50 protein-coding genes, 2 tRNA genes, 1 other RNA gene, 1 pseudogene, 1 CRISPR repeat array and 1 other annotated feature (1 of these 56 running past the window's edge) are annotated in these 57671 nt (G+C 33.9%); of the genes and pseudogenes, 41 read left to right on the top strand and 13 right to left on the bottom strand.

Annotated elements, in window-relative coordinates; genetic code table 11:
- The 9 genes from eno to FD688_RS03595 all read left to right on the top strand — a co-directional run.
- Window positions 1-1246, top strand: partial view of a phosphopyruvate hydratase gene (gene eno, locus FD688_RS03635; protein WP_034531957.1) — the 3' portion only. Its footprint begins 74 nt before the window's first position; 1246 of the gene's 1320 nt are visible here — the last part of the coding sequence; the start codon falls outside the window, past its left edge; it ends in the stop codon at window positions 1244-1246.
- Window positions 1247-1347: 101 nt separating this feature from the next.
- Window positions 1348-2874: a ClC family H(+)/Cl(-) exchange transporter gene (locus FD688_RS03630; protein WP_225426099.1), complete on the top strand. Its 1527-nt coding sequence runs from the start codon at window positions 1348-1350 to the stop codon at window positions 2872-2874.
- Window positions 2875-2980: 106 nt separating this feature from the next.
- Window positions 2981-3220, top strand: coding sequence for a preprotein translocase subunit SecG (gene secG, locus FD688_RS03625; RefSeq protein ID WP_034531960.1), 240 nt, complete (start codon window positions 2981-2983; stop codon window positions 3218-3220).
- Between the two features lie 150 nt (window positions 3221-3370).
- Window positions 3371-5722, top strand: coding sequence for a ribonuclease R (rnr, locus tag FD688_RS03620; protein ID WP_138741831.1), 2352 nt, complete (start codon window positions 3371-3373; stop codon window positions 5720-5722).
- Between the two features lie 21 nt (window positions 5723-5743).
- Window positions 5744-6217, top strand: coding sequence for an SsrA-binding protein SmpB (smpB, locus tag FD688_RS03615; protein WP_041152547.1), 474 nt, complete (start codon window positions 5744-5746; stop codon window positions 6215-6217).
- Window positions 6218-6299: 82 nt separating this feature from the next.
- Entirely contained in the window at window positions 6300-6989 is a 690-nt protein-coding gene (locus tag FD688_RS03610) for a uracil-DNA glycosylase (RefSeq protein WP_138741830.1), read from the top strand.
- 11 nt (window positions 6990-7000) lie between these two features.
- A complete protein-coding gene (pta, locus tag FD688_RS03605) occupies window positions 7001-7966 on the top strand; it encodes a phosphate acetyltransferase (protein ID WP_138741829.1) in 966 nt (321 codons plus the stop codon).
- 20 nt (window positions 7967-7986) lie between these two features.
- Window positions 7987-8463 (top strand): tRNA (adenosine(37)-N6)-threonylcarbamoyltransferase complex ATPase subunit type 1 TsaE, encoded by a 477-nt coding sequence (gene tsaE, locus FD688_RS03600; protein WP_138741828.1) that lies wholly within the window; start codon window positions 7987-7989, stop codon window positions 8461-8463.
- Between the two features lie 2 nt (window positions 8464-8465).
- Window positions 8466-8966 (top strand): GNAT family N-acetyltransferase, encoded by a 501-nt coding sequence (locus FD688_RS03595; RefSeq protein WP_138741827.1) that lies wholly within the window; start codon window positions 8466-8468, stop codon window positions 8964-8966.
- A gap of 16 nt (window positions 8967-8982) precedes the next feature.
- Here FD688_RS03595 and FD688_RS03590 read toward each other — a convergent pair whose 3' ends face one another.
- Window positions 8983-9519, bottom strand: a complete 537-nt coding sequence (locus tag FD688_RS03590; protein ID WP_138741826.1) for a 3'-5' exonuclease — start codon at window positions 9517-9519, stop codon at window positions 8983-8985.
- A gap of 164 nt (window positions 9520-9683) precedes the next feature.
- Here FD688_RS03590 and murB point away from each other — a divergent pair, with 164 nt between their 5' ends.
- Together murB and FD688_RS03580 are read left to right on the top strand one after the other, a co-directional pair.
- Window positions 9684-10568, top strand: coding sequence for a UDP-N-acetylmuramate dehydrogenase (gene murB, locus FD688_RS03585; protein ID WP_138741825.1), 885 nt, complete (start codon window positions 9684-9686; stop codon window positions 10566-10568).
- Window positions 10569-10579: 11 nt separating this feature from the next.
- Window positions 10580-12541, top strand: coding sequence for a cation:proton antiporter (locus FD688_RS03580; RefSeq protein WP_138741824.1), 1962 nt, complete (start codon window positions 10580-10582; stop codon window positions 12539-12541).
- A gap of 31 nt (window positions 12542-12572) precedes the next feature.
- Here FD688_RS03580 and FD688_RS03575 read toward each other — a convergent pair whose 3' ends face one another.
- Window positions 12573-13232, bottom strand: coding sequence for a DUF1361 domain-containing protein (locus tag FD688_RS03575; RefSeq protein ID WP_138741823.1), 660 nt, complete (start codon window positions 13230-13232; stop codon window positions 12573-12575).
- 159 nt (window positions 13233-13391) lie between these two features.
- Here FD688_RS03575 and cdaA point away from each other — a divergent pair, with 159 nt between their 5' ends.
- The 9 genes and pseudogenes from cdaA to FD688_RS03535 all read left to right on the top strand — a co-directional run bounded on the left by cdaA (window position 13392) and on the right by FD688_RS03535 (window position 24004).
- Entirely contained in the window at window positions 13392-14237 is an 846-nt protein-coding gene (cdaA, locus tag FD688_RS03570) for a diadenylate cyclase CdaA (protein ID WP_138741822.1), read from the top strand.
- Complete coding sequence (locus FD688_RS03565) at window positions 14237-15196, top strand: YbbR-like domain-containing protein (protein ID WP_138741821.1); 960 nt, start codon at window positions 14237-14239, stop codon at window positions 15194-15196. Before cdaA ends, FD688_RS03565 begins: the two co-directional genes overlap by 1 nt.
- Window positions 15197-15232: 36 nt before the next feature.
- Window positions 15233-16585 carry a phosphoglucosamine mutase gene (gene glmM / locus FD688_RS03560; protein ID WP_138741820.1) on the top strand — a complete coding sequence of 451 codons (1353 nt, stop codon included), beginning with the start codon at window positions 15233-15235 and terminating at the stop codon, window positions 16583-16585.
- A gap of 306 nt (window positions 16586-16891) precedes the next feature.
- Window positions 16892-18715 carry a glutamine--fructose-6-phosphate transaminase (isomerizing) gene (glmS, locus tag FD688_RS03555; protein WP_138741819.1) on the top strand — a complete coding sequence of 608 codons (1824 nt, stop codon included), beginning with the start codon at window positions 16892-16894 and terminating at the stop codon, window positions 18713-18715.
- A 131-nt stretch (window positions 18716-18846) separates the two neighbouring features.
- Complete coding sequence (locus FD688_RS07435; protein ID WP_094751125.1) at window positions 18847-18969, top strand: hypothetical protein; 123 nt, start codon at window positions 18847-18849, stop codon at window positions 18967-18969.
- A 38-nt stretch (window positions 18970-19007) separates the two neighbouring features.
- The gene (locus tag FD688_RS03550) at window positions 19008-20558 is read left to right on the top strand and encodes a glycoside hydrolase family 73 protein (protein WP_138741818.1); all 1551 of its coding nucleotides are present in this window, start codon (window positions 19008-19010) and stop codon (window positions 20556-20558) included.
- Between the two features lie 66 nt (window positions 20559-20624).
- Window positions 20625-21662, top strand: a pseudogene (locus FD688_RS03545) (ABC transporter ATP-binding protein); the annotation flags it as partial.
- A 187-nt stretch (window positions 21663-21849) separates the two neighbouring features.
- Window positions 21850-22158: a hypothetical protein gene (locus tag FD688_RS03540; RefSeq protein ID WP_034532024.1), complete on the top strand. Its 309-nt coding sequence runs from the start codon at window positions 21850-21852 to the stop codon at window positions 22156-22158.
- Between the two features lie 658 nt (window positions 22159-22816).
- Complete coding sequence (locus FD688_RS03535) at window positions 22817-24004, top strand: PLP-dependent aminotransferase family protein (RefSeq protein ID WP_138741816.1); 1188 nt, start codon at window positions 22817-22819, stop codon at window positions 24002-24004.
- 43 nt (window positions 24005-24047) lie between these two features.
- On the opposite strand, the gene FD688_RS03530 is transcribed toward FD688_RS03535, so the two are convergent.
- Window positions 24048-26084, bottom strand: coding sequence for a KUP/HAK/KT family potassium transporter (locus tag FD688_RS03530; protein ID WP_138741815.1), 2037 nt, complete (start codon window positions 26082-26084; stop codon window positions 24048-24050).
- A 159-nt stretch (window positions 26085-26243) separates the two neighbouring features.
- Between FD688_RS03530 and FD688_RS03525 the strand changes: the two genes are divergently transcribed.
- The gene (locus FD688_RS03525) at window positions 26244-27344 is read left to right on the top strand and encodes an SLC13 family permease (RefSeq protein WP_138741814.1); all 1101 of its coding nucleotides are present in this window, start codon (window positions 26244-26246) and stop codon (window positions 27342-27344) included.
- 74 nt (window positions 27345-27418) lie between these two features.
- Window positions 27419-28204, top strand: coding sequence for a glucose-1-dehydrogenase (locus FD688_RS03520; protein WP_138741813.1), 786 nt, complete (start codon window positions 27419-27421; stop codon window positions 28202-28204).
- A gap of 46 nt (window positions 28205-28250) precedes the next feature.
- Here FD688_RS03520 and FD688_RS03515 read toward each other — a convergent pair whose 3' ends face one another.
- Complete coding sequence (locus FD688_RS03515) at window positions 28251-29582, bottom strand: MFS transporter (protein WP_225426097.1); 1332 nt, start codon at window positions 29580-29582, stop codon at window positions 28251-28253.
- Window positions 29583-29756: 174 nt separating this feature from the next.
- Between FD688_RS03515 and FD688_RS03510 the strand changes: the two genes are divergently transcribed.
- Together FD688_RS03510 and FD688_RS03505 are read left to right on the top strand one after the other, a co-directional pair.
- Entirely contained in the window at window positions 29757-30647 is an 891-nt protein-coding gene (locus tag FD688_RS03510; RefSeq protein WP_138741811.1) for a magnesium transporter CorA family protein, read from the top strand.
- A gap of 240 nt (window positions 30648-30887) precedes the next feature.
- Complete coding sequence (locus FD688_RS03505) at window positions 30888-31757, top strand: GRP family sugar transporter (RefSeq protein ID WP_053795249.1); 870 nt, start codon at window positions 30888-30890, stop codon at window positions 31755-31757.
- 48 nt (window positions 31758-31805) lie between these two features.
- On the opposite strand, the gene FD688_RS03500 is transcribed toward FD688_RS03505, so the two are convergent.
- A complete protein-coding gene (locus FD688_RS03500; RefSeq protein ID WP_054449786.1) occupies window positions 31806-32312 on the bottom strand; it encodes an HdeD family acid-resistance protein in 507 nt (168 codons plus the stop codon).
- Window positions 32313-32488: 176 nt separating this feature from the next.
- Here FD688_RS03500 and FD688_RS03495 point away from each other — a divergent pair, with 176 nt between their 5' ends.
- Window positions 32489-32815 carry a hypothetical protein gene (locus tag FD688_RS03495; protein WP_138741810.1) on the top strand — a complete coding sequence of 109 codons (327 nt, stop codon included), beginning with the start codon at window positions 32489-32491 and terminating at the stop codon, window positions 32813-32815.
- A gap of 23 nt (window positions 32816-32838) precedes the next feature.
- On the opposite strand, the gene asnS is transcribed toward FD688_RS03495, so the two are convergent.
- The gene (gene asnS / locus FD688_RS03490) at window positions 32839-34227 is read right to left on the bottom strand and encodes an asparagine--tRNA ligase (protein ID WP_138741809.1); all 1389 of its coding nucleotides are present in this window, start codon (window positions 34225-34227) and stop codon (window positions 32839-32841) included.
- 58 nt (window positions 34228-34285) lie between these two features.
- Window positions 34286-34494 (bottom strand) — a binding site (T-box leader).
- 157 nt (window positions 34495-34651) lie between these two features.
- On the opposite strand from asnS, the gene FD688_RS03485 reads away from it, so the two are divergent.
- The 4 genes from FD688_RS03485 to FD688_RS03470 all read left to right on the top strand — a co-directional run bounded on the left by FD688_RS03485 (window position 34652) and on the right by FD688_RS03470 (window position 38870).
- On the top strand, window positions 34652-35044 hold the full coding sequence (locus FD688_RS03485; protein WP_138741808.1) for a tautomerase family protein: 393 nt from the start codon (window positions 34652-34654) through the stop codon (window positions 35042-35044).
- Window positions 35045-35348: 304 nt separating this feature from the next.
- Entirely contained in the window at window positions 35349-36311 is a 963-nt protein-coding gene (locus FD688_RS03480) for an NAD(P)H-quinone oxidoreductase (RefSeq protein ID WP_138741807.1), read from the top strand.
- A 208-nt stretch (window positions 36312-36519) separates the two neighbouring features.
- Complete coding sequence (locus FD688_RS03475) at window positions 36520-37698, top strand: GH25 family lysozyme (RefSeq protein ID WP_225426096.1); 1179 nt, start codon at window positions 36520-36522, stop codon at window positions 37696-37698.
- 335 nt (window positions 37699-38033) lie between these two features.
- Window positions 38034-38870, top strand: coding sequence for a hypothetical protein (locus tag FD688_RS03470; protein ID WP_138741805.1), 837 nt, complete (start codon window positions 38034-38036; stop codon window positions 38868-38870).
- A 25-nt stretch (window positions 38871-38895) separates the two neighbouring features.
- Here the strand turns inward: FD688_RS03470 and FD688_RS03465 are convergent, their stop codons facing one another.
- Both FD688_RS03465 and serC read right to left on the bottom strand, forming a co-directional pair.
- Complete coding sequence (locus FD688_RS03465) at window positions 38896-40053, bottom strand: 3-phosphoglycerate dehydrogenase family protein (protein ID WP_138741804.1); 1158 nt, start codon at window positions 40051-40053, stop codon at window positions 38896-38898.
- Between the two features lie 5 nt (window positions 40054-40058).
- Complete coding sequence (gene serC, locus FD688_RS03460; RefSeq protein WP_138741803.1) at window positions 40059-41129, bottom strand: 3-phosphoserine/phosphohydroxythreonine transaminase; 1071 nt, start codon at window positions 41127-41129, stop codon at window positions 40059-40061.
- A gap of 326 nt (window positions 41130-41455) precedes the next feature.
- Between serC and FD688_RS03455 the strand changes: the two genes are divergently transcribed.
- Entirely contained in the window at window positions 41456-42067 is a 612-nt protein-coding gene (locus tag FD688_RS03455; protein ID WP_138741802.1) for a histidine phosphatase family protein, read from the top strand.
- Window positions 42068-42095: 28 nt separating this feature from the next.
- Here the strand turns inward: FD688_RS03455 and FD688_RS03450 are convergent, their stop codons facing one another.
- Complete coding sequence (locus FD688_RS03450) at window positions 42096-42437, bottom strand: hypothetical protein (protein WP_138741801.1); 342 nt, start codon at window positions 42435-42437, stop codon at window positions 42096-42098.
- An 80-nt stretch (window positions 42438-42517) separates the two neighbouring features.
- Here FD688_RS03450 and FD688_RS03445 point away from each other — a divergent pair, with 80 nt between their 5' ends.
- A complete protein-coding gene (locus tag FD688_RS03445; protein ID WP_138741800.1) occupies window positions 42518-43174 on the top strand; it encodes a YiiX/YebB-like N1pC/P60 family cysteine hydrolase in 657 nt (218 codons plus the stop codon).
- On the opposite strand, the gene FD688_RS03440 is transcribed toward FD688_RS03445, so the two are convergent.
- Window positions 43077-43538 carry a hypothetical protein gene (locus FD688_RS03440; protein WP_138741799.1) on the bottom strand — a complete coding sequence of 154 codons (462 nt, stop codon included), beginning with the start codon at window positions 43536-43538 and terminating at the stop codon, window positions 43077-43079. The two genes, FD688_RS03445 and FD688_RS03440, sit on opposite strands and share 98 nt — an antisense overlap.
- Before the next feature lie 41 nt (window positions 43539-43579).
- On the bottom strand, window positions 43580-44695 hold the full coding sequence (locus tag FD688_RS03435; RefSeq protein ID WP_138741798.1) for a family 20 glycosylhydrolase: 1116 nt from the start codon (window positions 44693-44695) through the stop codon (window positions 43580-43582).
- Between the two features lie 285 nt (window positions 44696-44980).
- On the opposite strand from FD688_RS03435, the gene cas9 reads away from it, so the two are divergent.
- The 8 genes from cas9 (at window position 44981) to FD688_RS03400 (ending at window position 55945) form a co-directional block, all read left to right on the top strand.
- On the top strand, window positions 44981-49159 hold the full coding sequence (gene cas9, locus FD688_RS03430) for a type II CRISPR RNA-guided endonuclease Cas9 (RefSeq protein WP_138741797.1): 4179 nt from the start codon (window positions 44981-44983) through the stop codon (window positions 49157-49159).
- 50 nt (window positions 49160-49209) lie between these two features.
- Window positions 49210-50115, top strand: a complete 906-nt coding sequence (gene cas1, locus FD688_RS03425; RefSeq protein ID WP_138741796.1) for a type II CRISPR-associated endonuclease Cas1 — start codon at window positions 49210-49212, stop codon at window positions 50113-50115.
- The gene (cas2, locus tag FD688_RS03420; RefSeq protein ID WP_138741795.1) at window positions 50093-50398 is read left to right on the top strand and encodes a CRISPR-associated endonuclease Cas2; all 306 of its coding nucleotides are present in this window, start codon (window positions 50093-50095) and stop codon (window positions 50396-50398) included. The genes cas1 and cas2 overlap by 23 nt, the downstream gene beginning before the upstream one ends.
- Entirely contained in the window at window positions 50395-51072 is a 678-nt protein-coding gene (csn2, locus tag FD688_RS03415; protein ID WP_138741794.1) for a type II-A CRISPR-associated protein Csn2, read from the top strand. The genes cas2 and csn2 overlap by 4 nt, the downstream gene beginning before the upstream one ends.
- A 27-nt stretch (window positions 51073-51099) precedes the next feature.
- Window positions 51100-53643: direct repeats of the CRISPR family, unit length 36 nt; unit sequence GTTTTAGAAGTATGTCATATCAATGAGGTTTAGAGC.
- A 10-nt stretch (window positions 53644-53653) separates the two neighbouring features.
- The gene (locus FD688_RS03410) at window positions 53654-54376 is read left to right on the top strand and encodes a hypothetical protein (protein ID WP_190242899.1); all 723 of its coding nucleotides are present in this window, start codon (window positions 53654-53656) and stop codon (window positions 54374-54376) included.
- Between the two features lie 300 nt (window positions 54377-54676).
- A complete protein-coding gene (locus tag FD688_RS07405; RefSeq protein ID WP_263853920.1) occupies window positions 54677-54961 on the top strand; it encodes a DMT family transporter in 285 nt (94 codons plus the stop codon).
- 68 nt (window positions 54962-55029) lie between these two features.
- Window positions 55030-55509, top strand: a complete 480-nt coding sequence (locus tag FD688_RS07400) for an EamA family transporter (RefSeq protein ID WP_225426094.1) — start codon at window positions 55030-55032, stop codon at window positions 55507-55509.
- A gap of 109 nt (window positions 55510-55618) precedes the next feature.
- Window positions 55619-55945, top strand: a complete 327-nt coding sequence (locus FD688_RS03400; RefSeq protein ID WP_138741792.1) for a hypothetical protein — start codon at window positions 55619-55621, stop codon at window positions 55943-55945.
- Window positions 55946-56095: 150 nt separating this feature from the next.
- Here the strand turns inward: FD688_RS03400 and ssrA are convergent.
- Window positions 56096-56466: a transfer-messenger RNA gene (ssrA, locus tag FD688_RS03395) on the bottom strand.
- Between the two features lie 136 nt (window positions 56467-56602).
- On the opposite strand from ssrA, the gene FD688_RS03390 reads away from it, so the two are divergent.
- On the top strand, window positions 56603-57262 hold the full coding sequence (locus FD688_RS03390) for a hypothetical protein (RefSeq protein WP_138741791.1): 660 nt from the start codon (window positions 56603-56605) through the stop codon (window positions 57260-57262).
- Window positions 57263-57304: 42 nt separating this feature from the next.
- On the opposite strand, the gene FD688_RS03385 is transcribed toward FD688_RS03390, so the two are convergent.
- Window positions 57305-57378 (bottom strand) — tRNA-Glu (locus tag FD688_RS03385).
- 117 nt (window positions 57379-57495) lie between these two features.
- On the opposite strand from FD688_RS03385, the gene FD688_RS03380 reads away from it, so the two are divergent.
- Window positions 57496-57568: transfer RNA gene (locus FD688_RS03380), tRNA-Gln, on the top strand.
- Window positions 57569-57671 lie beyond the last annotated feature (103 nt).

Genomic DNA, 57671 nt, shown 5'->3' with positions numbered 1-57671 from the left:
ATATACTGAAGCAGGTGCAATGGGACGCGGTATCGTTCCTTCAGGTGCATCTACTGGTGAACACGAAGCCGTTGAATTACGTGACGGTGATAAAAACCGTTTCATGGGTAAAGGTGTTACTAAGGCTGTTAACAACGTTAATAACATTATCGCTAAGGAAATCGTAGGTTACGATGTAACTGATCAAGTTGCTATTGATGAAGCTATGATTAAATTAGATGGTACTCCTAACAAGGGTAAGTTAGGTGCCAACGCTATTTTAGGTGTTTCATTAGCTGCTGCACGTGCTGCTGCCGATGAACTAGGTGTTCCTTTATACAACTACTTAGGTGGTTTCAACGGACACGTATTACCAACACCAATGATGAACGTTATCAATGGTGGTAAGCATGCCAACAACAAAGTTGACTTCCAAGAATTCATGATTATGCCTGTTGGTGCTGAAACAGTTAAAGAAGCCGTACGTATGGGTTCAGAAACTTTCCACAACCTAAAAGCTATCTTGAACGAAAAAGGTTACTCAACTGCCGTAGGTGACGAAGGTGGTTTTGCTCCTGACTTGAAGAACAACGAAGAACCATTCGAAATCTTAGTAGAAGCTATCCAACGTGCTGGTTACAAGCCAGGTAAAGACGTTTCAATCGCCTTTGACTGTGCTGCTTCAGAATTCTACGATGCAGAAACTAAGAAGTACAACTTAGTAGGTGATGGTAAGTCATACTCTGCTGATGAATTTGTTACATTACTAGAACAATTAGTTGACAAGTACCCAATTATTTCAATCGAAGATCCATTGGATGAAAACGAATGGGCAGATTGGCAAATGGCTACTGAACGTCTAGGTAAGAAAGTTCAAATCGTTGGTGACGATTTATTCGTAACTAACACTGATTACCTACAAAAGGGTATTAAGATGGGTGTTGCTAACGCAATCCTTATCAAGCTAAACCAAATTGGTACTTTAACAGAAACTGTAAATGCTGTTGAAATGGCTAAGGAAGCTAACTACACAGCTATTATCTCACACCGTTCAGGTGAAACTGAAGATACTACAATTTCTGATTTAGTTGTTGCTCTAAATGCTGGTCAAATTAAGACTGGTTCAATGAGTCGTGGCGAACGTATCGCTAAGTACAACCAACTAATGAGAATTGAAGATCAATTAGCTTCAGTTGCAGAATACAAGGGTATTAACTCATTCTACAACCTAACTGAAGAAGCTCGTAACAACGTTATTAACAAATAATAACTAGTTGTTATCAAAAAAGCATTGAATTTTTCAATGCTTTTTTTGTACATAAAATTATGTGGTATGATTGTTATACCAATAAAAAGAAGGCGAACATATTGCAAAGTGATAATTTAAGACGATTTAAATCAGTGCTGTACGGTTTATTGATTGGATTGGCAGTCGGAATGGTTGTTAGTTTATTCAGAGTATCGATTGAATGGCTATCGAATGAATTTTTAAAACTAGCCAAGTTAGCAAGAACAAATTTATCCGTACTGATTATTTTGATCATCTTGAATGTATTAATTGCTTTTTTTGTATACTACTTAGTAAAACGAGATAAAAACATCAAAGGATCTGGGATTCCACAGGTTGAGGGTCAATTAAACGGTGAACTAGATTATTCATGGTTTTCTGTTTTAAGTAACAAGTTCATCGGTGGGGTTCTTGCCATCTCTAGCGGTCTATTTTTAGGTCGGGAAGGTCCTTCAATTCAATTAGGTGCTGCTACCGCTCAAGGATTAGCGGATACCTTAAAACAAACGAAACAAGCTCGTAAAACAATTATATCTGGTGGAGCAGCTGCAGGTTTATCAGCTGCCTTTAATGCACCGATTGCCAGTACATTGTTTGTACTAGAAGAAATCTATCATAACTTTTCAACATCAGTCTGGTTAACTTCGCTTTCTGCTGCGATTAGTGCGAACTTCGTTTCAACTGCGGTTTTCGGTAAAATACCAGTACTGCATATGAGTTATTCACATGTGATTCCATTACATATCTATCCATACTTAATTGGGTTAGGAATTGTGATTGGGATTGGCGGATTGGTTTATGAATATGCCACACTCCACGTAAATGACTGGTACGCTAAGCTATTATGGGTACCAAACATTGTCTGGGTTTTGATTCCATTTATCCTAGTAATTCCTTTTGAAATGTATTTACCCACAATAGTTGGTGGGGGGAGTACAATGGTGCTAACAATTGCCAAGACAGCACCAACCATTACTGTATTGATATGGTTCTTGTTGATTCGTTTTGTGATGTCGATACTATCTTATTCAACTGGATTACCTGGTGGAATTTTCTTACCAATGCTTTCATTAGGTGCATTGATAGGAGCAATTTATTCTGAGATTTTGATTTACTTCGATGTATTACCCCAAAGTTATTTTGTTAATTTTATTATCATCTCAATGAGTGGATTTTTTGCCTGCGTTGGAAAGGCACCGTTTACTGCCATTCTACTTATTACTGAAATGGTTGGATCATTGCAAAATTTAATGTCATTGGCATTTGTCACATTGGTGGCTTATGAGGTTACCGACTTATTGGGTGGTAGTCCAATCTACAATGAGATGTTGCAAAAAATGCTAAGTCCGCAAAAGTTATCAACAAGTGGACAACTTACCAATCTATATTTCTCAGTTCAATTGAAATCATACATGGATGGTAAAGCTGTTAAATCAATCAATTGGCCTGATGGTTGTTTGATTAGTTCCATCAAAAGAAATGAACAATATATTATCCCTGATGGTGATACAATCATTAAAGCGGGGGATAACATTGAAATATCCACGAACTACGACAACCGTGGGTACGTATATACACATGTGGAAAAACTAACATTAGACAATTAAAGACAATTAAAATTTTGATTAATTGGCATGTTAGAAGGTATTATGATAAACTAAACAATAAAGATAAAGTTAAAGATGAAACCTATTTTAGGTAGGAGGCAACGAATTGTATAATTTCTTAATGAATATAATTTGGATTGACAGTGTATTAATTATCATCGCTGTCTTGATGCAACCAGCAAAGACTAACAACGATGCAATGTCTTCTTTAACCGGTGGTGCTGATGATTTGTTTGCCAATTCTAAGCCACGTGGTTTTGAAGCCTTTATGCAAAAAGTAACAGTTGTATTATTGATTATTTTCTTTGCATCAGCATTAGGATTAGTTTGGTTATCATCACACTAGTTGATAAGACTCCTGTAATTTTTACAGGAGCTTTTTTTATGTGAAAACGAAAAAACCGTTTAGGATAGACGGTATAAAAATGTTAGAATACTAGATATGAGTTATCGAATTTGATTTAAGATCGAAAATTTAAAACTTAAGGAGTAAATCGTGGAAGATAATAGTTTAAAACAAGAAATTCATGCTGTTCTGCAAAAATTCCCAAATCGCGAATTTTCAGTAGAAGAACTAGCCGATGAATTAGGATACCATGGTGCAAATGCATTTAAACTAATTGTCCAATCATTAGCTGTGCTAGAACGCGAAAAGACAGTTATGGTTACTGAAACAGGCAATTTTAAGTTAAACGTGCAAGGTGAAACAATCGAGGGAACTTTTCATGCAAATCCAAAGGGGTTCGGATTTGTTAACTATGACGAAAACCTAGAAGATGCATTCATCGCACCTGACAACACACTACAAGCAATGAACGGTGATACTGTTCAAATCGAAATCGTAAGACGTGCCGACCAAAATTCTGGTAAAGGTCCAGAAGGTAAGGTTGTAAACATAGTTGAAAGAAACTACGAACAAGTAGTTGGGGAATTCACCCGTACTGACGACGATCATGGATACGTTGGACAAGTTAAGCTAAAAGAAAAGAAGCTTATTAACTACAAATTTTACGTTACAGGTGTTGGTCTAAAACCCACACCAGGGGAAGTAATTACTGCTGAAATTACTGAATACCCAAATGCTGACCACCCAGATTACATGGTTGGTATTGCTAAGGAAGTAATCGGAAGCGTTGATGACCCAGGAATCGACATCCTACAAATCGTATACGCTCACGATATTCCAGCTCAATTCCCAGAAGACGTATTGCAAGAAGCAGACGCGATTCCAGAAGAAATTAGTGAAGAAGAAAAGCAAGGTCGAGAAGACATTACTGATCAAACACTAGTTACTATTGATGGAGAATCATCAAAGGACTTGGATGACGCCGTTACTGTATGGAAATTACCAAATGGTAACTACCACTTAGGTGTCCACATTGCCGATGTTTCTCACTACGTAAAACCAGGTAGTCTTTTAGACGAAGAAGCATACAAGCGTGGCACTTCTGTTTACCTAACAGATAGAGTTATCCCAATGCTTCCAAGAAGATTATCAAACGGAATTTGTTCATTGAACGAAGGCGAACTTCGTCTATGTATGAGTTGTGATATGGAAATCAACCCAGCCGGAAACGTGGTTAACCATCGTATTCACCCAAGTGTGATGAGATCTAAAGCCAGAATGACATACAAGGCTGTAAATGATATTTTAGAAGCGCATGACGAAAATACTATGGAACGATACAAAGACTTAGTTCCTATGTTTGAAGAAATGGGCGAACTACACAAGATTCTATACAAACAACGCCGCCGTCGCGGTGCCATTGACTTCGATGATAACGAATCAGAAATCATTGTTGATGAAACTGGTCACCCAATTGACATTAAGTTAAGAGTTCGTGGTACTGCTGAAAGAATGATCGAATCATTTATGTTAGCTGCTAATGAAACTGTTGCTGAACATTACTGTAAAGCCCATGCACCATTCATCTACCGTGTTCACGAAACACCAGATGGAGAACGTGTTAAGAGCTTCTTCGAATTCCTAACTGCATTCGGTGTTGAAGTTAAAGGTGATCCTGATCACTTGAAACCAAAGGTATTACAAAATGTATTGAAGAAGGTTGCCGGTAAGCCAGAAGAACCTGCCGTATCAGTTATGATGCTTAGAAGTTTGAAGCAAGCTAGATATACTGACCAACCACTTGGTCACTTTGGTCTAGGAGCTGAATTCTATACTCATTTCACTTCTCCAATTAGAAGATATCCAGATACAACTGTTCACCGTTTAATTCATCACTATGAAGATAACGGTATTAACAAAGAATCAAAGGCTAAATATGCTGGATTACTTGAAGAAATTTCAGACCATTCATCAAAGGCAGAACGTCGCTCAATCGATGCAGAACGTGATACTGATGCAATGAAGAAGGCTGAATACATGGCAGATCATATCGGAGAAGAATTCGATGCAACTGTTAGTTCTGTTCTTAAGTTTGGTATGTTTATTGAACTTGAAAACACTGTTGAAGGATTAGTTCATATTAGTCGTATGAAGGATGATTACTATGAATACATTGAAAAATACCTAGCACTTGTTGGTAGAAATACTCACCGTACTTACAGAATTGGGCAACCAGTTCGTGTTAAGGTGGTTAACGTAGACGTTGATCAAAGCGCTGTTGATTTTGATATTGTTAATCCTGAGGACACACCAATGTCTAAACTAAAGGCCGAAAGTCACAGTAATGGTGCTCACGGTCGTGGTGGACGTAACAATGGTAATCGTCGTAACAACAATAGAAGAAACGATAACAAGAATGGTAAGTTTGGTAGAAATAATAACAACCGCCATTCAAGAAACAACAACCGTAATGGTCGTAATCATTCCAATTCAAAACATTAATTGGTTGAGAGGTGATTGATAATGGTTAAGAAGAAGCCAACTAATAAAGACGATAACTTGGTTGCGCAAAATCGCAAAGCTCGTCATGATTACCGTGTCTTACAAACTTATGAAGCTGGAATTGCATTAACTGGAACTGAGATTAAGTCTGTTCGTGCAAGTCGGGTTAATCTAAAAGATGGGTTCGCCCAAATTAGAGATGGTCAAGCGACATTGATGAATGTTCACATTAGTGAATATGAACAAGGTAATCAGTTTAATCATGATCCACTTAGAAATCGTAAATTGCTATTACACAAGCAGGAAATCAAACGATTAGCAAAAGAAACAGACAAAAAGGGAGTGACAATTGTTCCCTTAAAAATGTACCTAAAAAAAGGTTTTGCTAAGGTTTTAATTGGTGTTGCTGAAGGTAAGCATGAATATGATAAACGTGAAACGATGAAGAAACGTGATCAAGAACGTGAAATCTCACGTGTATTAAAACACTACTAAATAAGCGTCCCGCGTAATGGGGCGCTTTTTTTGCGATGTGAATTTATTGTATATATGATAAAATTGTATTGAGGTGTTATAAATGAAACCTTTTATTCACAATGACTGGTGGGATGTATTGAAGCCAGAGTTTGAAAAAGAGTATTATCAAGATTTACGTAAATTTTTAGTTGAAGAATATGAAAATCATGAGATTCATCCAAATGCTAATCAAATCTATGAAGCATTTGAATGGACACCTTTCTCAAAAGTAAAAGTGGTTATTTTAGGACAAGATCCTTACCACGAACCAAATCAAGCACATGGATTGAGTTTTTCGGTATTACCAGGTGTGAAGGTTCCACCTTCGCTTCGAAATATCTACAAAGAATTAGAAAGTGATTTAGGAGTCAAACCGGTTAACCATGGCTACCTCGAAAAGTGGGCTAAACAGGGAGTTCTATTGTTGAATTCTGTGTTGACTGTAAGAGATGGAATTGCATTTTCTCACAAATCAAAGGGATGGGAAAAACTAACCGATTCTGCAATCGAAAAGTTATCACAACGTCCTGAACCAGTCGTATTTATCCTTTGGGGGAGAGCGGCTAGAGATAAGGTGAATTTGATTAATACCAAGACCAATATTGTAATTGAATCAGCTCATCCAAGTCCATTATCAGCGCATCGTGGCTTCTTTGGTTCAAAACCATTTTCAAAGACTAATATCGCATTAGAATCATTAGGAGAAAAGCCAATCGATTGGCAACTACCAGAACACGTTACAATCCAATAGGAGGAATAAATATGAGTTTATTAGATGAATTAAAAGAAAAGATTAGTGGGCTAAACAAGAAAATCGTTTTCCCAGAAGGAGACGACATTAGAATCATTGAAGCAGCTAGTCGATTAGCTGATGAAAAACTAATCCACCCCGTATTATTAGGTGATCCAGTGGAAATTAAGAAAAACGCCGGTGACTTCAATCTTTCAAATGTTGAAATTATCGATATTAACAATTACCCAGAAAAAGACTTCGAAGAAATGCTAGATGCATTAGAGGAACGTCGTAATGGTAAGAACACACGTGAACAATTATCTGAATGGTTAAAGGATGCCAACTACTTCGGGACTATGTTAGTTTACATGGATAAAGCAGATGGAATGGTTTCAGGTGCGGCTCATGCTACTGGAGATACGGTTAGACCAGCTCTTCAAATCATTAAGACTCAAGAAGGTATGCGTCGTATTTCAGGTTCATTCTTAATGCAAAAGGGTGACACTCGATACATCTTTGCTGACTGTGCCATCAACATTGAACTAGATGCTAAGGGGATGGTTGAAGTTGCTAAGCAAAGTGTAATCACTGCTAAGCAATTCAACATCGATCCAAAGGTTGCATTCTTAAGTTTCTCAACTAAGGGTTCAGCTAAAGGTGACATGGTAACAAAGGTACAAGAAGCTGCTGAAATGGCTAAAGATGAACTAGATGTTCCTTCAGATGGAGAGCTACAATTTGATGCCGCATTAGTACCAGAAGTTGCTAGCAAGAAAGCACCTGGATCAGAAGTTGCTGGTCAAGCAAACGTCTTCGTATTCCCTGAACTACAATCCGGAAACATTGGTTATAAAATTGCTCAACGTTTAGGTGGCTTTGAAGCATTTGGTCCACTACTACAAGGATTGGCAAAACCGGTCTCTGATCTTTCTCGTGGCTGTATCGCTGAAGATGTTTATAACGTTGCAATTATTAACGCAATTCAATCTCTATAAGCAAAAAGGAGGGATGGTTCTTGGTTAAAGTTAACGTAGAATCACCTGATGAAACAAAACAATATGGTGAACGACTTGCGCCGTTATTAAAGGCTAAAGATGTCATCTTATTGGATGGTGACTTAGGTGCTGGTAAGACTACATTTACCAAGGGATTAGCCAAGGGCTTGGGTATTAAACGTAATATCAAAAGTCCAACATTTACCATTATCCGTGAGTATCAAGGAGGTAAACTGCCACTTTACCACATGGATATTTATCGTTTAGACGATGGTAGTGGTGATGAATTAGGACTAGAAGAATACTTTAACGGTGACGGTGTTAACGTTATTGAATGGTCTGAATTCATTGCCGATGAACTACCTGAAGATTACTTAAAAATTGTTTTCCGTCGTGATGATGATAAGGGTGAAGATTTTAGAACCATTTCATTTGAACCAAGTGGGCAACGTTTTGAAGATATTATTAAGCAAATTTTTCCACAGGTGGAAAAGTAGCAATGAGTAATTTTAAGGTGCGTTGTGCACAACCAGATGATGCTGCTAAGTTAATCGAATTGATTGCGCAATTAAAACAAGAATCTGATGAATATACAATTGACCCCAACATTGGAAAATTATCTGTTGAAGACCAAGCCCAACAAATAATGCTGGTTAACCAAACGCGTAGTTTTATTATTGGTTTAGCATTTTTGGATGATGAACCAGTCGGAATGATTCAAGTTCAAGAATTACAAGATTCTGGAATCGGTGAGTTAGGAATAGCCGTATTGAATCAATATAGTCACCAAGGAATTGGCGGACAGTTAATGGACTTCGTTATTGATTGGGCAACTTATGATAGTAACTTGTCCACATTGGCATTGGTTGTTAAAAAGACAAACGAACACGCAATTAATTTATACTCAAAAAGTGGTTTTACTTTGGTGAAGAAGAGAGTAATTAATGCACTTGGCAGCATGTTATCCACACAAGAAATGCAATATAGCCTAAAAAAATAAGCACCCAACTGGATGCTTATTTTTTTACCTTGATGAATGATTTAATTACTTCATCGTCAAAGTTTTGTTGTTGATAAATTAAAATGTTAGCGCAAGCTAAGCTATCATCTAGCGCGTTGTGATGATGATTAAGTTTGATTCCAAGGTTGGCACAAACTGTATTTAGTTTGTGATTCTTAAACTCTGGAAAAAGATACTTACAAGTCTTAACTGTATCTAATGTTTTATACATTGGAACGGTTAGGCCATAACGCATTAGGCTTCGTGATAATACACTATTATCAAATGAGTTATTGTGAGCAACTACTAATTGATCCTTGGTAAAAAATTGTTTAATTACTGGCCAGATTTCAGGAAAAGTAGGTGCTTTTGAAACATCGCTTTCATGAATACCATGAATATTCACATTTCGATAATTAAAATCAGTCTCTGGATTTATTAGAGTATAGAATTCATCAACAACTTTATTATCTCGAACAACGATTAATGCTAATGAACAGGCACTAGCTCGTTGATTATTGGCAGTTTCAAAATCAATTGCAACGAAGTTCATTAATAACGTCCTTTCGTTTTATTCTTTCAACATTATAACATGGTCTTACTATATGATATCGTGGTAAAATTAAAAATGTAGTAATAAGAATTTATTAGTAATTAAATATTAAAAGTATGAGATTTATACTAATAGACGCTTATAAATTATGATAATTAAGGAAAATGATTAAAATGGAAAAAATTAAACTTTTAAAAAATGAACCATTATCAAAATATACATTCACAGAAACTGGTGGACCTGCTGACTTGGTTGCCTTTCCTAAAAATATTGAAGAAGTCAGAGAATTACTAGCAATGGCAAAACGTGATAATCTACCAATCACCGTTTTAGGAAATGCTAGTAATTTAATTATCAAAGATGGTGGCATTAGGGGATTAGTTATCATTTTGACTGAAATGAATGAAATTACATCTCATGATGATTTAGTGATTGCTCAAGCAGGGGCTAGATATATTGATACTACCATTGTTGCTCAACAACACGGTTTAACAGGTATGGAATTTGCCGCTGGAATTCCAGGTAGTATCGGCGGAGCAGTCTTCATGAATGCCGGTGCTTATGGTGGAGAAACTGCTGAAGTTATTGAATCAGTTACTGTATTAACACCAGAAAATGAAATTAAAACACTATCAAATAGTGAATTAGATTTTGGATATAGACATAGCACTGTGCAAGACCAAGACGATATCGTTTTGGAAGCCACATTTAAGTTATCCACTGGGGATAAAGATAAAATCCAAGCAGAGATGGATCATTTAAATGAGTTACGTGAATCAAAACAGCCACTTGATTTACCATCTTGTGGAAGTGTATTTAAGAGACCAGAAGGTTACTTTGCTGGTAAGTTAATTCATGATGCCGGTTTACAAGGATATCAATCAGGTGGGGCCCAAGTATCTAAGAAACATGCTGGATTCATTGTAAATATTGATAACGCGACTGCTACCGATTATTTAAACGTAATTAAGCATGTACAAGAAACTGTTTACGCTAAAAACAAAGTACATTTAGAAACGGAAGTAAGAATTATCGGACAAGATAAATAGGGGGATAATCAATGCAGCTTATTGAAATTATTTTATTTTTAACGTTACTACTGCTTCTATCAACAATTATTAATCACTACGTTAAGGCCATACCGGTTAGTTTAATCCAGGTCGTATTCGGATGTGGCTTAGCATTGATTGGTAACTTTAGCATTAACCTTAGTACAGACTGGTTTTTACTATTATTTATTGCTCCGTTGCTATTTAACGATGGACGTCGTTTTCCCAAGGATGAACTTTGGGAATTGAGATGGCCCATCTTTGCAAATGCAATCATCTTAGTATTTATCACGATGTTTTTTGGTGGTTTGTTAATTTATAAATTAATTCCATCAATGCCACTTCCAGTAGCATTTTCATTAGCTGCCATTTTATCACCAACCGATCCAATTGCCGTTGAATCAATCGCCAAAAAGGTGCGCTTACCTAAAAATATTTTGCATTTGGTAAATGGGGAAAGTTTAATTAATGATGCCAGTGGTTTGATTGGTTTCAAGTATGCTATTGCTGCAACTGTTTATGGTGCCTTCTCATTGAAGAGTGCTGTAGGTGATTTCTTCTACATCAGTATCGTTGGTGCCATCATTGGAGTAGTGACAATGTTAGTTATCTCATTGGTTCGTAAGTGGTTATACAAGAACGGCTTAACTAATTTAGTATTTAATGTTGTCCTACAAATCGTATCGCCATTCGTTGTTTATTTGCTTTCTGAAGATGTTTTCCATGCCTCAGGAGTAATTGCGGTGGTAACGGCCGGAATTGTGTATCATGTGAATAATACATCAACTCAATCATCATCAGCTGAGTTACAACTGATTAGTGAGCAAGCCTGGAACATTATCGTTTACCTATTAAACGGAATTGTGTTCTTAATACTAGGAATTGAGCTTCCATTTGCAATGGAAGCTGTTATTAACGACATGAAGTTTAATACCTTTCAATCAATCGGCTATGCAGTTGTGACATGGTTGATTATTCTAATTATTAGAATTGTTTGGATTATTCTATATGAAATTTGTCACAACCTAATTACTACTAAGAAGGTTGGTTCAATCGACATCAGAGCAGCAAATATTGTTGGTTTCTCAGGTGTGCGTGGTGCCATTACTATGGCCGGAATTCTTTCCATTCCATTAATTACCGTTCAAAATGAAGCGTTTCCTGATCGTGAATTAGTATTATTTATCGCATCAATCGTAATCGTTTTAAGTTTACTCGCTGCAGTCATTGTTTTGCCATTAATTTCTAAAAATAATCAAGTAGTTTCTTACAACAATGATAATCATTGGAGCGAAGAAAAAGCACGTATTTATGTTCTAAACTACGTTATTGACGATATGAAAAAAATGGACCGTTCGGACAAACATATTTGCAATATTTTAATTGATCAATGTGAATTGATGATTAGACAACTATCTTCAATTAAACCTGATGAACTAGAAAAGAGTATTCGTTCATTGGCTGTCGAATATGAACACCAAGCGGTTAGAAAATTAGTCTCAGACAAGGTTGTTACGAGTAAGGAAGCTAATGCTATTAACTATCAAATTAACCACCGTGAATTAAAGAACTTAGTTGCGTTTAATGATTTCAACTTAAAGCTAGAGTTCATGTCAGCCATTCAAACAACCAAACTATGGCTATTTAAACAACGTTCTGACAAGGAACAAAAGCTAAAGATTCAAAAAGCTTTAATTATGGTTAATGACTATACTGTTAAAAAGCTAAAAGAACATGGCGATTCAAAAGCAATTAATTCAATTGTTGACGAATACACTAACCTTAGTTTGGCTTTAAGAACTCGTTCATTGGATTATGAAAAGTATTATCGTATAGCAAAAGAACGAGAGTTAGAGGCTTATCGTAAGGGAATTCAAGAATTATTAGTCAATGATAAAATTAGTTTTAAATTGGCTTCTAAGTTAAGACAAGAAGTAAATTATGTTGAAAATAATGAATTAAGCACAGACTAAAAAAGACAGCCGATAAAAGGCTGTCTTTTTATTATTCTTTTGAATTTTTTACATCTTTTAGGATTAAGTATAAAATCCAGTAGATAAAGCATTGGACTACTGTCATGATGACTACGAATACTAACATTTTTAATGTCCACATCTCAGTTAATTGTTTAATCACCAATCTAGGTGAAAATAATAAGTAAACGGTGTGGAATCTAAGAAATCTACCAACATAAATTCCAATTGATGAAACGACGTTTAAAGCAAAGATTAGTAATACTTTTGCGACTTTAGAATGGATTGAGAAGAATGCGAAGCAACGGTTTACGATTTGAAATAAACCATAGAAACCAAGTAATGAGCATCCTAAAGCACTAATTATTAGAAATGAATAGTTCATCCACATGTGAGCCGATAATCTTAATAGTCCGTTCGTTCCATATGGTTGAAGAAGTGATAAATGGAATAGATCGGTCAATAGGTAGGGGGCATTGGGATAAAAAATTAACCAAAGTGCAAAGATTGGCCAAAAAATCCATGACTTTTCAATGTATTTATTTGTTAGTTCCAAACTGAGTTCAATGGGGATGTAACCCAAGAAAGTGTTTAATACTAAAAAGTCAAATGGTGGTTTTGCCACCACGAATAAAAATATTATCCACAAAATGAAAAATAGGCGTACTTGCCAACGTGCGTTTTTAAACATAATTTGGACCTCTCAAAATATTATTAGTTCCATTTTAAACCTTAAATGGTAAATATTGAATGATTATTACTTAAAAATTCTATCAAAAATGATAATGCTAAAAATAAACGAAAATGAGTGATATAATATAGATATGAATGAAATTATGGAGGAATAGGTATGGGGATAAATTGGAGTAACATCTTAACATTAAGTAATCTTTTAGATATCTTAGTTGTTTGGTTTATTATCTATGAGGTAATTATCTTACTTAAGGGCACAAAAGCTGTCCAATTATTCCGTGGTGTTTTAGTAATTGCCATTGTGAAAATTATCAGTGTAATCTTTGGATTCACAACCGTATCTTATTTAACTGACCAAGTTATTAATTGGGGAGTTATCGCGATTATTATTATTTTCCAACCTGAAATTAGACGTGGTCTAGAACATTTAGGTCGAGGCTCTATTATTAAACACGCACAAAACCAAAACGTTGAAAATGAAAAGATGATTTTGGAACTTAATAAAGCCATCCAATATATGTCAAAACGTAGAATTGGGGCTTTAATGACTATTCAAATGGATACAGGATTAGAAGATTACATCGAAACAGGAATTAAGTTAGATGCTGATATCACCGGTGAACTTTTGATTAATACATTTATTCCAAATACACCATTACACGACGGTGCGGTTATCATTAGTAATAATCGTGTTGCTGTAGCTGCTGCATACCTACCATTGTCACAAAGTAACCTAATTCCAAAAGAATTAGGAACTAGACATCGTGCAGCCGTTGGTATTTCCGAAGTTACTGATGCTTTAACAATTGTTATTTCTGAAGAAACAGGGGAAGTATCAATTACCAAGAACAACGAATTATTGCGTGGAATGAATAAGGAAGACTATATGAAGTTCTTACGTGATCAATTGATTACTAAGCAAGATTCAATGAATAAGAACTTATTTACAACCATCTTTAATTGGTTTGACAAAATTAAGCAATCAACTGGGGGGCAAAAATAATGAAGAAATTTAATAGCCCATGGTATCTAAGATTATTGGCATTGATTTTTGCTATCTTATTATTTGCTTATGTTAACCAATCAAAACTTTTTGGTTCAGGTAGTAACTATGGTAGCTCTGAAGATATCACTCAATTGACTTCTAATAAGTCAGCAAATATATCAGTGCCACTACAATTAAATGTCGATAACAGCAAATACTTTGTTACCGGTTATCCTGAAAAGGTATCGGTTAAAATTGTAGGACCAACAGCTTTAGTTACTACTACAGTTAATACACAGAATTTTAAGGTGTATGCTGATCTTTCCAGACTAGGCGTTGGAACTCATAAGGTTCGTTTGTATCAAGATGGTTTAAATAACGAGTTGAGATACTACATGAATCCAAGTTATATCTACGTTAATATTCAACCTAGAAAGACAGTGGAATTTCCAGTCAAAGCTGAATACGAATCATCTAACATTGCTGATGGATATTCAGCTGGGAAACCAGTTCTTGGAACAAACAAGGTAAAGGTGACTGGAGCAGCAAATGAAATTGCTAAAATTAAGCAAGTTATTGCTAAGCTAAGCATTCCACAAAATACTAAGAAGTCAGTCAGCTCTTCAGCTGTTTTAGAAGCATTGGACTCAAAGGGCCGAATTGTTAACGTCATCTTGACGCCATCAACAACTTCTGTTAATTTGCCAATAAGTAGTGGAAATAATAAAAACGTTTCACTAAAATTAAAAGTTGAAAATGGCTCTAGTAACCAAAAATATGAATTAACATCAGATACTGATAAGGTAAAAGTTTTTGGGACTAAAAAGCAGCTTGAATCAATTGAAAAGGTAATCGCTTACGTTGATGTTTCTGGAATTACATCAAAGAAAGTGGTCAATGTGGAATTAGATAAGAATCTAAATAATGTTACTGGTTTTGATCCTGAAAACATCAAAGTAACAGTTATTCCACAATAGATTTTTAATAATCGAATGATGAATGGAGATAGAATTATGAAGTATTTTGGAACAGACGGAGTTAGAGGGGTAGCTAATAAAGACTTGAGCCCCGAACTAGCTTTCAAGTGTGGACGTGCTGGTGGTTACATTTTAACCAAGCATAGCCAAGCAGAGGGACAACCTCAAGTATTAGTTGCAAGAGATACCAGAATTTCTGGTCAAATGTTAGAAAGTGCTTTAATTGCCGGTTTACTATCAGTCGGAATTGAAGTTCTTCAATTAGGTGTTGTTACAACTCCAGGTGTCGCTTATCTTGTTAGAACGCAAGGTGCTGCTGCCGGTGTTATGATTACTGCTTCACACAACCCAGCTGAATACAATGGTATAAAATTCTTTGGTTCAGATGGTTACAAGTTATCAGATGAATTAGAAGAAGAAATAGAAGCAATCCTAGAAGCTGACCATGATGATTTACCACGTCCATCTGCTAAGGGACTAGGTAGTGTTGATGATTACTCAGAAGGTAGTCAAAAATACATTCGTTTCTTAGAACAAACTGTTCCTGATGATTTATCAGGTATGAAGATTTGCGTTGACTCAGCGAATGGTGCCACAAGCAATTTAGTTTCACGTTTATATGCTGATTTAGGTATTGAATTTGAAACCATGGCCACTATGCCAAATGGAATCAACATTAACGACCAAGTTGGTTCAACTCATCCAGAACAACTACAAAAAATGGTTGTAGAACAAGGTGCTGAAATTGGACTAGCTTTTGATGGTGACGGTGACCGTTGTTTAGCTGTTGATGAAAACGGTGAGTTAGTTGATGGTGACAAGATTATGTATATTTGTGGTAAGTACATGTCAGATCATGGTCGTCTAAAGCAAGACACTGTGGTAACTACTGTTATGAGTAACTTAGGTATGTACAAGGCAATGGAAGCAAATGGTATGCACAATGTTCAAACTAAGGTTGGTGACAGATATGTTGTTGAAGAAATGAACAAATCTGGTTACAACCTAGGTGGAGAACAATCAGGACATATCGTTTTCCTAGACTTCAACACTACGGGTGACGGTTTATTAACTAGTTTACAATTGCTACACGTAATGAAGGATACTGGTAAGAAGTTATCAGAACTTGCTGGCGAAGTAACTAAGTACCCACAACAACTAATCAACGTTAAAGTTAGCGATAAAGACGGTGCTCAAGCAGATGATAAAGTGAAGGCAGTTATCGCTGAAGTTGAGAAAGAAATGAACGGTGATGGCCGTGTTCTAGTACGTCCTAGTGGTACTGAACCATTACTACGTGTGATGGCAGAAGCCCCAACACAAGAATTAGTAGATGGCTATACTAAACGTATTGCAGACGTTGTTCAAGAACGTTTTGGAATTGAATAAAAATTATTAAAAGCAATCTAATTAGATTGCTTTTTTTATTGCGATTTCTCACCATTAATTTGTCCATACCAATTTTATAAATGGTATAAAATGAGTAGAATTTAATTTAGATATTTGTTCAAATTACGCTTGTTGATACTAACATGACACAATTTTTTACTTTTTTTGCATAAACTATACCAATTTGACATTTATCAATTGACATTGATAATTAAAACTTGTAATCTAGAATATGTCGAAAATGATAAAAAAGATATAAATTTATTTAAAACAATTAATAAATATAGAGTGAAAGGAAAATATAATATGTGTGGAATTGTTGGTGTAACAGGGAACAAAAATGCTGTTGATATTTTAGTTAATGGTTTACAAAAGCTAGAATACCGTGGCTATGATTCTGCTGGTTTATACGTAAACGATGAAGGTAATAAGGATTACCTTGTAAAGAGAACTGGTGCGATTAGTAATCTAAGAGACGCCGTAAATGATATGAAGATTAACGGAAGTGCAGGAATCGCGCATACTAGATGGGCTACTCATGGGGGAGTAACTGTTGAAAACGCGCATCCTCATTTCTCACAAGACAAGAGATTCTACCTAGTTCATAATGGGGTTATTGAAAACTACCGTGATCTAAAGGAAAAATACTTAAGTGATGTTGAATTTACTTCACAAACTGATACAGAAGTTGTTGTTCAATTAGTTGACCACTTCGCTGTAACTGAAAATCTAAATGCTAAAGAAGCATTTAAGAAGACCTTATCACTATTGAAGGGTGCCTCATACGCATTCCAATTAATGGATAGAGAAGAACCAAATACTATTTATGTTGCTAAGAACAAGAGTCCATTATTAATTGGTCTTGGTGAAGATTGCAACGTTGTATGTTCAGATTCTCTAGCAATGTTAAACGTTACTCATGACTTCCTAGAATTAGATGACGGTGACTTTGTTACTGTTAAGCCAGATTCAGTAACCATCGAAAACAAAGATGGTGATGTCGTTACAGACAGACAACCATTCCACGTTGATATTGACGCTAGTGACACTGATAAGGGTACTTATCCATACTACATGTTAAAAGAAATTGACGAACAACCAAATGTAATGAGAAAGCTTTCAGCTGAATACCTAAATGAAAACGGTGAGCCAGTAATCGAAGATGATCTATTAGATTCAATTAAAGAATCAGATCGTCTATACATCATTGCTGCGGGTACTAGTTACCATGCTGGTTTAGTTGGTAAAGAACTATTTGAAAAGTTGGCACAGGTACCAACCGAAGTCCACGTTTCTTCAGAATTTGCCTACAACATGCCACTACTTTCAAAGAAACCATTCTTTATCTTCTTAAGTCAAAGTGGTGAAACAGCTGATAGTCGTGAAGTATTAGTTAACCTAAATCAATTGGGATACAAGAGTTTGACAATTACAAACGTCGCAAACTCAACACTTTCTCGTGAATCTAATTACACATTACTATTACATGCTGGTCCAGAAATCTCAGTTGCATCAACTAAGGCCTATACAGCTCAAATTACTGTTGAAGCAATCCTAGCTAAGGCTTTAGGTGAATCATCAGAAATTAAGGCTGCTAAAGACTTTAACTTGAAACAACAATTAGGTTTCGTTGCCACAGGTATGCAATCAATCGTTGACGAAAAGGAAATGATTAACGAACTTTCTAAGAAGTACTTTGTAAATGCTAACCGTGCATTCTACATTGGTAGAGGAATTGATTACTTTGTTTCACTAGAATCATCTTTGAAACTAAAGGAAATTTCATACATCTTAGCTGAAGGTTTTGCTTCAGGAGAATTAAAACACGGAACTATTGCTTTAATTGAGGAAAACACTCCAGTTGTTGGTATCATTACTCAACCAAACACCGCAGGATTGACTAGAAGTAACCTTGAAGAAACCATGGCTCGTGGTGCTAAGGCAATTACTATTGCTACTGAATCACTTGCTAAAGATAACGATGACATCGTTATTCCAGACGTTGATCAACTATTAACACCATTATTGAGTGTTATTCCTGCTCAACTATTGGCTTACTACACTAGTTTGAACAAGGGCTTAGATGTTGACCATCCAAGAAACCTTGCTAAGAGTGTTACTGTTCAATAATTTGATATTTAAAAGAGTGCATTTAGCACTCTTTTTTATTTAATTAAAATTAAAAAGAGACTGATTTTTCTTATAAGATTTTATAAAAAATTACGCTAACATGTTATAATCATTAACTGGGAGTGTTTTTGATGAAATTTACAAAAAAAACAAAGAACAATTCAAATAAACAAGCTAAGGCTGATAAGACATTTAATAAGTTTAAAGAACAACAAAATCGTCTTAGTGCTAGCCGAAGAGGCGTTAAGAGATAAGATTAAATAAAAAGACTTTTAATGGAGAGAGAATAATTATGAGAAGAAGACCGATCGTCAAATCATTGCTATATGTCCTGAGTGCGAGTGTAGTTATTTCAGCAGGACATTTTTATGTTTCTCATGCTGATGATTTAGACAATGGTGTAAATAATACTGCCAATGCATCGACCGTTAATACAAACACAACTAATTCTGCAATTAATAACGTGTTGGGGTCACAATTAACTGCTGACAATTTTATTTCAACAATTTCACCAATTGCTCAATCTATTGCAAATAGCAATAATTTATATGCTTCAACAATGGTTGCTCAAGCGGCGTTAGAAAGTGGTTATGGGACCAGTATCTTGACGCAATCAGCAAATAACTTGTTTGGTATTAAATCATTTGATGGAACAGGTGTTAAATTAAAGACCTTGGAATACAATTCCAAAGGACAAGCGTATAGCACCTATGCATATTTCAAGAGCTATAACAGTATTATGGACAGTCTTCAAGGCTATGCCACTTTCTTAACTGTTAACTCACGCTATGCCAATGTATTTAAGTCACAATCTAAGGATGGATTCGAAGCAGCAACCAACATCCAAAAGGATGGTTATGCAACCGATCCAAGTTATGCTAGTAAGTTAATCAATATTATTAATACTTATAACTTAACTACTTTAGATGGTAATACGGCTTCAACTAATACCAATACAAGTACACAAAGCACAAATAACACTAAACCTACAACTACTAAGTCAAAGAAAAAACTAGCGACTGCAACTTATACATATGGTAATCCGCTAGAAACTTTCCAATTATCATCCAAGTTTGCAAACTACAATCTTTACACTCACGTTAAAGATACGACTACTAAGAATGTGACTGGCAATTGGCCTGGTTACCTAAAAGCAGGAAGTAATGTATATGTTGATTGTCTAGCTGTACGTAATTATAAAGGTGCAAGTACTACTTGGTATCGAATCAAGACTAGTAAGAATGCTAAGAGTTATTGGGTAAGTGCTAAGGCCATTGATTTTCCAACAATTCATATTAAGGAATACAATGGTAAGGCTAAACTAAGTCATGCAAATCGTGGACTATACAGCAATGTTTTCAATTCTCAAACATTAGCTAAATCACTAGGTTCATCTAATAGTTATAAGAATCAAACATTTAACGTAAACCAAATTGCAACCTACACCTATCATGGTAAAGAAAACACTTGGTACCGCATCAATGTTTCTAAAATAGGAGACGTTTGGGTGAACAAGATGGGTGTTACTTATATTAAGGCTGAAAAGAAGATAGCTAAGAAGAAAGTTACAAAAAAGAAGACAACTTCAAAGTCGTCACTTTATTCAAAAGCATCAGGATATGCATATTTGAATAATTACGGTAAGTTTTCTCTATACAACCACATTCCTGGCAATTATAAGCACATTCAAAAGACTGCTTGGTCACAAGTAAAGGTACCAAAGGATTACAAAGTTGTTGTTAATTTAAAGGGAATTAGAACTAAGTATAATACTACTTGGTACCGTATAGTTTTAAATCATAAGAATTATTGGATTTCTGCCAAGTCACTACTTTTTTATTAATTTGATATAAATAGTAGTTAGTTTTATAATAATTAAATCGAAATAAAATATAGGAAGTATTAAAAAATGACTGAAGATTATAAGATTAAGGTTCAAAACGTAACCAAAGAGTACGATTTGTTCAAAACACAAGCTGATAAATTAAAATCATTTTTCTCCATTAAGACAGATGTTCCTCATTTCTGGTCACTAATGGGAGTATCTTTTGAAGTTAGACCAGGAGAAGCACTTGGATTAATTGGTGTTAACGGTTCAGGTAAATCAACTATTTCTAACATTATTTCTGGAATTATTCCTCAAACAACTGGTTATGTTGATGTAAAAGGTGACACTTCAATCGTTGCGATTAGTGCGGGTCTAAGAAAGAACCTAACCGGTAGAGAAAACATTAGATTGAAGTCATTAATGCAAGGTTTAACTAATGAAGAAATTGATGCATTAATGGACGACATTGTTTCATTTGCTGATATTGGTGATTTCGTGGATCAACCTGTTAAGAGTTATTCATCAGGTATGAAGTCACGTTTAGGATTCTCAATCGCTGTTCACATTAACCCAGATATTTTGATCATTGATGAAGCATTATCTGTTGGGGATGATACTTTCTACCAAAAGTGTGTGGACAAGATTGCTGACTTTAAAGAACAAGGTAAGACTATTATTTTCGTTTCTCATTCACTAAAACAAATTGAATTCTTATGTGACCGTGTTGCTTGGATTAACTATGGTAAGTTAAGAATGATTGGTGAAACTCAAGAAGTAACAACTAAGTACCGTGAATTTATTGAATGGTTCAAGAAGTTATCTAAGAAAGATAAGGCTAAGTTTGAAGCAGAACAAAAACAAATTCAAAAAGACTTTGATATTGATGCATACCAAAGACAAGTTACTGAAGAAGAACAAGCTCAACGTCCTAATGACAAGCATGTTGCTAATGAAGTTAAGAAGCGTTTCTACAGTTCAGTAATTAGTGAAAAGATGCCTAAGACATCAGTTCTATTTACTTGGTTAGTAACTATCGCAACTTTATTCTTCTGTTTAGTGAACGTTTCAGGTCATCCACTAAGCCATATTGTTGAACACCCATCATCAATCGTAAAACCAACTAAGAAGTTAGTATTACCTAAGGGTGTTGCTAAAGATAACAAGAAGACAACAAAGAAGCACCATAAAAAGACTACTACTGAAAAGAAGACATCATCAGTAAAAGCAACTATTAAATAATAAAAAAATCCGTTTTCTTTGAACGGATTTTTTTGCGAGGGGAGATTAAATTAAAATGGCTAAAGAAATGAAGAGTCATGAAACATTAGATTTAATTGAACAAATTACTAGATTAGATGGTACCAAGTACATGGAAATTAGTAACATGGTTCAAAACGGGAGAGCAGAACTAGCTGCAGAACGAGGCTTTATTAAGGAAGTTCGTATTTTACAACTAAACATTCCGCATTCAGAGCATGTTATTAATTACGAAAATTACATTAACGAAAATTTTGAAATGCCAGATGAAAGTATGGATCATTTTGAAGAATGGACCAAGACTCCAGAAATGGAAAAAGAGGTGGCAATGATTCTAAAAGAAAATCACGTTGGGTAATAAAAAAGGAAGTCATCGGTAGGTTGATGACTTCCTTTTATAATATGTGTCCACTTCTAATGCTGCGAAAAAATAATAGCTAAATAACGAACAACATTTAGTGGGATGACTTGAATATGTATCTACAATTATAAATGATGATATTTATTATGACAATAAATAATTTGAAAAAAATTAAAAAAATACGACATTTATCGTGCTATTATTAAAACAATTCGATATCACTTATCAACGATAAAATTAAGTATCTGAACAATGGGAGAGTATTAATCATGAAAACAATTATTAAAGAAATATTATTAAATATCGCGTTATACATTTTTCCACTCATTTTTATTATCAGTGGAATCAGTGGATCAAATGTAATGTATGTTGTTGGATTTATCCTAGCTGGAATTATTAGCGTTTTAATGGTTCTTATGTATACAACATACATATTTACCCATAAAAAAGGAGAAAGGGCCTTATATCGCATTATTTTACTTATAATCGAAATAATTATACTGCTATTTTGCATTTACGTCGTTTTTTGCTAGGTAATTTATATTAATATTAGAAAATGATTAGAAAACTATTGAAAATTTAATCTCACAGTACTATATTATTGTTAACGCGAAATTTGGCGTTAACTTTTTTATTTAGAATGGAGTGATTTTGTATGGATTTCAAGTTTTCAAGTCGTGTACCGAATGTAGATAATGATGTGGTGGGAGAAATTTTAAAGGTAGCTGGTGATCCAGAAATCATTTCATTTGCTGGTGGGCTACCTGCTCCTGAATTATTCCCGGTGAAAGAAATGCATGAAGCTGCTGATAAGGTTTTTGAAAAGCATGGTGCTGAAGCATTACAATATACCGCTGCAATTGGTAACCCGCATTTACGAGAATTAATCGTAGATCGAATGCAAACCAACAAAGAAGTAACAACTACTGTGGATAATGTTTGTATTACCACTGGTTCAGAACAATCAATTGACTTAGTTGCTAAGATGATGGTTGATAAAGGTGACGTTATCTTAGTTGAAAAACCAACATATCTTTGTGCGTTAGACGTATTCAGAAGTTATGGAGCTAAGGTTGTTGGTGTTGACATGGATGAAGACGGAATGAAGATGGACGTGTTAGAAGAAAAGTTAAACCAATATCCAGATACTAAATTTATCTACACAATTCCTAATTTCCAAAATCCAACTGGTCGTACTATGACTGCTGATCGTCGTGCTAAAATGGTTGAATTAGCCGAAGCGCATGGTGTAACTATTCTAGAAGATGACCCATATGGTGAAATCAGATACTCAGGTGTTGCTGTACCACCAGTTAAACACTTTGATAAGAATGGTACTGTGGTGTACATGAACACATTCTCAAAAATCTTAGCCCCTGGGATGAGATTGGGATGGATTGTGGCCGATAAGAAATTTATCGATATGTTTGTTGTTATGAAACAATCTGCCGACTTACATTCAGATAACTTATCACAATTTATCGTTGCTCAATACATGGAGGACAACGATTTGGATAAACATATTAAGGCAATTTCAGACGTTTATTACGAACGTGCATCTCTTATGTTAAAGGAAATTGACGAACAATTCCCTGCAGGCGTTAAGCATAGTAATCCAGAAGGAGGAATGTTTATCTGGGTAGAGGTACCTGGTAATGTTAATACTATGGACTTATTTAACAACTGCGTTAAGCATAACGTTGCCTTTGTACCAGGTGAACCATTCTATCCGGATGAAGTCATTCCCGGAACATTTAGAATGAACTTCTCCAATATGAAAGAAGATCAAATTCACGAAGGGGTTCGCCGTATGGCTGCAGCCATCGATGAAATGATGAATTAAACACAAATAAAAAGGACTTCCAAATTGGTAAGTCCTTTTTATTTTATATGTTATGTCTTGTATGAATTGAGTGGTAAATCTTTCTTTGTACTAAATATTGATCATGTTGCATGGTAATAAATAGTGGAGAAGATTCTTCAATAACATTACTGAATTCCAAACCATACCATGAGATAGGGGATGCAGTGATGTTTTGTAGGAAGATACGTCCAGAAATTAATTGTCTGTCAAAGGCATTGATTTCTGAGTTCAATGCTAAGTCAGAAGGACGTTCGTTGATGATAACGAATTTAAAGTCACCAACATTACCAGGTTTACCATTTGAAGTATACTTTTGCTTTTGTGGATCAATAACACCTTGTTTAATTAGATAGTTAACAATTTGGTGTAGGTAGATACTTACACTTTGTTGCTTTCTAAATCCAAGGTATAGTTGAACGTCAACGACGTTCTTTGTATCCAACAAGTCAACAGTGTAGTTACTTTCGTAAGGATTACTTGTTTCATTAACAGTAACGAACCAGTATACTTTCGCTCTCTTTGGTTCCTTGTCTAAGATTGAATACATTGTACTACGCTTGATTTGGTAGTCATTTTTAATCTTAGTCATGTATACCAAGTTAGAAGTGTATAGAGGAATTGATTCGTCTTCACTCAAAGCAGATAGTTGGTCTTTGTATTGAGTAAGTGAAACATATTCGCTTTCCTTTTCATAATGGTCACGACGCTTGTTACCGAAGTACCATAGAATCATGACGATTAGAATAGCACCCATGATGATTAGTGTGACGAAACCACCATGCACGAACTTAATAATACTTGCAATGAAGAAGGTAAATTCGATAACAGCAAAGAATGCAGCGATAAAGAAAGCCCATAGTCTTCTCATCTTACCTGAAAGGTATTCAAATAGAAGAACAGTAGTCATAAGCATAGTAATTGTAATTGCTAAACCATAAGCTGATTCCATTCTTTCAGAACTACCGAATGACCAAACAACGATGAAGGTAACAATACATAAGAACCAGTTTACAGTTGAGATGTAAATTTGGCTACGCACGTTACTTGGATGTCTAACAATCATTCGAGGTAAGAACTTAAGACCAATTGCTTCATCAACTAAAGTAAATGATCCAGTAATCAATGCTTGAGAAGCGATGATTGCGGCTAAAGCGGCAATTACAATCGCAAATCCACGAAGTGAATCAGGAAGCATTTCATAGAATGGGTTTAAGTTACTCAAATTAGCAAAATTTGGATTATGAGCGTTGTTAATAACCCAAGCACCTTGCCCTAAGTAATTCATGATTAGGGCAAAGTAAACAAATGGCCATGTACCATAAATGTTCTTCTTACCAACATGTCCCATATCTGAGTACAAAGCTTCAGCACCGGTAGTTGCCAAGAAGATACTACCTAGAATGAAGATACCCGCTTTGTTAACAGGACTGAATAGAATTTCAATCGCATATATTGGATTGAATGCACCTAAAATGGCTGGATATTTTAGCAGGTTCACAATACCCATTACAGCCAAGAAGGTAAACCAGATAAACATTACAGGTCCGAATGAATTACCAATGATTCCAGTTCCAAATCTTTGGATAAGGAACAAAACTAAAAGTACACATGAAGTAATGATTAAGACGTTTTGTTGTGAATTACTAAATGAAATAGGACCAAAATGTTGTCCTTTCAAACCTTCAAGAGCGGATGTTACTGAAACTGCAGGAGTTAAAGTACCATCCGCTAACAATGCAGCACCACCGATTAAAGCAGGCCAAACTAGCCATTTTGCTTTTCTTCTAACCAGAGCGAAGAGGGCGAATATTCCACCTTCACCGTTGTTATCAGCACGCATTGTAATCAATACGTATTTAATTGTTGTAATCACCATTAATGTCCATATGATTAATGAAATTGATCCAATTATGTAGAATGGTTTGATGTTGGCCATTTTACCAGCATTACCAATAATTGAATTCATTACATATAGAGGTGAAGTACCGATATCACCATAAACAATTCCTAAGGTGATTAGCATTCCCATAATGGAAATCTTATCAAATTTAGCTTTCATGACTAAATCCTCCAAAAGTAATTATGTAAAATTCACACATTGATAAGGTACAATTTACCACTTATTTAAGCTAGTTTAAAGAAAAATATGAAAAATATTCCCTTAAATGTTAAATTATAGGTTAACGATAGAAGATTATTACGGGGTGGTGTATAAAAATTGATAAAAACAATTTTTGAAAATATTATTTCAGATGTGGTATTAAAGGTTGTGGTTGCAATCTTTTTAATCATCGCTATATTTAAACCAATGAATTTCAAAGACATTGATTTAAACACCATCGTAATCTTGTTTAACCTAATGTTAATCATCTCGTTAGTGAAACGAGCAAAGATTTTAGCTTACATAAGTAACTCGATTATAAACCATGTCAAAACAACACGCCAAATAACTGCTTATATTACAATTACTTCCTTCATTCTATCTATGTTTGTGACTAATGATGTTGCGATTATTACATTAGTTCCGTTATATATATTAATTGCCAAGCGTTTAAAATTGTCGATAGTTTATCCAACTGTTTTAATAACGATTGCAGCAAACTTAGGGAGTGCTTTTACGCCGATTGGTAATCCACAAAATGTTTTTTTAGTTGAGTTTTATCATATCTCAATTATGTCGTTTTTTTCTCAATCGTTGATATTATTAGTAATGGGAATGGCCTCATTGATAGTATTAATTTTATTCAGTGAAAATAAGCCAATACAAGATACATCGACTGAATTAATAAGTATTAATAAAATACATCTGCTGATGATTGGTGGATTATTTATACTTGTCCTACTATCTCAGTTCTCAATACTATCAATTTGGATTGATACGATAATTACTTCGCTAGTCGTTGAAGGATTTTCTCCTAGAAGTATCTCTGATGTTGATTACTCATTATTGTTGTCGTTTGTATTCTTTTTCTTGATAGTAGGGATGCTCAGTCGAATTGATATAGTGGTTTCATTGATTCATCAATTCACACAAGATGGCATTCATACCTATATAACGTCAGTCATAACAAGTCAGTTTATCAGTAATGTTCCAGCATCAGTACTATTGTCCAAATTTTCGGCTGATTTTACATCAATCTATTATGGAGTGTCGATTGGTGGATTAGGAACATTGGTCGCATCATTGGCTAATTTATTAGCGTATAAACAAATATCGCTTAATGTTCCACAAGCCAGTGGTAAATTTTTGAAGAAATTTACTTTCATCAATATAATATTATTGTTAGTGTTGTCATTGTTAAAGATTATCTTAATTTAATGTCAGAAAATTTCATTTATTGGAATTTGTGTCATAATTAAAATAATGAATTCTTTTGGAAAGGAATGATTTTAATGTACACAGATTTAAATGGAAAGGTAGCAGTTGTTACTGGTGCCTCAAAAGGAATTGGAAAGGCGATTGCACTTCGTTTAGCTCAAGAACATATGAAGTTAGTATTTAACTATCATTCAGATCAAAATGGTGCACAAGAAGCTGTTGATCAAATTCGTGAAAACGGAGGAGACGCAGTTGCCGTTCAAGCTGATGTTTCAAAAGAAGAAGATATAAATAAGTTAGTTAAGACAGCTGTTGAGGAATTCGGTGATATGGATTTATTCATCAATAACGCTGGAATGGAAAAAGAAACACCAACTCACAAGTTAGCTCTTGAAGATTGGAAACGAGTAATTAATGTTAACTTAACTGGTACTTTCTTAGGTACTAAGGCCGCATTAAATTACTTCTTGGATCATAATCGTGAAGGAAACATTATTAACATGTCTTCAGTTCATCAATTAATTTCATGGCCACATTTTGCTGATTATGCTGCATCAAAAGGTGGTAGCAAACTATTCACTGAAACAGTTGCCAAGGAATATGCTGAACAAGGCATTCGTGTAAACGGAATTGCTCCTGGTGCAATTAACACACCAATCAATGCTAAGAAGTTCGCAGATCCGGAATTATATGCACAAACTGCTGAATTAGTTCCAATGAACCGTATCGGTAAACCAGAAGAAGTGGCTGCAGCCGCTGCATGGTTAGCTTCTACAGAATCATCATACGTAACTGGTGAAACCATCTATGTTGATGGTGGTATGAAGCTATACCCAGAATTTAAAGACGGTCGTGGATAAAATTCCACAAAAAAAGATGGTATCTATTAGATGCCATCTTTTTTATTTATAGTGCACTGCTACCAAAATCACGAGGTTGAATAAATACTTCGATGATTGGATATAACATTAGGATTCCTAAGAAGATGAACCCATATTCGTATGCAGTATTAACGCTGACAAAACTTGATAGCGCTGATACAACCACGGTAATTAGTGAAACACCCAAACCCTGTGCCATGGTTTGTAGTACTGAACTTAATGTATTTGCTGAGTTTCTTTCATCCATTGGTATTTCAGAGAAGGTAACGGCGTTGTAGCATGTAAGTGCCAGTGAACGACCGCATCCTGAAATAAATGCTAGACCAGCGATGATGAAACCAATTGTAGTAGGTTGGATCCATGCTAATGCAGCAGTACTGATTCCAACAGTAAATAGTGCAATTAATAATGAAGCTTTATATTTAATATGTCTGATAATCACGTTGGTAAATGGCTTGATACCAATATTTCCGATGAAAACGAAAATGACATAGTATCCAGCAACCAATGCTGACCAGTGAAATACGGTCTGTAAATATACGGTCAATAGGTAAGGAAGGGCACCAACTGATAACCATAAGAAAGTTCCACCAGTTTGGTAGATTCTAAACGAACTGACTTTTAATGCCTTAATATCAAAAAGTGGGTTTTCCACATGTGATAAGTGATATCCGACAACTAAAATCATCAATAGACCAATTAGGACTAAAATACCAGCGGTTGGCCAGTATTGACGACCGTAAGTGGCAATTTCAGCTCCAATTAGGATAAAACCAGATGAGATTGCGATTTCGATAAAACCTAGGAAATCAAATTTAGTGTTGCTTTTTTGAGTATCTTTTTCAACTAACTTAATACCAATAATAATCGCTAATAAACCAATTGGCACGTTAATTAAGAAAATCCATTGCCAAGTAAGATACTTCACGAAGAATCCACCAATGATAGGTGCAATTGCAGGTGCGATTAGCGCTGGCCATACCAAGTAGTTGGCCATTCTAAGTAATTGGTTTGAAGGAGTCTTCTCTAACATGATTAATCGAGCAGTAGGTGTCATTAAAGATCCAGCAAAACCTTGAATAAAACGACTCACTAATAGGAACGAGAATGTTGGTGCAATAGCATCACCTAAAGAACTTAATACGAATAGTAGGGTTGCTAATAGCCAAGCATTTTTCTTACCAATTCGTTTAGCAATCCATCCACTTAAAGGAATAAAGATTGCCATGGTAATAAAGTAGATACTTACCGTTAGTGATAATGAAGAAGTTGGGACGTTCAGACTTCTTCCGATATACGGTAAAGCAGTTGTTACGATTGTCGCATCAAGAAATTGCATGAAAAGACTAGAAGCCATTAATAGTGCGACTTTAATATAATTGCTGATAATAAATCAATTCCTTTCCTATAAGTATGCTTAAAAAGTATATCATAAATTTTTTTTAAGATTAATGTAATGATTTGACTGAATAAAGTGATACTGGAATAATAAAAAATATATTGACGTACGTAATAAAAGGGGGCAATTTGATTGATTAAGATTCATCAACTAACCGATTCAACATGGGTTGAAATGGTCGATGCCAACACCAAAGAGGTTGTTGAAACCATCGATGAATACAAACTACCAAATATCTTAAAAGGGTATATGCTTGATGCTCATGAACATTCACGTTTTGAATATGATCCAGTCAAGAAATACTCTGTTATGATTATGCGCGCGCTAATCAGTGGACAAGATGAAAATGTACAAACTTCACCAGTAGTTATTGCTTTTACAAATGATTTAATTATTACCAAGAGTGATTCAAGATACCGTATCAAACAGGAAACAAGATGTAATAAGTTTGATATGGTATTTAATATGTTGCAACGAATCAACAAGCCATACATGAATAAACTAGATCAGATTAATGAATCTGTGGAAAATCTACAAAATAAACGTAGTAAAAACAGTGTTAATAATCGACACTTAAATGAAATTGCAATTCTAAAAAATGACTTGGTATATTTAAAGACAGCTACGGCTGCCAATATCATGTCGATTAATCAACTACAAAAGTCTAGTGATAACTTTGAAATTCCGATTTCATTCAACCAACGTCAAGATCAACACATTGACGACGTCGCCGTTGAATATGAAGAAAGTAAGTACATGTTTGACGTTCTAGACGAAATTGTTAGTCAGATTGAGGATACATACAGTAATATTATTAATAATAATCTAAATGATGTTATGAAGGTGTTGACTGTTTGGTCGTTAATCTTAGCCATTCCACCAATCATAAGTGGATTTTATGGGATGAATGTGAATGTCCTTCCATTTGCTAACAGCAGTTGGTCATGGTTCTTCACATTGGTTATCACTGTAGCTATTATTTATTGGATGATTTACTACCTAAAGAAACATCACGATTTATAAAATCACAAAGCTGATTATGTTTTCATAGTTGGCTTTTTGTTTGAATTAGGAAAGAAAAGTGATGTGAAATATTAAGAAAATGTAAAAGTTATAATTAATTAATGTAAGCGCTTTACTATGCATTGGAATGAATGTATAATGAAAAATGTTAAATGGTGGAGTAAAGACTATCGTATTACTACACTAGAAGAAAAACAGAAATTATAATTATAATCAGAGTATAAAAAAGGAAGTGTTAAGATGGATATCTTAATCGGAATATTACCTGCTCTTCTATGGGGGGTAGGACCACTAATTGCTACCAAGTTTGGTGGTAAACCTGTTGAACAAGTGTTAGGAACTGGATATGGTCAATTAGCAATTGGTATTATTATTTACCTATTTACTAGACCGGCTATTTCATTTCAAGAATTCCTATGGCCATTCTTAGGTGGGGTTGCATGGGCAGTTGCTCAATACATGCAATTCAGCTCATTTACTAAGATGAATGTTTCTACCGCAATGCCTATCTCAACTGGTCTTCAATTAATTGAAATTCCACTTTGTGGAGTTATCTTCTTTGGTGAATGGGGATCACCTTTAGCTAAGTTAATCGGTTTCTTAAGTATCGCACTATTGATTCTAGGAACTACTTGTACTAGTTACGTTGATAAGGGAGTTGTTAGAAAGAAACTTGATTACAAAGCTGGTATGCCATTATTAATCATTGGATCATTTGGTTACACTGCATGTTCTGTTTTCCCAAGAATTACTAATGCTTCTGGACTAGTTGGATTGTTACCACAAACATTTGGTATGTTCTTAGGTGCTGTTGTTGTTACATTTGTATTAAACGGTAAAGAAGCATTTGGTTACTTAAAATCAAAGGTTACATTCAAGAGTGGAATCATTGGTCTATTAGGTGGACTAGGTACTTTAGCATACTTAACTTCATTGAAGTTAAATGGTGTTGCTAACGCATTCCCACTAACTCAAATGAACGTTGTTGTTTCAACTTTAGGTGGATTAATCATTCTAAAGGAAAACAAAAACAAGAAAGAAATTATTTTCACAGTTATCGGTTTATTAATGATTGTGGTTGCCGCAATTCTAATCGGTCACTTAGAATAATCAAATATAAAAAAGACCTACCATTATTGGTAGGCCTTTTTTTTGGATTTAAATTGAATGAACGATCATTAAGATTCCGCTCACTAGGAAGAAAATTCCAACCAAGAAAGCAACTGATAACGCAGATGCCACTGGGGAAATTAATAATAAAATACCAACGATTATACCTAAGATAGCAAAGACTACATCCATAATGTAGTAACCGTGGCTGACATCTTTAACATATTTAGCAAGTGATAATGCTGTTAGTGAGTCTAAAATGAACATAATTGCAAAGAAAATAGCAATGTATAACATTCCAAATGCACCGTTGAATAGCATTAAGACACCGATTAAGATATCCAAAATACTGTTAAAAATGATCCAACCCTTTGAGTCGAAGACATCACGCATATGGGTAAGCTTAAAAATACCTCTAATGATCGAAAATACTGCAACAATAAGTACAACAGTACTAAATGCTACATCAGGTCTAGATACTGAAATAATTCCAGCAATTACTCCCAAAATGCCGACGATAAATGAGAATGGATCAAATTCATTGATTCTATTCATAAATTTCACCTCTTTTAGTTGAGATTACCTTAATTATAATTCAATCTAATATTACAAAATCAATTTAAAACGTTTTTTAAGTAATTTTTAAGGTTTATTTTTTAAGGGGAATTGTTTTAAACTATTTAGAATTATCGGTATAATTAGCAATAATTTAAATGATTGAAGGAAAAATAATGGGTAGAGTAATTACAGTTTTAGAACGTCACAAAAACCTCATCAAGGTTAAGTTCAGAGGTGAGTTTGGTTACTTCTTTCCAGACACGAATTTAGTTAATCAATCAGCCAATGTTGAAACCTTTGTTGATGCCGAAAAGACACTGGCAAAATATTTAGTCAAAGAAGATGATCAACTAATCATGGTGCCACGTGGCTTTGATGTCGATGATTTATTATTCATTGTCCAAGCAATTTCAAAAGAAGAAATCAAAGCAGGTAACGAGGGTGATTTAGGCATCTTTGAGATTAATCCCGAGGGCAAAATAAAAAGACAGGCAGAATAATCTGCTTGTCTTTTTAAAATGTATTAGAATTTAGCGCTACCTGGTTCACGTGGGAATGGGATAACATCTCTAATGTTTTCCATACCAGTAACGTACATAACTAGACGTTCGAAACCAATACCGAAACCGGAATGCTTGATTTCACCGTACTTACGTAGGTCTTCGTACCAGTCATATTCTTCTGGATTTAAATCAAACTCTTTGATTTTGTCGTTTAAAACGTCGTAACGTTCTTCACGTTCACTACCACCAACAATTTCACCGATACCTGGTACTAAACAGTCAGCAGCGGCAACAGTTTTACCATCATCGTTATCACGCATGTAGAAAGCTTTGATATCTCTTGGGTAATCAGTTAAGAAAGTAGGGCGCTTGTAAACATCTTCACACAAGTATCTTTCGTGTTCAGATTGTAAATCAATTCCCCATTCAACCGGAACTTTAAATTCAACATCTGCATCTTGAAGTAATTTAACAGCATCAGTGTAGGTGACACGAGCAAAGTCTTCACTAGCAGTCTTTTGTAACTTTTCGATTAGACCTGGTTTAACATTTTTATCTAGGAATTCTAGTTCGTCTTTAGCATGATCTAAAACGTAGTTGATAACATATTTTAGTAAACCTTCAGCGACATCCATCATACCTGGTAGGCGAGTGTATGCCATGTCTGGTTCAATCATCCAGAATTCTGAAGCATGACGAGGAGTGTGTGAGTTTTCAGCTCTAAAAGTAGGACCGAAAGTGTATACATTCTTGAATGCCATGGTAAATGCTTCTTCTGGAAGTTGACCACTAACAGTTAGGTTAGTTTCAGTCTTGAAGAAGTCCTTTGAGTTGTCTACGTGACCTTGGTCATCCTTTGGAAGGTTATCCATGTCCATAGTTGTAACTCTGAACATTTCACCGGCACCTTCAGTATCACTACTTGTGATGATTGGGGTGTTAACGTAAACGAAGTCATTGTGTTGTAGGTATTCGTGAACTGCAAACGCAGCTAAAGAACGAATTCTAAATACTGAGTAGAATGTATTAGTACGTGGACGCAAGTGAGCGATAGTACGTAGGAATTCGTAAGAAGTCTTTTTCTTTTGTAGAGGATAGTCAGAGTCTGAACGACCAACTAGTTCTACTTTTTCTCCGTGTACTTCAAAAGGTTGGGGAGCATCTGGAGTCTTCACAAAGGCACCTTCAACAGTAATTGTTGAAGCGATTGGAAGCTTACTGATTTGTTCAAAGTTTTCGTTACTCTTTTTAACGATAATTTGAGCGCTCTTGAAGCAAGAACCATCGTTTAATTCGATAAAACTAATGTTTTTTGATCCACGAATGGTTTTAATTGAACCTTCAAGAGAAACTGTTGTGTTATCTTCTAGATCTTTTGTATATAGATCTTTAACACTAAGTTGTGTCATGTGATTCACGCCTTTCCGTAAACTATAAATAGCGGTAAATAAAAAACTTTCGCCCCAAAATTAGGACGAAAGTTCCGCGGTACCACCTAAAGTGCCTATAAATAGGCCACTCAATCAAATAACGCATTAATGCACGTTCGTTTCTACAAAAGATTCAAAACGAAAACAAATAGGTGTTATTCATTGATGAAAGTATTATTAAGCTCTCACTATCCTTAACTCGCTGCTAAGATTCATCAATTACTCATCCGTATTTATAGTTCTATCATATTAACTATTTTCACATTTAAATATTACCACTATTTTGACATCAATTACAATATAAAAGTAGGGCAAAGACAAAAAAGCATATTGATTGCATTAGATATGTAAATATTGGATAATGAATCCATCAAATACTTATTTTATGTAAGGAGAACGAAAAATGCCAAAAATGAATATTGACGTAATCAAGGGCCACGACCGAGATTACTTAAAGCAACTAATGGATATTTCCTACCATGTCATGTTAGACTGCTTCGGTGCTCCAGACGGAGATAGATATCAAATTCTAACTCAACATGAAGACTTTGAAATGAATATTTTAGATACCGGACTAGGTTTTGATCGTACCAACGACGTTGTCGTATTTAGTCTTACCACTAGACCAAGAACTAAGGAACAAAAGTTGAAATTCTACCACGACTTGGCTGAACAACTGGAAGACAAGCTAGGTATCAAGAAGACCGACTTAATGATTAACTTAACTACCAATACCGATGAAGACTGGAGTTTTGGAAATGGAGTCGCTCAATTTATTGATGATCCACTAAAATAAAAAAAGTGCGGTTATTGAGCCGCACTTTTTATGTAGAGTTAGTTTGTAAGTTAAGATAACAAGCTGAGTTGAAAAGGTGTATCAAGTTATCAGCTTCAACTCGATAATAGCACGATACCGCGGCATCGTGAACTAAAAGTTTAGTAACAAAGTATAAGATATGTAAGTAGAAATATTAAATGAAATAAATATAATTTAATCACTGGGTTAAAAGTAGCTAATATATTTTTTTAGAAACTAGTAAATACACTGATTAGACACGTTGTCTATCTTAAACGAAAATAAAAGAGAGAGGATTATATATATGAAAGTGGTTAATATTGCCAGCGCAAAAAAATCGAATTCATTGGTTGATGTCCCCATGCCAGAACTAAAAGAGGGGGATGTTTTGGTCAAAATCCATGCAGTCGGCGTTAATCATGTTGATTTGTTATGGGCGGATCAAAAGGTTAAATCAGACGATACAATTTTAGGTTTGGAAATGGCTGGTGAAGTCGTTGACGGAAATAATACTAAGTATAATGTAGGAAATCGCGTAATGGGATTGATAGATAACGGTGGATATGCTGAATACATCGCAGTTCCGGCAGAACGATTAATGCCAATTCCAGCCAACATTGATTACAAGAGAGCAGCCACGATTCCAGAGAGTTTTCTAACCGCTTATCAAACGCTATTTACCATCGGAGATCTGCATGATAATCAAACTGTTTTAATTCATGCGGGAGCTAGTGGGGTAGGAACCGCTGCTATTCAATTAGTTAAGCAACTTACCAAGGCTACCGTCATTACAACTTCAAGCACTAAAAAGGTTGATATCTGTTTGGAATATGGTGCAGATTACGCAATTGATTATCGCAATAGTGACTTTGCGGAAGAAGTGAAAAGAATAACCAATGGACATGGGGCGGATCTAATTTTAGATTTTATTGGTGCAAGTTATTATCAACAAAATATTCAATCAGTTGCATTGGATGGCCAAGTGATTTTAATTGGAAATCTAGGTGGAAGCGAGATTAAAAATATTAATATTATGGACATTATTGGGAAGAGAATCACCATTACTGGAACTTTGCTTTCAACCAGAAGTAACGAGTATAAAGCCCAATTGATTACTGATTTTAGCAATGACGTTTATAATTTGTTAGCAGATGATAAAATTAAGTTATATGTAAGCAATGAATTTGATTTATCTGAATCGGAACAAGCTTTAACATGTATGCGTGAAAAACAAAACACCGGTAAAATTATCTTAAATGTTAAGTAGAAAGACGCCTAATATGGGCGTTTTTTATTGTTTTGAAAAATGTCAAGATTAAAAATTTTACAATTTGTAATTAAACATTTAATAATTTGTAAAGAAATTGGGAAAAATTGTAACTTGTGTATATCATTCTTGCAATATTTAGATTGTACAATAGAGATAATCATAATTGTTAAAGGATGAGAGTATGTATAAACTAAAGTATTTATTGATGAGTTTTGGGGTTGCGTTGATTGGATTTCTATGTATTTCTGTCACTTCTGTGAAGGGTAATGCTGTGTCCAACAACGTTTACGATTTATCTGAATGGCAAGGTAACTTCACTGATAGTCAAGTGAAGACGTTGAAGAATGAAGTACCTTTCGTAATTCTTCGTGTTCAATTCGGTAGTGCATACAATGATAAGACCTTTGCCCACAACGTTGCTTTAATGAAGAAGTATGGTGTTCCATACGGTGTATATTCATTTAGTCAATATACCAGTCCTTCAGATGCAGCTAGTGAGGCAAAAACGCTATACAGTCGTGCTCCAGAAGCTAGATTCTATGTTAACGATTATGAACAACAAACTGTTAAGTCAGGTGGAACTAATGCTGCTACCAAAGCTTGGGTTAACGCATTAAGACCATTAGTCGGAAATAGAAAAATTCTTTTCTACTCCTACCAAAGTTTTATGGTTTCTCATGCAGCTGATGCTGTTAGTTCATATGATGGTTATTGGTTAGCCGCTTACCAAACAAATGAACCACAAAGAGAACATGTTTTATGGCAATATACAGATCATTTCTATTCTCCAGCATTGAACCAATACGTTGATGCAAGTGTATTAACACAAAAAAATAGTTCTTGGTTTATTGATGCAACAAATAACAGTAACAATAACAAACCAAGTAAGCCAAAATCTAATGTGAAATACACAAAGGAAAACAAGACATTAACTGTTAAGACTGCCGTAAAGTATAACTTCTATAACCATGTTCCTGGAAACAATTACTTTAGTGAACTTCACAGAACTCACTATGGTCGTACATTCCATGGTAAGAATGTTACGGTAGATTTAAAGGCAACCGTAAATGGTGGTACTTATTATCGTGCATACGAAAATGGTAAGTTATTAGGCTGGATTAACCAAAACGGATTAGGCCCACACATTAGTTATTCTAAAGTTAACATGTATAAAAAAGTTAAGTTAAATAGTAACTACAGATTCTATAACCATGTAACACAAAGCCATTTCGCTGATTTCAAGACAACTGGAACAGCAAAAGAGTTTGCTGGTAAGACTGTCCACATTACTGGTCGTGCAATTAAAGATGGTTGGAAAACTTATTACTACAAATGCTATTACAAAGGTAAGTTAATCGGCTGGATTTACCAACGTGGAATTTAGTAAATAAAAAGACATCGTTTAGACACGATGTCTTTTTTTATGCAAAAAATGATAAAAATTTAAATTTTCTTCATTAGAAAAATGTATAAAAAATAATGATAATCATTATTAAACTGTTATCTTTATGGATGTTTATATAATAAATGTATAAAAATGATAAACTTACTTAAGAGAAAATTAACCATCTTACACCTTTCTTAATATTATGAAACATTATATAATCTTTTGAGTAATCTTAAGAAAAAATTAAGGAATTAAGAGAGGACAGAAAAATTTTACCGCTGAAAAAATTTTTAAAGACAGTCATTATTGTAGGAATCGTTTCATCAGGATTAATGATGGCAAATACACAACGGGTTAGTGCCAAAGTATCGAGCGACACCCAGGTTGGTTTAAAGAAAGATGCTAAATTATACGACACATATAAAATTAAAAAGATTAAAACAAAATCTGCTAAAAAATATTTTGGTAAAGAATCATTATACGAAAAGAAATCCGCTAAAGTTAAGAAGACTACATATAAGTTTGTCCAAAGCAAGAATGGAACCAAATCAGGCTGGATGAAATCCACTGATTTATATGTTGTGAAGAGAAAGATTACTACCAAATCTAAATATACACTTACACCACGTATAAATGATTCATCTGATTTGGATAGTCGACAATTAACTCAACTATCCGACAGCCAAATTAAGTCACGAATCAGGGAAAAGTTCATTAACTTTGTTCAAGGACAAAGAAAAAATACTGATAATGGATCGTGGGTTTCTAGCAATGGATTAAACAAGGTGGCTCAAGAACGAGCCAACTATGTTGATCCAACAATGGGGGAAGCTTCACATTACACTACTAGAAATGGAAAACGCCATCGTCAAGAAGCTGCCATCTTAGATGGACAACGAATGAAGATAGTTAAGAATCAAAATGACATCTATGAATCTAATGGTTACGCCACTCTAGACAAGAACTACTACCACATCTCAGATTACGTTAAGTATTTTAACGAAATGATTACTGACGATGGTGCATCTGGTGATAGTCATAAGATACAATTGTTGGGTAACGAGGCAAAAGGACTAAGATACTATGGAATTGGATTAAGAGTGATTAGAACTGATTATACCGTTCAAGTAAACATTGTTATCTTATCAGCTGATACTAAGTACAGATAAAAAGGAGCTCAAAGAGCTCCTTTTTTTATTTTCGTTTGATAACGCGAACTCGAATGACTTCGTTAATGGATTGTAAATCATTTAATAGTTGATTGGTTGGCTCGTCGCAAAAGTCAACCATAGTATAGGCCATTTCACCTTTAGCGCCATTACTCATTTGGTTAATGTTAAAGTTGTTTTGAGCAGCTTTAGTGGCAATTTGACCAACCATGTTTGGGATATTCTTATGAATCAAAGTGATTCGATAAGGTGAGTGCATTGAAACATTCATGTTTGGTAGATTCAATGATTGTGATAGGTTACCAGTTTCTAGATAACGTTGGATAATTTTAGCACCTCTGACTGCACCATTTCCTTCAGCTTCTACTGTTGATCCACCAATGTGAGGGGTAATTACGACATCCTTTCTATTCATTAAGACATCATCACCGAAGTCGGTAATGTATGAAGCTACTTTTCCTTCGTCTAAGGCATCGACGACTGCTTGATTGTTCACGATACCTAGACGAGCGTAGTTTAAGATGTGTACGCCTGGTTTCATTTGTTTAATTGCTTTTGTATCGATTAGGTCGGTGGTTTCATCATTCTTAGGTACGTGTACTGTTACAATATCGGCATCCTTAATTGCATCCTCTAAGGTATTGGCACGAGTGATATCACTTTCAATGCGCCAAGCGGCATCTGATGATAGGTAAGGGTCGTATCCGACAACATCCATTCCTAAGTCATTAGCTGCATTAGCAACTAGTGAACCAACGTGACCTAAACCAATCACGGCTAAGGTTTTATCTCTGATTTCGGTTCCTTTAAAACGAGGATCGATTTTCTTCATTTTTGAGATATCAGCGTGAAGGTTATTAGCTGAAAAGTTAGCAACTGGGAATAGATGACGGACAGACGCAATAATCATTGATAAGACGACTTCTTTCACGGCATTGGCATTACTTCCAGGAGTGTTGAAGGCAGCGATTCCTAATTCTGATAATCGGTCGATTGGTAGGTTATTAAAACCAGCACCAGCTCTAACAATTACCTTTAAGCTACCAGGAAATTCAGCGTCTAACATATTAGCTGACCTGATTAGATATGCATCTGGATTGTCGCCTTGGTTGATTTGGTACTTATCACTGAATTTATCTAAACCATCCTGAGAAATGGCATTGAAAGTTTTAACGTTATACATAATTATTACCCCCGAGTTTGTTCAAATTTAGTTAGGACATCAATTAGCTTTTCAACACCTTCGATTGGCATTGCATTGTATAGGCTGGCACGAAGGCCTCCGATACTCCTGTGACCTTTTAGACTGATTAATTCGTGGTTAGCGGCGAAGTCGACGAATTGTGAGTCTAATTCATCGTCATTAGTAGTGAAGACGATGTTGGTGTATGAGCGTTCTTCTTTTTTTACGTTGTTATGGAATAGTCTGGATTGATCTAAATAGTCATATAACATGTTGCTCTTTTGAATATCTCTTTTTTCCATCTCAGAGATTCCGCCGTTGTCTAATAACCATTGGGTAGTTAGTTTTGCAGCATAAATTGGAAATACTGGTGGTGTATTGAACATTGAATCTTTCTTGACATATGATTCATAGTTTAGAATCGTTGGGATATGTTTAGCTGGATTAATTAAGTCGTCTCTGACAATTACAATTGTTAGTCCGGCTGGAGCCAAGTTCTTTTGTGCACCCGCAAAGATAAGACCAAAGTCGTTTACATCATATTTTTCAGCCATGAAGTTGGATGACATGTCACCAACTAATGGAGTATCTTTGACATTTGGTAAATGATTGGGATGGTATGTAGAGCCTTCAATCGTGTTGTTGATGGTTACATGCAAGTAATCATAAAGTGACTCATCAAAATCAACACCTGGGTATGGGAGTTGGCCATCTTGATTAATTACATCAATTCCATATCCAAGTTGTTCAGCTTCTTGGTAAGCTTTTTTGTTCCAGTGCCCACTGTCTATAAAGGCAATATTTTCTCTGTGGTTAGCTAAGTTCAACGGAACAGCGGCAAACTGACCAGTCCCACCACCTTGGCAGAAAAGAATATGATAGTTATCAGTAACATGCATTAGTTCCTTGATGTTTTGCTTAGCATCATTTAATACATTTTCAAACAGGGTGCTACGGTGTGAAATCTCTAAAATACTCATTCCACTATATTCAAACGATGGCAATTCACGTTGGATTTGCTCAATAACTGGTTTCGGCATTACTGCAGGACCAGCTGAAAAATTATATACAGTCACAATTATCACTCCCAAAAATAGATTAGATGAAATAAAAAAGCCCCACAGAGACAGTTCTGTGGGGCCACTACTACAAGTGTATTGTCTTTATGACCCCACAAAATGTTAACCATCTATGCAGGGCACAAGTTTCGTATAAATAGGCCTACATAAATGGATGTGTAGACCAGGAAGAGACAATTAAATTATTAATATTTGCATTTCTTAACATTTTAATTACCTCCTCCTTTAATTTAACCAAATTCTAACATACATATAATAGCTTGCAAACAAAAATGTTATAATAAATCAAAATATACGTGTTTCATCGAAAGGAGAGTTTTATTTTGACTGAGTTTTATTTTGTTCGCCACGGTAAAACATTCGCCAATCAACAGGGGGTAAAGCAGGGGACGATTAATTCTGAAATTACATATTTATCTGATATAGGAAAGCAACAGGCACATCATTTGCATAATCATTTTGATATTAGTTTTGCTGATAAAATTTATGCTAGTCCACTTCAAAGAACTTTGGATACAGCAGATTACTTAAACGCTGGTGTAGACTTACCAATTGAAAAAGACGAACGTTTGCTAGAAATTTCATATGGTAAGTGGGATGGTCAATCTAATGCAGAATTGATGAAGACATATCCTGAAGTGTTTGATGATGAGTTAAAAGATTTATTACCAAGTTATGCAGTTCTCGCTGATGGGGAAACTTTTGAACACGTTACCAGTCGGGTGAGTGAATTTATGGAAGAAATTGCGCATAAAAACCCTAACGGGAAATTTGTGGTGGTTTCACATGGCTTCACCGTAAAGGCAGCCATGATAGTAGCATTAAAACAGCAAAATGATCCGATGTCAGTAATTGAACCAGACAATACATCGGTGACTAAGATTAGATTGAAAAATAATCAATATTATGTGGATTACTTTAATCGATTGTACTAAAAAAAGAGCCATTATTGGCTCTTTTTATTCAAACGTTTATTGTAATCTGAATTGTTAATATAATTGTGGAAAGTGATACGATAATTGTCTCATTAAATGGGAACTGACTTGCTAGTCCGATTATAAAGACTTCTATCAGTAAGATGATGAAAGAAGCTAATAATAGCTTCTTCTTATTTGCTGAAATAAAAGTAAAAATAATCTGAAATAAGTTGATAAATGTAATCAGCACTCCTAACAAAATGGTGTGCTGATTGGTGTTATCCCCAATAATTAATGGTAAAGCTATGTATGTAAATGTGAATAGGTTAATAAATGATCCGATGAGTTGGAACCCACCTGCAACAACATCTTTACGAATCTTTTTCACTTCCTTCTATTAATATCAATCCTCATAAAACTACCAAAAATTTTAACATTCAAAAATTAAAAAAAAGAAAGAATTTAACTATGAAAAATGCTGATTTATTACTGATTGAACCAAAGAAAGATGATTTTTCTAACTTAATTGCTAAGACAACTGCGATTAAACATTATTATTCACATGTGGCAATCGTGTATGTTGATCATGGAAACGCTTATGTGATTCATGCTGTTCCTAATCGCGGAGTACTTAAACAGAGTTTGGAAGAATTTTTATTCAATCGAGAAAATCAAAGAATCGACTTGTATCGAGTTACTACAGATATTGATAGTGATGTAGTAATTAATCGTGCTAAAAAGGTGATTGGAAAGCCTTATAATAATCTTTTTTTAAATCACTATGATAGTTTTTACTGTTCACAATTAGTTACATATGCTTTTGAACTAGAGAATGTTTTTCAATTAACACCATTACGTTTTGGTCAAAATGGTGAAATTGATGATAAGTGGGTTAATTATTATCAAGAGTACGAAAGAAATGTGCCAATTGATGAAATCGGAAGTAGTCCGAATTCATTGGTTGAGTCTAAAATGATTAGGTTAATTAAACATATCCAACAAAAAAGAAGCCATTGCGGCTTCTTTTTTATAGTTTTGGGAAATCTTTCATATCAAATAGTTGATGCTCACGGATTGTATTGTATGTTTCACTATACCAAGCTCTTTCCATGTGGGCTTCTTTAATTTCCGGGAAATTATTTAATAACGTTTGATTAGATTCTTCGACATTATCATTTTCGCAGAAGAAAAAATCGACCATCCAATCATAGATGCATCCGGGAATGATGTCATAGATTTTAAATGCTGCCTTTTTATATTCTTCATCACTAATTTCTTGATACTTATCGTCGGCGCATTTTTTATAAACAGTTGCAAAATCGTCTATATCAAGATCTTCATTTGAATCCTTAATATCGTATGCATAGTAGAAATCAAATTCATTTTCTAAATAATTTAACAAAGAGTCGGTGAGCTCATTTGCATAATAGACTAGATGAGCAAGATAATCTTTGTAAGATGTTGGGGAATATTCATCATTATTAAACATGGTAGACAGCTCCTCTATAAATATTTTGATATTGAATGATTTTAATCTCTATGATTTAAGAATGCATTTAAGTATTCTTGACTAAGTTGATAAGACTTTTGGGCACTGTAAACTGGTTTTTTGATGTTCCAAATACAAAGAGCAGAATCAATTTTTTTATTACCAGTGTAAATGTTAGATGTATTATTATCGTCCCAAATTCTTTCGTTCCACTGGGATAGTAATTCTTTCCAGTGAAAACGGGATTTAGTGGTGAACATCTTTTTGTTGTTAATTACGTATAGGTAATAATAATTACAATTAATGACTTTGAAACCATGATTAACTAGTTGTGGCAAGGTGGCTCTTAATCTAATTAATTCTTTGCGATTATCTGGGTCGCTTTGTTGACCATTTTGACTCCAGTAAAAGATAGTTATGTTTTTGTGATATTTATTGATAGTTCGTTTATGAAAACTATCATTCCAAGCAGTTAATTTATATCCTTTGTGGTTAACAAATGAATCAATTGAGTTAATATATTTAACAAAGTTATTTTCTTCAGTTTTGTTGTCTAATGATATTTCATCTGATCCCACACCAATGTGACTACCCTTGGGAAGTAATGGTAAATATTCTGAGAGGATTTTTTTAGAAAGAACTAGAGTTCCTTTCTTTGAGAGTTTAAATTCATTGTATCCATTGCGGTAGATTAATTGTTTCTTTAAACGACGACCTTTTTTAGTGTAACTAAGAAGTTTGACGATGCCTTTATTGTGACCTGGTAAATCAATTTCAGGAATTAATTCAATATGTTTACTTTTAGCATATCGAATTAAACTCTTTAATTGACCTTTACTTAAAAAAGCTTTATGAGTCTTACGATTGAAATAGATACCGTTTTTGACTTTTGCCTTCTTTGCAGTTTGACCCAGGTAACTATTTTCAACACCAAAACGTTCATTGTCATTTAAATGTAACAAAATGAATTTGGCTTTATTCTTCGACAAAGTATTAATATATCCTTTGATTAACTTAGGAGAATAATAAGTTCTCGCGCAATCTAATGTCATTCCTTTATTTCCCTGAACATCATTTGCGGATGCTGATATGGATGTAAAACTAAGTGCAAATACCATTGTTATAATTGATAAATAAATACTGACTTTATGTTTCATTTCATCGCTTCCTTATAATTATATGTAGATAAGTATAGCATAATGAGATGATTGATGATTCAAAAAAAGGCATCCACATTGTGGATGCCTTTTTCTTATGTAATGTCCCGATAACGAGATCAAAAATTGAAACTTAAATTGTTTGATTTTAACTTAGTATGTCATATCAATAAGGTTTAAAGTTGGTAGCTAACCAACAAAATAAATTATATAACAAAAAAATTTAGCTTGCAAGTGGGATATTAAAAAAATATAATGAATGTATAACAAATAGGAGGGGATTATATGACAAATTACCACATCGGATTAGATATTGGTACTTCTTCTGTTGGTTTTGCAGCCAGAGACGACGAGAATAATCTAATTCGTGTAAAAGGAAAAAATGTTATTGGAGCTCGTTTGTTTGCTGAAGGTAAAACTGCGCAGGAAAGAAGAATCGCTCGTACATCTAGAAGAAGGTACAATCGACGTAAATGGAGATTGAGATTACTAGATGATATTTTTCATGATGAAATAGTACATAAAGATAAAGAATTTTTTAATCGTTTAAAGCAATCTTCTATCTCACCAAAAGACGATAGAAAAACATATTTTGGTTCCTTATTATTTCCAGAATTAAGTGATAGTGAATTTTATCATAATGGAAATCAGACTATCTATCATCTAAGACATCGATTAATGACAAGCGATGAAAAAGCAGATATTAGAGAAATTTACTTAGCATTAAGACATATTGTCAAATATCGTGGTAATTTCTTGGATGATACGCCAGTATCTTCTTTCGAAGCATCTGATTTAAAATTAGGTACATTTATTCCTACTTTGAATGATTTGTTTGAGACTATCGATGTTAGTTATGTATTTAATTCAGAAAATACTAGTCAAATTGAGTCTGTTTTATTAAATAATGATCTTAGAAATTCAGATAAGTCAAAGCAACTTGTTGATTTGTTATATCAAAATGTGTCTGATTTAGATGATAAGTCTATAGAAAAGCAACTTAATAAGTTCAGAAAAGATATTTCTAAGGAAATTGCTAAAGCTTTTGTGGGTAATAAGTTTAATGTTAACAAGTTGTTGGCATATGAAACTGATGATGGTTCCAAAATTTCATTTAGTTTTTCAGATGCATCTAGTGATGACAAGATGCTTGAACTTGCTGATAATTTAGATGATGAACGAATGAATATTTTAAATGCACTAAAAGTCATTTACTCTAGAGTTCGATTAAATCAAATTATTCCAAATGGAATGGGACTTTCTGAATCGATGATTGCTTCATATGATCTACATAAAAAACAATTAAACGATTTGAAGAAATTATTGAATGTTTTACCATTTCATGAAAAGTATTCTGTGAAGGTTGCTTATGCGGCATACATTGGGAATATTGATGCCCAAAAGTTTACTCAAGCAGAGTTAAGTACAATTGAGTCTTTAAAAGAAAAAGATTCAATTAAAAAAGTGATTGATTATAAAACTGGTCATATTACTAACGAATCTTTGATTAGTGTGATAAATCAAATAGTTGTCGATCCATATTTGGAGAATTCAGATTTTGAATTGATTGATATTGTTAAAAAAATAGATCAAGATATCAAAAATGGTGAATATCTTTTGAAACAACGAAATAACCAAAATGGTAATATTCCACACCAATTACACCAAATGGAAATGGATCAAATTATTGAAAAACAAAGTAAGTATTACCCATTTTTAGGTGAATTAAATCCTAATGAAAATCGTAGACATATTGCAAAATATAAAATTAGTGAATTAGTTGCATTTAGAGTTCCTTACTATGTAGGACCATTGATTACACCTGAGGAGCAAGCCAAAACTTCTGGTGCATCTTTTGCATGGATGAAGCGCAAAGAAGATGGTGAAATAACCCCATGGAACTTTGATCAAAAGGTAGATAGGGAAGCTACGGCATCTAGATTTATTAAACGATTAACAGTTAAGGATACTTATTTATTTAATGAAGACGTTTTGCCTGATAATAGTTTGTTATATCAACAATTTAAGGTGTTAAATGAGTTAAATGTGGTGAAGGTTAATAATAAGCGCCTTAGTCAGGCTGAAAAACAAGGTGCTTTTAATGACTTGTTTAAAGTAACTAAGACAGTTACAGCTAAACGATTAAAAAATTATCTAGTAAGCAATTTTAACCATTTGGATACAATTGAGATTACTGGATTGTCTGATGGGGTAAAATTCAACAATGGATTAACCAGTTATATTGATTTCAAGAAGATTTTTGGTGATAAGATTAACAATTCAGAATTAATGAGTGATTTTGAAAGTTTGATTGAATGGTCAACTGTTTTTGAGGATAGACACATATTTGAAGAAAAAGTCAGAAATGAAATTAATTGGATATCCGAATTTGAATTAAAGCAGTTAGTCGCAAAACGTTATTCTGGATGGGGAAGACTATCAGCTAAGCTATTGGTAGGCATTAACAATGATGATGGTAGAAACATCATTGAACAACTTTTTGAAATACCTGAGACTTTTATGGAAGCTGTTTCTAAACCAGAAGTTAAGAAACAAATAGATGAAATTAATAGTGATTTTATCAAGAATACAGATATTGAAAGTGTATTGGCAGATGCATACACTTCTCCACAAAATAAGAAAGCAATTAGGGAAACCTATAAGATTGTTAAAGATATTCAAAAAGCAATGGGAGGAAAAGCACCTGAAAGTATTTCCATTGAGTTTACAAGAAATCCTGAGGATAAGGGTGAACTAACTAGATCTCGCCATAGTGAAATTTCTAGAAAGTACAAAGAATTGTCAAAAGAAATTTCAAAAGAATTAAATGATGAATTGAAGAGTAAAAAGAATAGTATGGATATCGATAAGTACTATCTATACTTCATGCAAATGGGTAAGGACTTGTATGATGGTAAATCAATTGATATTGACGATTTAAACAATTACCAAATTGATCACATTGTTCCTCAATCATTCTACAAGGATGATTCCTTTGATAATCGTGTATTGACTTACTATACTAACAATCAAAAGAAGGGTAATAATACTCCGTTAAATGGACTAAATATTAGCAATGGAACACGTAAATTATGGAGCCATTTGCATGATTTAGGATTAATTAGTAAAAGAAAATATCTTAACCTAACAATGCAAGGTATAGACTCACTAAGCAAATATACTAAGCATGGATTTATTAGACGCCAATTGGTAGAAACTAGTCAGGTTATTAAATTAGTGGCTAATATTTTATCTGATGAATTTTCATCCGATGATACAAAGATTATTGAAGTAAAAGCTAAGATGAATTCTCAGATGAGACACTCATTTAATCTATATAAGATACGTGAATTAAACGATTATCACCATGCATTAGATGCATACTTAACAACTTTTGTTGGTGGATACCTATATAACCGATATCCAAAATTAAGAGGGATGTTTGTCTATGGTGATTTTAATAAATTTGATGTTAATGATGCGAATAATGTTAAAACATTCAACTTCTTGCATGATATTACCAATCCAGCTGATAAATTTGAGGACCAAATCTATGACGAACAATCTGGCAAATTAATTTTAGATAGAAAACACGCTATCAAAACAATTAAGAAAATCTATCAATATAAATTTATGCTGATAACTCGTGAAGTATCAACAAAGGATGATAAACTATCAGATCAAACTGTATATTCGACGAAGAGAATTAATAATGTAGCATCACCAATTCCAGTTAAAAAGGATAGTAATCCAGAATTATATGGATTTAGAACGGGAAATGTTGATCACCATATGGTAATTGTTAAGTATCCTAAAAAAGATAGTTTTGTTTACAAAGTTGTCGGAATTCCAGTGAGATTTATGCAAGAGTTAAGAAGTTCCAAAAATCAATCTGAATACGAAAATACTTTAAATCAAATTGTTCAAGCTAAGTTAAATAGAAAGAAATTTGATTTTAGAGTGGTAGTTGATAATGTTATGTATGGTCAATTGATCCAAGATGGTGGACAAAAGTATACATTAGGAAGCTCTACTTATAGATATAATGCAAAACAGTTGGTTCTTGATATGAACTCTTTGCGAATACTTTCAGATGATAATTATCGAAATTCTTTAACAGAAGAAAAAATGAGCAATGAATTCGTTAATATTTATAGAGCAATATTAGAGATTATAAATGATAAATTCGATGTATTTGATGTTAACAAATTTAGGGAGAAACTAAATAATGGTATCGATAAATTTGCGAAACTTAATAATGATGACAAGAATGCAATTTTATTAAAAGTATTAAATGGTTTACATTGTGGACCAACTATTGTTCCAATTAAGGAACTTGGATTTACAACTCCTCTTGGACAACTGCAATCAACTAGTGGAATATTTTTATCTGAATATTCGAATATCATCTATCAATCTCCATCAGGACTATTTGAAAGAAAGGTTAGATTAAAAGATTTATAAGAATAAAAAAGACGATTATTAATCGTCTTTTTTTGTAAGGAGGAGTAGATATGGGCTGGAGAAGCGTCATTATTTCAAGTCATGCTAAAATATCTTATTCGAGTAATTGTATGATTGTTCAAACAATGGAAGGAATTAATAAGATTCCTATCGATGATATATATTTATTATTAATTAGTACAACTCAAGCAGTAATCACGACTGAACTGATTAATCGACTAAATAAAGTAAACGCAAAAATCATATTCTCTGACGAATATCAGAATCCAACATGTGAGATTGTTAATAATTATCCTAATAACAAAAATATTGAAAAAATTAATGAACAGATATTTTGGGATGATGGACGAAAAGAAGTACTTTGGACAAAAATAGTAACAAGAAAAATGATTAATCAATTGGCAGTTCTAAAATATAAACATAGAGATAATATTCAAGATATAAAGAATGAAATTGATAAAATTGAGATAGGAGATTCTAGTAATAGAGAGGCAGTGGTAGCTAGAAAATATTTTAAATTGCTTTTTAATAATGATTTTAGTCGAAATCAAAATTTAGCAATCAATGCAGCACTAAACTATGGATATTCAATTTTATTATCTAATTTTAATCGTGAAATTGTAAGTCAGGGATTCTCAACATATATTGGTATTCATCATCATAGTTTAGAAAACACGTTTAATCTTAGTTCAGATTTGATGGAACCATTTAGGCCGATTATTGATTATTGGGTTTCATGTAAGAAGATGAATTCTCTTACTCCGGATATAAAATTCGGTCTAGTGGAAATCTTAAACATGGAAATCTTTTACAAGGAGAAAGAAATGTTAGTTAAGACGGCTATTAACAAATATGTTGCAGATTGTTTTGATTATTTGAATAATGGTAAAATTTTTGATTTAAAGGTGGAATTAAAAAATGAGGTACCGAATAATGCGATTGATAATAATGTTTGATCTACCAACAGAAACTTCAGATGATAGAAGGAACTATCGACGATTTCGAAAGAAACTAATTAATCAAGGCTTTTTGATGATTCAATATTCAGTTTATTGCCGTGTATGTGTGACGAAACAATCCGCACAATTTTTAGAGAACAAAATTTCATCCTTTGCACCAGAGAAGGGATTAATACAGAGCTTTATGATGACAGAAAAGCAGTATAATGATATGCATTTTATAACTGGAAAAAAGAAAGAAGATGTTAGAAATTCATCCGAAAGGACAATTATCTTATGATCATTTCTTATGATACTCATGACAAGATAGAACCTTTGAATAATGATTTAATGATTATAGAAACTTCTAGTCAATCGGTTTACTTAGATATATTAAATGGATTAAATGATAGAAATGATTTAATAAAAGTTTTTGATAATGAATATAATAAATTGGAGAAAAGTAAATATATTGATTTTTACGGAAATCTGATTAGCTTTAACGGTCTGTCTACTAAACAAATTAATTCTGTTGTAAAGAATATAGTTGGTTATTTTGATAATGATGACATCGACTATATGCAAAAAACTATTTCATCATTGAATAATTTTATTCAAGAAAAATTATTTTTTTTGGATATACCGCTATTAATTACTCAAGATATTGATATAGAAAAAACTATAAAAAAACTGAATATTCATTTAAATCCAGGTATTGAAGGAAAACCTTATGATATAATAGAATTATTGATAAGGTTAAAGATGGAAACTCAAGATAAATCATTGATTGTTGTAAATAATTTAGCTAATTATTTGAACAGTGATCAGCTACAAAGCATTGAAAAATTATGTAAAGAGTTTGAAGTTCCATTATTAGATATTGAATTTGGTAAAAACAATGATATTAGTAATACTGATTTTTCATTTTGTCAGTATTACTTTATAGATGATAACTTTATTGACTGGCATTCTTAAAAATTAGATTTTGATTATAAAATATCGGTTTTAGAAGTATGTCATATCAATGAGGTTTAGAGCAAAGTCTTATTAGCTAGTGAAGTGGATTCAGTTTTAGAAGTATGTCATATCAATGAGGTTTAGAGCTAATTATATGGACCAAACTACTTATCAAGTGTTTTAGAAGTATGTCATATCAATGAGGTTTAGAGCAACTGTTAGCGTCTAGATCATTTGTTCTAAGTTTTAGAAGTATGTCATATCAATGAGGTTTAGAGCTTAAGATTATCTGGAATATCATTTCTATCTGTTTTAGAAGTATGTCATATCAATGAGGTTTAGAGCAACGAGTGCTTGTGGTGCATTATCGTAGTAGTTTTAGAAGTATGTCATATCAATGAGGTTTAGAGCCTTGTTTATTTTTAAAAAACGTTAATTTAAGTTTTAGAAGTATGTCATATCAATGAGGTTTAGAGCGCTGATTAATTTGTTCTTTTGCGTAATTTAGTTTTAGAAGTATGTCATATCAATGAGGTTTAGAGCACATCATGTTAGTAGCATTACCTTGTGGATGTTTTAGAAGTATGTCATATCAATGAGGTTTAGAGCTAACGATTACTTGATTATTGCTAACGCTGAGTTTTAGAAGTATGTCATATCAATGAGGTTTAGAGCCCGTCAATAGTGGTAAAATGTACTTTGAGCGTTTTAGAAGTATGTCATATCAATGAGGTTTAGAGCAATCATTCGAAAATTTAAGGGGGAAGAATAGTTTTAGAAGTATGTCATATCAATGAGGTTTAGAGCTTAAACGGCCTTATGGACGTTTACCTACCTGTTTTAGAAGTATGTCATATCAATGAGGTTTAGAGCACTATTTAGGCCTAGAACAAGACAGCATTAGTTTTAGAAGTATGTCATATCAATGAGGTTTAGAGCAGTTGTGTCGATAAAAACATCAGCATCCCAGTTTTAGAAGTATGTCATATCAATGAGGTTTAGAGCTTCATTCTCAAGGTTATCGGCATAAATTGGGTTTTAGAAGTATGTCATATCAATGAGGTTTAGAGCTCTTCGCCGCGTGCTACAACAATTCCGGCTGTTTTAGAAGTATGTCATATCAATGAGGTTTAGAGCATTGCATCAACTAATGTTTACGATGGTTCTGTTTTAGAAGTATGTCATATCAATGAGGTTTAGAGCGTTTGATAGATCCCGAAGGTCTACCACTAAGTTTTAGAAGTATGTCATATCAATGAGGTTTAGAGCTAAAATCTTCATACCTTTTAATATCATTATGTTTTAGAAGTATGTCATATCAATGAGGTTTAGAGCACGAACTACAGACAACGTTTAATCTAACTTGTTTTAGAAGTATGTCATATCAATGAGGTTTAGAGCTCGTCGCCATGATGATTAAGCGTTAAACGCGTTTTAGAAGTATGTCATATCAATGAGGTTTAGAGCATTTGGCAGTATTGAGATTTAAAAAGGCTAGTTTTAGAAGTATGTCATATCAATGAGGTTTAGAGCACTATTTATATGGGAATGCCTGACCATAACGTTTTAGAAGTATGTCATATCAATGAGGTTTAGAGCAACAAACCGAATTATTAGACAAATTAGTAAGTTTTAGAAGTATGTCATATCAATGAGGTTTAGAGCTAATTTAATCATCCTTAACTTCCACCTTTCGTTTTAGAAGTATGTCATATCAATGAGGTTTAGAGCTCATATGAATTAACACCGTTTATGTAACTGGTTTTAGAAGTATGTCATATCAATGAGGTTTAGAGCTTTTTTATATATCTTTCCGATTTGCAAATAGTTTTAGAAGTATGTCATATCAATGAGGTTTAGAGCCGATTAAAAAAACGTTGTTATGCTCTTTTAGTTTTAGAAGTATGTCATATCAATGAGGTTTAGAGCTAGCACTACCACAAGGATTTAACGAAGCATGTTTTAGAAGTATGTCATATCAATGAGGTTTAGAGCAATAAACACACCACATGTTTTTCAAATGTAGTTTTAGAAGTATGTCATATCAATGAGGTTTAGAGCAACCTCAACTGACCTAAACACAGCAATCAAGTTTTAGAAGTATGTCATATCAATGAGGTTTAGAGCGTTCTGAGTTACTTAAGCACCCTTATATTAGTTTTAGAAGTATGTCATATCAATGAGGTTTAGAGCAAAGACAAAAGGCTGGTGGATTTCTAGTGTGTTTTAGAAGTATGTCATATCAATGAGGTTTAGAGCTAAACACTGCTACTGTTCCGATTGCGTTGTGTTTTAGAAGTATGTCATATCAATGAGGTTTAGAGCGTGATTATCGTCTTTAATGCTAGTCCGCATGTTTTAGAAGTATGTCATATCAATGAGGTTTAGAGCCAAAATAAAAACGCTATAACCATTGATATGGTTTTAGAAGTATGTCATATCAATGAGGTTTAGAGCTCGACATGTTTAGCTTAAGCGACTGCACGGGTTTTAGAAGTATGTCATATCAATGAGGTTTAGAGCAAAACAAATAATGGTTTAGTAAAAGTTTTAGTTTTAGAAGTATGTCATATCAATGAGGTTTAAAACTAAGACTAAAATGATAAAGCAAAGAAATGTTTCAGAAATATGGCGATTTAATAATTTTTATAATTTAGGGGATTCTTTAATGAAAGTATGTTACTGGAATTGCAATGGAGCTTTTAGAAATAAATATAAGGAAATAATAAAAGAAAAAGCTGATTTGTATATAGTGTCTGAGGTTGAGGATATTAGTAAGTTATCTTTTTTGAATGGATTTAAGCAAAAACTATATAGAAAAATTAGAGGGGATCAAAAAGGAATCTTATTCTTTACTTTTTCTGACGATGAAATCCTACCTTTGGAAAATAATAATTACGGTATACGCTATATTATCCCCGTACTTTTTAGGGGATATAAAATTTTAGGAGTATGGATGAAAGGAGGATATATTGAAGATTTATATACATATTCTGCGATTAATATAAAAATGATTGAAAATTCAATTATTATTGGCGACTTTAATAGTAATGCAATTTGGGATAACAAACATGGCGATCGTAATCATACAAGATTTGACTTCATGATGAAACAGATTGGATTAAGAAGTGTTTATCACTATCAAGAATCTGAAAAATTAGGGGATGAAACACAAGCTACTTTCTATATGTATCGAAAGAATGATAAAGCATATCACATTGATTATGCATATGCACCAGAGTCTTATGATTGTAAAATGAAAATTTCTGATCAAAAAGTTATAGAATATTCAGATCATATGATTTTAACACTCACAATATAATCTTAATAAAAAATTAACATTCTTTACTTTTTCTTAATATTTTCGTATAATACAGAAGTAGGTAGTCATTCCAGATGATTTATCTTAATGTTTATTATTTACAACTCTCTATAAATCTAATTGTGCACCTCTCTATGTAATCACGCACAAATTAGGTTGGCCTGTCCGATTATTGGGCAGGCTTTTTATTTACTCTATTTTATTTATGAATAATGATATACTTAATTTATTATAGATTTGGAGGATGCTATAAGAATTAAAGGAATTATATTAGCAATAATCGAATCAATATTTTGGGGTATGTCCGGAACTGTTGCAGAATATCTTTTTGAACATCACTTGGTAACACCAATTTGGTTGGTAGGTATTAGATTATTTGTTGCGGGACTTCTTCTTTTATGCTGGAGTCGGATAACTACGGGGGAATCCGTTTTTAAAATTTGGCACAATAAGAGAGAAATACTTACATTGATTGCCTTTGCACTCTTAGGAATGCTTCCTTCCCAACTTACATATTTTATGGAAATTAGATATGGCAATGTGCCAACCTCATCTGTTCTACAATTTTTGGGCCCCATTTTATAATGGGTTACGTTACCGTTTTTAATCATAAGTTACCTAACTTGGCTGAAATAGTTTCGGTAATTTTGGTTTTGACAGGAACTTTTTTGCTAGTAACTAATGGCCACATTGATTCACTAGCTTTATCAATCGCTGCGATTGCATGGGGTATCGGAGCTGATGTTAGTCAGGCATCTTATACCTTAATCCCTGCTAAATTATTATCAGCTTTTGATGATAAATTGATAGTGGGGTGGGGAATGCTATTAGGAAGTTTACCGCTATCTGGTTTTGTCTTAAGTGCATCTGCTCCTAAAGTATCAATGATCACAATAGTTAGTATTTTCTTCATTATTGTCTTTGGTACGATGTTGGCATACTTGCTATATTTGATGAGTACGAAGTATATCTCACCATCAGTGACAGGTATGTTAAGTGCTTTTGAACCATTGACTGCTACTGTCTTATCAGTTGCTTTTCTTGGGACGTATTTGGCTCCGGTGCAGTTATTGGGTGGTTTATTTATAATTATTACAGTATTTGTACAAACGATTTTTAATAGGAAGGATTAGTGGATGTTATTCGTGCTATTAATTTTATTAATAGTATAATAGATATTATATTATAATGATGCCAATAAATGTTTTACAATATTTAATATTTTATGAGGTGAATTAGTAAATGAGAAGGGTTTTTATTGTTGAAGAAAAAAACGAACGATTGTTTTCAGGAGAGATAGGATTTACAGATTTGCTACTTTGTCTTTTTATTGGATACCCAATAGTAATAATTTATGATTGTATAGTCGGACCTACTCAGAGAGAAATTTATGAAAGCTGGGGAACTTATGAAAATAGAAATGTTGATATTCAAGTATATCAATTAGGTGGATTGTATAACACATCAAAAGGTAAAGACTATCGAGTAGATTTTGATGTTCCAAACAGTAATAATAAGGTAATTAAATCTATGTATTATGATAATGAGGATAAATTCAAAAAAATATAAGCTGGTACCTATAGAAGGAGATTGGAGGGATCAAGACATTAATAGATTTCCTTACAATGTAAAAGACAGTTTTTTTGGCGATTAAGAATAAATCTGTTTTTGACAAAAATAAAAAAGGATTGTAATTTTTAAATTACAATCCTTTTTTATTTATGGAGGCGGCGGGAGTCGAACCCGCGTCCGAGCATATCGCCATTTGAATATCTACGCTCATAGGGATACTATTTGAAGTTTCACTGACCAAAGCACCGTATTCCGGGGTTAACATGATCAGCTAACCTGATTAATCTCTTTTACTTAACTTCAGGTGTGAGCAAGTAACGTAAGCCTATCAATTATAAAACCCAAGTTAGCCCCTAGGCAAAGCTAGTTGGATTGTCGTAGACTGCTTATTAGGCAGCTAAAGCGACGTTGTTTGAATTATTGTTTGCAGTTATAATTTAAAAACTGGACGGTTGAGCAGACGCCGCTGCGAACGCAATCCGAATTCGAACTATACCCGTCGAATCCATAACGCCCCCAAATGGTACATATTCAATAGTACCATATTTATCGCAATAGTGAAAAGACATTATCATACAAATTATATTTAGGATGCGTTGAGTACCTGTTTATTGTTATAATAGATGGTATACCTAAATAAATGAGGGTGAATTAATGAAAAGCAATTCAATTGCAAACGAAAATGTGCCACACTTTTACGTGCGTTTAAAGCACCGTAAGATGGAAAAATGGTATGTCAATGAAATGCAAGCGGGAAAGCATCAACGCAAAGCATTCAATCATTCAGACGAAAAAGCAAAATTTGAAATTGATCAAATCGGTTTTTACCAAAAACATCTATGGTTTCACTTTGAAAACGAAAGTGATGTTGGATGGATCCCTAACAAGTTTATTCGTAAGAACTACAGAATCTTAATTTTACAGGCCAGTAAGGATAATACTGAAGTTTCTAACGAAGAAAAAGCGTTATCAGTATTGGTTCATTTTTCCAGACCAGATTTTGATATTTACGAAAAGATAGGAAAAACATTAGATAATTTATCAAATGAAACCTTTAAAAGTGTTTTAGTTAATTCTGTTGGTTCATATAAAGATTTGACCAAAAAATCTTATCGACGAGTTAGAAGTCAAATTAATCGTAATCGCCCTGTGATGTTATGGGGAAGACGAGACAATCAATGTATTATCTTATTTGGCTTTAATCATCGTGTTTTTTTCTATTTTGATCCTGAAGATGGTTTGAATAAGACTATCACCGTGAAGGAACTTACTAAGCTATGGAAGCGTAGTGGCTATAAGGCCATTAGTTATTAGCAAACAAAAAAGACAGCCAAATGGCTGTCTTTTTCTTTCTTATCACCCGCACGGGGCTCGAACCCGTAACTCCGCCTTGAGAGGGCGACGTCTTAAACCAGTTTGACCAGCGGGCAATATCACTAATCAATCACTATACATTTATATTACTATTCATTTTTAAGACTGTCAATGCTGGTTATCGTTGACATAAAGGTGTTTCAAGTATTAATATTATATATGTAATCAATTATTGAGTATTCGCCAAATTGGTAAGGCAGAGGACTCTGAATCCTTAATTTACTGGTTCGAATCCAGTATACTCAATTTCTAAGAGTAAATAAAAAGCGCCGTGACCTGAACCCCTAAAATTGGAAGATGGTTATGCTATTTTCTGGGAGGAATTGATTCGGTATTCAACCGGTGACAT

The sequence above is a fragment of the Apilactobacillus kunkeei genome (genome assembly GCF_005930975.1).
GTDB lineage: Bacteria > Bacillota > Bacilli > Lactobacillales > Lactobacillaceae > Apilactobacillus > Apilactobacillus kunkeei_E.
This window is presented reverse-complemented; position numbering and strand designations above follow the sequence as displayed.

What these genes read in the sequence shown, in the direction of transcription:
- smpB (WP_041152547.1), top strand. Translation starts at nt 5,744, where the DNA reads ATGGTTAAGAAGAAGCCAACTAATAAAGACGATAACTTGGTTGCGCAA.
- FD688_RS03610 (WP_138741830.1), top strand. Translation starts at nt 6,300, where the DNA reads ATGAAACCTTTTATTCACAATGACTGGTGGGATGTATTGAAGCCAGAG.
- pta (WP_138741829.1), top strand. Translation starts at nt 7,001, where the DNA reads ATGAGTTTATTAGATGAATTAAAAGAAAAGATTAGTGGGCTAAACAAG.
- FD688_RS03595 (WP_138741827.1), top strand. Translation starts at nt 8,466, where the DNA reads ATGAGTAATTTTAAGGTGCGTTGTGCACAACCAGATGATGCTGCTAAG.
- FD688_RS03590 (WP_138741826.1), bottom strand. Translation starts at nt 9,519, where the DNA reads ATGAACTTCGTTGCAATTGATTTTGAAACTGCCAATAATCAACGAGCT.
- murB (WP_138741825.1), top strand. Translation starts at nt 9,684, where the DNA reads ATGATTAAAATGGAAAAAATTAAACTTTTAAAAAATGAACCATTATCA.
- FD688_RS03580 (WP_138741824.1), top strand. Translation starts at nt 10,580, where the DNA reads ATGCAGCTTATTGAAATTATTTTATTTTTAACGTTACTACTGCTTCTA.
- FD688_RS03575 (WP_138741823.1), bottom strand. Translation starts at nt 13,232, where the DNA reads ATGTTTAAAAACGCACGTTGGCAAGTACGCCTATTTTTCATTTTGTGG.
- cdaA (WP_138741822.1), top strand. Translation starts at nt 13,392, where the DNA reads ATGGGGATAAATTGGAGTAACATCTTAACATTAAGTAATCTTTTAGAT.
- FD688_RS03565 (WP_138741821.1), top strand. Translation starts at nt 14,237, where the DNA reads ATGAAGAAATTTAATAGCCCATGGTATCTAAGATTATTGGCATTGATT.
- glmM (WP_138741820.1), top strand. Translation starts at nt 15,233, where the DNA reads ATGAAGTATTTTGGAACAGACGGAGTTAGAGGGGTAGCTAATAAAGAC.
- glmS (WP_138741819.1), top strand. Translation starts at nt 16,892, where the DNA reads ATGTGTGGAATTGTTGGTGTAACAGGGAACAAAAATGCTGTTGATATT.
- FD688_RS07435 (WP_094751125.1), top strand. Translation starts at nt 18,847, where the DNA reads ATGAAATTTACAAAAAAAACAAAGAACAATTCAAATAAACAAGCTAAG.
- FD688_RS03550 (WP_138741818.1), top strand. Translation starts at nt 19,008, where the DNA reads ATGAGAAGAAGACCGATCGTCAAATCATTGCTATATGTCCTGAGTGCG.
- FD688_RS03540 (WP_034532024.1), top strand. Translation starts at nt 21,850, where the DNA reads ATGAAGAGTCATGAAACATTAGATTTAATTGAACAAATTACTAGATTA.
- FD688_RS03535 (WP_138741816.1), top strand. Translation starts at nt 22,817, where the DNA reads ATGGATTTCAAGTTTTCAAGTCGTGTACCGAATGTAGATAATGATGTG.
- FD688_RS03530 (WP_138741815.1), bottom strand. Translation starts at nt 26,084, where the DNA reads ATGAAAGCTAAATTTGATAAGATTTCCATTATGGGAATGCTAATCACC.
- FD688_RS03520 (WP_138741813.1), top strand. Translation starts at nt 27,419, where the DNA reads ATGTACACAGATTTAAATGGAAAGGTAGCAGTTGTTACTGGTGCCTCA.
- FD688_RS03515 (WP_225426097.1), bottom strand. Translation starts at nt 29,582, where the DNA reads ATGGCTTCTAGTCTTTTCATGCAATTTCTTGATGCGACAATCGTAACA.
- FD688_RS03505 (WP_053795249.1), top strand. Translation starts at nt 30,888, where the DNA reads ATGGATATCTTAATCGGAATATTACCTGCTCTTCTATGGGGGGTAGGA.
- FD688_RS03500 (WP_054449786.1), bottom strand. Translation starts at nt 32,312, where the DNA reads ATGAATAGAATCAATGAATTTGATCCATTCTCATTTATCGTCGGCATT.
- FD688_RS03495 (WP_138741810.1), top strand. Translation starts at nt 32,489, where the DNA reads ATGGGTAGAGTAATTACAGTTTTAGAACGTCACAAAAACCTCATCAAG.
- asnS (WP_138741809.1), bottom strand. Translation starts at nt 34,227, where the DNA reads ATGACACAACTTAGTGTTAAAGATCTATATACAAAAGATCTAGAAGAT.
- FD688_RS03485 (WP_138741808.1), top strand. Translation starts at nt 34,652, where the DNA reads ATGCCAAAAATGAATATTGACGTAATCAAGGGCCACGACCGAGATTAC.
- FD688_RS03480 (WP_138741807.1), top strand. Translation starts at nt 35,349, where the DNA reads ATGAAAGTGGTTAATATTGCCAGCGCAAAAAAATCGAATTCATTGGTT.
- FD688_RS03475 (WP_225426096.1), top strand. Translation starts at nt 36,520, where the DNA reads ATGAGTTTTGGGGTTGCGTTGATTGGATTTCTATGTATTTCTGTCACT.
- FD688_RS03470 (WP_138741805.1), top strand. Translation starts at nt 38,034, where the DNA reads ATGATGGCAAATACACAACGGGTTAGTGCCAAAGTATCGAGCGACACC.
- FD688_RS03465 (WP_138741804.1), bottom strand. Translation starts at nt 40,053, where the DNA reads ATGTATAACGTTAAAACTTTCAATGCCATTTCTCAGGATGGTTTAGAT.
- FD688_RS03445 (WP_138741800.1), top strand. Translation starts at nt 42,518, where the DNA reads ATGAAAAATGCTGATTTATTACTGATTGAACCAAAGAAAGATGATTTT.
- FD688_RS03440 (WP_138741799.1), bottom strand. Translation starts at nt 43,538, where the DNA reads ATGTTTAATAATGATGAATATTCCCCAACATCTTACAAAGATTATCTT.
- FD688_RS03435 (WP_138741798.1), bottom strand. Translation starts at nt 44,695, where the DNA reads ATGAAACATAAAGTCAGTATTTATTTATCAATTATAACAATGGTATTT.
- cas9 (WP_138741797.1), top strand. Translation starts at nt 44,981, where the DNA reads ATGACAAATTACCACATCGGATTAGATATTGGTACTTCTTCTGTTGGT.
- cas1 (WP_138741796.1), top strand. Translation starts at nt 49,210, where the DNA reads ATGGGCTGGAGAAGCGTCATTATTTCAAGTCATGCTAAAATATCTTAT.
- cas2 (WP_138741795.1), top strand. Translation starts at nt 50,093, where the DNA reads ATGCGATTGATAATAATGTTTGATCTACCAACAGAAACTTCAGATGAT.
- csn2 (WP_138741794.1), top strand. Translation starts at nt 50,395, where the DNA reads ATGATCATTTCTTATGATACTCATGACAAGATAGAACCTTTGAATAAT.
- FD688_RS03410 (WP_190242899.1), top strand. Translation starts at nt 53,654, where the DNA reads ATGATAAAGCAAAGAAATGTTTCAGAAATATGGCGATTTAATAATTTT.
- FD688_RS07405 (WP_263853920.1), top strand. Translation starts at nt 54,677, where the DNA reads ATGTCCGGAACTGTTGCAGAATATCTTTTTGAACATCACTTGGTAACA.
- FD688_RS03400 (WP_138741792.1), top strand. Translation starts at nt 55,619, where the DNA reads ATGAGAAGGGTTTTTATTGTTGAAGAAAAAAACGAACGATTGTTTTCA.
- FD688_RS03390 (WP_138741791.1), top strand. Translation starts at nt 56,603, where the DNA reads ATGAAAAGCAATTCAATTGCAAACGAAAATGTGCCACACTTTTACGTG.